The sequence below is a fragment of the Aeromonas sp. Y318-1 genome (assembly GCF_027706125.1).
Lineage (GTDB): Bacteria > Pseudomonadota > Gammaproteobacteria > Enterobacterales > Aeromonadaceae > Aeromonas > Aeromonas hydrophila.
This window is the reverse complement of record NZ_JAPDCM010000008.1, coordinates 55,560-110,697: the sequence shown is the minus strand read 5'-3', so window position 1 is coordinate 110,697 and position 55,138 is coordinate 55,560. Positions and strand designations below refer to the sequence as shown.

The window sequence follows — 55,138 nt, the reverse complement described above, 5'->3', positions numbered from 1 at the left end:
AAATTCCATGTTCAAAGGTTCAATCGTCGCCCTGATCACCCCCTTTCGACAGGGCAAGCTGGATGAAGAGGCGCTGGCGCGTCTGGTGGAGTGGCATATCGAGCAGGGTACCCACGGCATAGTGCCGGTGGGCACCACGGGCGAGAGCCCGACCCTGACCCATGACGAACACTGCCGGGTGGTGGAGCTGGTGGTCAAGCTGGTGGCGGGGCGCATTCCGGTGATCGCCGGGGCCGGCTCCAACAACCCGGTCGAGGCGATCGAGTACACCCGTCATGCCGAGCAGGCGGGAGCCGATGCCACCCTGCACGTGGCCGGTTACTACAACCGCCCCAATCAGGAGGGGCTCTACCACCACTTCAAGGCGGTGCACGACGCCACCAGCAAGCCGATCATCGTCTACAATATCCCGCCGCGCGCCATTGTCGACGTGCAGCCGGCCACCCTGGCCCGACTGGCCGAGCTGCCGCGCATTGCCGGGGTGAAAGACGCCACCGGCGATCTGGCCCGCCCCTGGACCGAACGCCAGCTGATCAAGAAGCCGTTTGCCTGGCTGTCCGGTGAAGATGCCACCGCCGTGGCCTACAACATTGGCGGCGGTCAGGGCTGCATCTCGGTGACCGCCAACGTGGCGCCCAAGCTGGTGGCCGAAGTGCAGAACCTCACGCTGGCCGGCAAGTGGCAAGCCGCGCGTGAGCTGCAAGATAAGCTGATTCCGCTCCATCAGGCGATGTTTGCCGAGCCGAGCCCCGCCGGCGCCAAGTATGCGGTCTCCCTGCTGGGCTTTTGCAGCGAGGAGTGCCGCCTGCCGGTGATGCCGCTGTCCGAGGCGACGCGCACCCGCATTCGTGACGCGATGCAGGCATTGAATCTGTTATAAAAAGTGGGCTCTGGATCGCGCTTTTGACTGGCTAGTCAATTAAAGTGCAAAGTTTGCCGATATACTCGCTTGGATACAACCAAGGATGGCAGGCATGCAGGAATGGGATCCAGAGCACTTCACCAGTTTTGAACATCTCTGTGAAGTGACGCTGGCGGCAGTCAGGGAAAAAACCGAAGCCGAACAGATCTACTTGTGGCTGCGGGCGCCCGAGTCCCAGCTATACAGCTTTCAGCTCGAACAGGGGCTGATCTGCCTGACTGCCGACGCCCTTGCTACGCTCCAGCTGCCAATCGTTTTCATCGAGCATGCCCTCGACAAGGGACAGCTGGTGGTGGAGCAGCTAGCCCACCCTCACGACATCTGGGAGACGGTTGAACCGCAGACGACACGCCTGCGCGCCTGTTTCCCGCTCAAGCGCCACAAGGGGCTGGAGGCAGTGGTCTATCTGGAGACCCGCCGCCGCCTCGATCGCCTCTCCCGTCGCCAGCAACAGAGCATTCAGCTGCTGATGCACTATCTTGCCGCCGAGCTGGAGAGCCGGTTGCTCGCCAGTCAGATCGATCTGGAGCGGGATCAACGACTCCATACCCAGGCCGACCTCATCCGCAGCCAGGCGCTGCAAGGCTCCTTCCTCAGTATGTTGCAGGCGCTGCATCAGGTGGGGGTTCAGCTCTCCCGCTGCGACAGCGAGCATCAACTGCTGCGCGAGGCCGTGGTGCTGGCCCGCCAGGAGCTGCAGTTCGATCGCATCGCCATCTTCCTGGTCGACGCCGAGTTCAAGACCATGCATGGTACCTGGGGTACCAACGAAGCGGGCGAGCTGATCGACGAACATCACTTCATCAGTCCCATTCCGGATCACCCCACGGTACAGGAGGCGCTGCGCCGCAAGGATTATGTGCTGGTGCTGGAGGATGCGCCGCTCTACTACGAAAAGCAGGAGGTGGGGCGCGGCTGGAACGCCATGGTGTCGCTGTGGGACGGCGCCACCCCGATCGGCTGGATTGCGGCCGACAACCTGCTGTGGCGTCGACCGCTCAAGGCCTATCAGAGCGAGATCTTCAAGCAGTATGCGGCCATGCTCTCCCAGTTGCTGATCCGCCAGCGCACTCAGGCCGCGCTTGAGCGTTTCAATCGTGAGCTGGAGCAGCGGGTCAGCGAGCGCACCATGCAGCTGGCGGAGACCAACCGGGCGCTGGAGGAGGCCAACAAGCGCCTGTCGCTGCTGTCGCTGGAGGATCCGCTGACCGGCATCGCCAACCGCCGTCACTGGGATCTCACCATGCAGCGGGAGTGGGAGTGGGCGCGCCGCCATCAAAACCTGCTGGCGGTGCTGATGATCGATGTGGATGAGTTCAAGTCCTACAACGATCACTTCGGTCATGCCAAGGGAGACCAATGTCTGCAACAGGTGGCCGGTCTGCTGCAGGAGGCGGAGCGGCGGCGCACCAACCTGGTGGCACGCTACGGCGGCGAGGAGTTCGTGATCCTGTTGTGCGGTCCGCAACCCGGCGAGGCGGAGCGATTGGCGGAACAGATTCACCAGGGGCTCAGCGAATTAAAGATCCCGCATCCGGCCTCCCGAGTTGCTGATTTCATTACGGTTAGCATAGGTTTTAGCTATCTGGTTCCCTCGCTGGATGGAACATGGCAGAGCTTGACCGAACAGGCTGATCAGGCGCTCTATCATGCCAAATCGCAGGGGAGGGCGTGTACGCTAGCCTATCGGTGAGCCCATGTTGTTACGTCGCTATCCCATCTTCAACCGCCGCCTCGCCCTCGTCGCCTATGGCATCGACTATCAGCTTGCCGATCCGTCCGAATGGACGTTGCTGGCGGCCCAGTGCCGGCTGCTGGCACAGGGGCGGCAATACCTGCTGCCCTTCATCCACGAGCAGCTCGATGAACTGCGCCCCCTGCTGTTCGATCAGGACACCATACCGCTGGTCGAGGCTTCCGCCGATCGGCTGCCCGCCTCCTTCCCCGTACTGGAGCAGTGGCGCGACTACCGGCGCCGGTTGGCGGTGCACGGTGCCCAGCGCGAGCCGCGCTGGTTCAACGCCTCCCGGCTGCTGGTGTTCTGGATGGGCGAAGAGGGGATCCGCCAGCCGACGGAGCACAAGCGGATGGCGCTCGACATCGAGACCTGGGGAGACTTCCTGCCGCTCAAGGAGGCGGGGGTCGACTTCTTCGCCGGCGGTTTTCTCGCCCGCCCGGAGCTGGTCAACCAGCGCGCCGCCCAGCCGGACATGAAGCTGGTGCAGGAGATACTGCAGCTGATCTGCCGCGAGGAGTTCTCCTTCGCCCGGGTGGCCACCCTGCTGGAGCAGGATGCCTGGTTGCCGGGGCAGTTGCTGAGCTATGTCAACGCCCCCGGTTTCGATCATGCCAGCCCCATCGTCTCGGTCACCCGGGCGCTCTCCTATCTGGGGGAGCAGGAGATCCGCAAGTTCGTGCTCATCTACGGGCTGGCCAGGGTCAGCCAGCACATGCCGGAGGCCTGTACCCGCATGGCCATCGCCCGCGGTCGCTTCTGCGAGCTGATCGCACTGAGTGCGCTCGGCAAGGCGGCTGCCAGCTGGGCCTTTCTGGTGGGGTTGGTACTGGATGGCTCGCTGCTCTCCGAGCAGCTCAAGGCCTATCTGCCCAAGGACGTGAAACGGGCGCTGGAGTCCCGCGAGGGACCCTTGTTTCATCTGTTTCAGCTGGTGAAGAGCTATGAACAGGGGGATTGGCCCTTGCTGGCCCAGTTGGCGCCCACTTATCAGCTGGAGCCCGCCAGACTGACGCCCATCTATTTTCAGGCACAAATGTGGGGGCAAGCGTTTCTCGCCACCTAGGTCGTGGCGAGCAAAGATGGCTCTGGCTAGAATGGGGACCCTTTGTTCAGAGACAGACTCCGCACATGACCCTATCCGGATTTCAAGGCCTGGTATTTGACCTCGACGGCACCCTGGTGGACTCCATGCCGCTGCACCTCGCCGCCTGGGCGCACACGGCCCGCGAATTTGGCTTTCACTTCGATGCCGACTGGTTCTATGAGCTGGGCGGCATGCCGAGCCGCAAAATCGCCCTGCTGGTGGCCGAGCAGCAGCAGATCGCGCTGGATCCGCTCATCGTGACCCGCTGCAAGACCGAACACTACGTGGCCAACCTGCACAAGGCGACCGTCTTCCCGGCCATGCTGGAACTGGTTGAGCGCTACCATGGCCGCATCCAGATGGGGATCGGTACCGGCTCGCCCCGCATCAATGCCGAGGCCGTACTGCGCAATACCGGGCTGGATCGCTACTTCCCCGTGGTGGTGACCGCCGACGATGTGGAGCTGCACAAACCCCATCCCGATACGTTTCTGCTGGTCGCACGTCGGCTGGGGGTCGAGCCGGCAGGCTGTCTGGTATTCGAGGATACGGGGATCGGCGTGCAGGCCGGTCAGGCTGCGGGAATGCAGACCTGCATGGTCAGGGATGGCAGACCGGTCGACTTGCAGTATTGAAGGGAAGAGAGAGAAAACGGATGGATCCACTCGGAGGAAGAGTGGAGTCCATTCTCATACGGGACAGACATGATACATGAGAATGGACTCGGTCACCCTTTGACGCAGCAATGGCGCCGGGGTGACTCAGGCAAGTGCATTACTGCTCGCTGCTACCGCCGCCCTGGTTGTCGTCATAACGACCGGGCGCACCGTGGGGGCGCGGCGCCATGGAGACGCGGGGCTTGCGGGCACGCTGGATGCTGACCTGAGGCCGGCCGGAGTGCATGGCGATGGTGGAAATCTTGGCCTTGTAGACCAGCTGCTGGTTGCCGTGGGCATCGGTCAACAGCACGCTGTACTGGTCGAAACCGCTGATGGTCCCCTCCAGCTTGATGCCGCTCACCAGGAAGATGGCGACCTGACTGCGATTCTTGCGCAACCAGTTGAGGGCAGAATCTTGCCCGTTCCCGAGGGAGAAGGCTTGCTCAATCGTGGAGTAGCTTGGGGATTCAGTTGTCATAAATTATTGTCCCGCGGAAAAAAAGTGGCGTTTGATTGTGCTAAATGGTCACTAGCTTGTCAAAGTCATTCTCACACCTGACCCGGATGGTGCAACGACAGGGCTGGTCGGCGCGGGCCGCTGCTGTAATAATTGGCGGTTCTGGCCCCGTGGCGGGCCTCATGCTGGGGTTTCATCTTGCATCCGGTTTCACACCAACATCAACCCACCTATACCCATGACGCCACCGCGTGCGAAGAGTGCGACCTGCTGGTGCCGGCCACCACGCTGGCCGTGGGGGAGGCGAGCAGCTGTCCGCGCTGCGGCCATACCCTGAGCCGCCATCAGCCGGAGCAGGAGCGCAGGCCCATCGCCTACGGCTTTGCGGCCATCATCATGTTCGTGCTCTCCAACTCCTTTACCTTCATGTCCTTCTCCGCCAAGGGGGTGGGGCAGGAGATGACCTTCCTGCAGTGCATCACCACCCTGGTGGATCAGGGTTACCTGTTCCTCGGGGCCGTGCTGAGCCTGACCCTCATCGGCCTGCCACTGGTCTACATGGGCTCCATCATGCTGGTGCTGTGGCGGGTCGACAAAGATCTGCACAGCAATGCCCTGCGCTCTCTCGGTCGGCTGCTGTGCCGGATAAAGCCCTGGCTGATGGTGGATGTCTTCCTCATCGGGGTGCTCATCTCCCTGGTCAAACTGATGGGGATGGCCGACATCAAGATGGGCTTGTCGTTCTGGGCCTTCGTCGGCTACACCCTGCTGCTGATCAAGATGATCTCGTCGCTGGACCGGATGTGGCTGTGGCAGCGGCTGTTCGGGCCGAGCGAGCCGCATGGCGTGACGGTGGATGACGACGAGGCCAGCGCCATGAGCGCCGGCCTGGTGGGTTGCCACATCTGCGGCGCCCTGAGCGAAGCCGGTGCCCACAGCTGCAAACGCTGCGGCGAGCATCTGCACAGCCGCAAGCCGGGCGGGCTGAACCGGACCTGGGCCCTGCTCTTTACCTCCATCATCCTCTATGTGCCGGCCAACCTTTATCCCATCATGGATACCGTCTTCCTTGGGGATGACAGCCCCTCCACCATTCTGGGCGGGGTGCTGGTGCTGTGGGCCATGGGCTCCTACCCCATCGCGGCGGTGATCTTCTTCGCCAGCGTGGTGGTGCCGCTGGTGAAGATCCTGGCGCTGTTGTGGCTCTGTTACATGGTGCAGCGCGGGCAGGGCACCTCGCCCCTTGGCAAGCTCAAGCTTTATCGCATGACTGAATTTGTGGGGCGCTGGTCGATGATCGACGTCTTCGTGGTGGCCATCCTGGCGGGTCTGATCCGGCTCGACAACCTGATGACCATCTATCCGGGCCCTGCGGCCGTCGCTTTTGCAGGTGTGGTGCTGGTGACCATGGTGGCAGCCATGAGTTTCGATTCCCGCCTGATCTGGGATTTACAACAAGGAGAACGCGAACGTGAGTGAGCGTAAGAAGAGGTGGAAACCTGGCTCGGACTTTCTGAGCTCGGCCGCCGCAATCTGGATGGTGCCGCTGCTGGCGCTGTTCATCGGGATCTGGATGCTGTTCCAGCACTGGTATTCGCAAGGTCCCAGCTTCACCCTGACGGTGGCAACGGCCGAAGGGATAGTGGCGGGCAAGACCATGATCCGCTCCCGCGAGGTGGAGGTGGGTCGCATCGAGGCGGTGGAGCTCAGCGATGACTACAGCCACGCGGTGCTGAAGGCCCGCCTGACCAACGCCGCCGCCGGCATGCTCAAGAAGGACAGCCAGTTCTGGGTGGTCAAGCCGCGGGTGGGACGCGAAGGAGTGTCGGGCCTCGGCACCCTGCTCTCCGGCGCCTATATCGAGCTGGCCCCCGGCAAGAAGGGCAAGGCGCGCGACGAGTACGCTATGCTGGACAAGCCGCCACTGGCCTCGCAGGACGCCAAGGGGCTGCGATTATCGCTGAGCAGCCGGGATACCCGGGCGCTCGGGGTGGGGTCGCCCATCAACTACCAGGGCTTCACCATAGGCCAGGTGGAAGAGGCTAAGTTCCTGCCTGAGAAGAGCGAGATGCAGTACCAGATCTTCATCAACGCCCCCTATGACGTGCTGGTGAGCAGCAACTCCCGCTTCTGGATGACCCCGGGCTTTGAAGTTTCCATGAGCAGCGAGGGGATGAAGGTGAAGATGGATTCGCTGGAGAGCCTGCTGGACGGCGGCATCACCATGGGGCTGCCCCCTGGCTGGGCACCCGGTGAGCCGGTCAAGCAGATGGACGACTTCACCCTGTTCCAGGATCAGGCCAGCGTGCTGGCCGGTAGCCTGGATCAGTTCATCGACTACGTGTTCCTGTTCGAGGACAGCGTCGGCGGCTTGCACCCGGGCGCGGCGGTGGAGTATCGCGGCATCCGGGTCGGCACCGTCATCTCGGCGCCCTATCTCATCGACGAGAAAGGGGTGCAGATGTTCCAGAGCCGGCAGATCCCGGTGCTGGCGCGGATCGAGGTGCAGCGTCTCTCCCATCGCTATGCCAACGCGGAGAAGGAGCAGTGGCGCGCCCTGTTCGGCAAGCAGTTCAAGGAGGGGTTGCGGGCGACGCTCAAGACCTCCAGCCTGCTGACCGGGGGCAAGGTGGTGGATCTGAACTTCTACCCCGATGCGCCCAAGTTCCAGCCCACCAAGCTGGCGGGCTATCAGGTATTCCCGACCGTGCAGGCAGGGCTCGACCAGATCGAACGCAAGGTGAACCAGATCCTCGACAAGTTCGTCGACATGGACACCGCCCAGACCCTGAACCAGGTCAACCACACCCTGGCGACCCTGGATCAGACCCTGAAGAATGTCAGTGCGCTGAGTGCCAACCTGAACAAGTTCACCGGTCAGAGCGCGACCCAGCAGTTGCCGGCGTCCCTCAACGACAGCCTGAAACAGCTGCAGAGCACGCTGCAGGAGTATGATGCCAACTCCCAGACCAACCAGGATCTGCGGCAGTCGGTGCAGTCGCTCAACCAGCTGATGCGCGAGTTGCAGCCGTTGGTACATTCGCTCAACGAGCAGCCGAGCTCGTTGATTTTCGATCGGGCTCGTCCCCGTGATCCCGAGCCCAAGCGAGGTCAATGATGAAGAAACGGATGATGACGCTGGCCTTGCTGGGCCTGCTGGCGGGTTGCAGCGCGGCACCGACGCAGCTGCACTACTACTCCCTCGACGCCGAGGCGCAGCAACCGGCCGCCGTGGTGGCGCAGCCGCAGCATCAGCTGGTGCTCAAACCTGTCTCTCTGTCCGGCCAGCTGGATCGGATGAGCCTGGTCTATCAGCTGGAGGGCAAGGAGCTGCACTTCGCCGAGTACCATCGTTGGGCGGGGTCGCTGGATGCCCAGCTCGATCAGCTGACCCTGAACGGTCTCTCCAGCCGCTTGCCGGGATGGGTGGTGCGGCAGGATGGAGCCCGCAAGGGGCCGGTGCTGACCATCTCGGTGGAGCGCTTCCAGGGCCGCCACGACGGTCGCGCCGTGCTGAGCGGCCGCTGGCGCCTGCTGACCGAAGAGGGCACGGTACTGCGTGACGTCCCCTTCCAGCAGGTGCGGGTGCTGCCGGCCGATGGCTACGGCACTCTGGTGAGCGAGCTGGGGGCTGGCTGGCAGCAACTGCTCGACCAGATTGCGACAGAGGTGCGCAAGAGCGCCTGACGCTGTACCGATGCAGCGACCCAAAATGAAACGGGAGGCCTTGGCCTCCCGTTTTTAATTCGTGGCCGTCAGCCACGCTTGAGGATCACTGCTGAACTTCCGAGATCCCTTCGACCTTGACCTCGACCCGGCGATCCGGGGCTAGACAGACGATCAGCTCGCGCTTGGACTTGCTGGTGCAGCTGTCGCCGGTGACCGGATTGCCCTTGCCGCGCCCTTCTACGTTGACCTTGTCTGCCGGTAGACCCTTGCCGACCAGGTAGTCGGCGACGGTCCGGGCACGCTGCTCGGAGAGCTTCTGGTTGTAGGCATCGGAACCGATGCGGTCGGTGTAGCCGATCACGGTGGCAACACCATCCTTGGGTCTGGCCTGCTCGATCTGGCTGTAGAGGTTATCCAGCGCCTGACCACCGGCCGGCTTGAGGGTCGCCTTGTTGAAGTCGAACAGCACGTCCGAGCTCAGGGTGAACTGCTTGTCGACCATCACGGGTTCGGGGGCCGGAGCCGGCATCGGCGCCGCCACCACGGGGGCGACCTGGCCGAAGCGATAGACCACGGCGACCGCCAACAGGCCGTTGTCGAGTTCGACCCCGGTCTTGTCGAGCGAGTTGTCGCCGAGCGGGGTGGTGTATTGGTACTCGAGGCGGGCGGCCCAGTCACGGTTGAAGGCGTATTCCGCCCCCAACGCCCCGACAAAGGCGGCGCCGTTGTCATTGTCGAACTGCTTGCTGTCGGTCCAGGCGTAAGCGCCACCGAGGCGGGTATAGAGATCCAGGCTGTCACTGACCGGCATGCCGATCTTCATGGTGAGCTGGGCCAGCTGGGCTTTTATCTCGTCCCGGCCGATGTCGGTGGGGTCCAGCTTGTCGGTCGCCGTGTATTTGTACTTGCCGAGCCAGTCGTAACCCAGTTCGAAGCCCAGGTTCTGGTTGACCTGATAGCCGAGGAAGGCGCCGGCGCCGACATCGTTCTTGTCCTCTTCGCTGATGGCGTAGTTGTCCTTGATGTCCTGGTTGTGATCGACGCCATAGAAGTTGGACCAACCCAGCTTGGCACCGCCATACCAGGTATTGTCTTGTCCGGCTGCCTGGGCGTTGGCCGCAAGCAAGCCTGAAACCAGCAAGGTAATCAGTGTTTTATTCATGTTGAGCCTCTGCAATTTCATATTGTTGAGGGGAGGTTGACGGGGTCGCCTCTCCTTATGGGTCGGGCTTATAGCACAGCCACAACAGATTAAGGGTAGTCGCTTTAAGCAGGTTCTCAACCAACTGATATAAAACATAATGTGATTACCATTGCCGCAATTTGCCGCGGGAGTTTGCGCTCTGGCGAGGGAGCGCAATAGTTAACCGAGGTGGATTTGCTGCGAGGTGGGCATGAACATCAGATGGATATGGCTGTGCTGGGCATTGTGGCTGGCGCCGAGCTGGGCGGCCGAGACCCTGCAGGTGGTGACCGAGGACTATGCGCCCTACAACTATCTGGAGGAGGCCGACGTCAAAGGGCTCGGTACCGAGGTGGTGGAGGCCATGCTGGAGCAGGCCGGCTTCGAATACACGCTGGATATCTACCCCTGGGCGCGGGCCATCTCGCTGGCGCGCAGTCGCCCCAACGTGCTCATCTACAGCATCAGTCGCTTCCCCGAGCGCGAGGCACAGTTCCAGTGGATCGGGGCGATAGCGCAGATCAATTTTCACGTCTTCGCCCTGGCCAAGCGGGACGACATCAAGCCGTTCAGCCAGCTGTCGCAGGCACGGGCCTGGTCCATCGGTACGGTGCGCAACGACGCGCTGGAGCAGTACCTGATCGGTCGCAAGTTCTCCAACCTGCAACGCAACAACAACCACGAGGCCAACATGCTCAAACTGCTGATGGGGCGCATCGATCTCTGGCCGGTATCGCAGGAGACGGCCAACTACTACGTACGCCAGGCGGGCTATGGGCCTGAGACCCTCAAGATAGTGCACGACATCGAGGATTTTACCGGGGGCGATCTGTACGTGGCGGCGAGTCTGAAGACGCCGCCCGAGGTGATCAAGCGACTGCAGGAGGCGCTGGCCACCATCAAGCAGAACGGCATCTACGACGGCATCGTCAAGCGCTACCGCTGAGCGATGGGCCCGCCGGGGCCGCACAACAAAAAGGGCCGACTGTCGTCGGCCCTTTTTCATCAGTGGGCGAGGAACTCGTATTGAGCCTCGATGAACGCGCCGGCCCGCTCGCTCAGGGCGGCGTGCACGACAGTGGTGGGGTGCACCTGATCCCAGAACATCTTGCCTTCGCAGTCGAGGGTGCTGGCGCTGCGCCGCACCATGGGGCTGGCAACGGCCTGGGCCAGCAGCGGGTTGCCGGCGATGGCGAGCCGCTCCTGCGGGTTGAAGGCGGAGAGGCTGCTGTCGCTGGCGACGCTGGCTGCACTGCGGGAGGCAAACGGCTTCCACACATAGCCGCCGCCGTAGCAGGCGTTCTCGGTGTCGCTCAGGCCGAAGTTCTGCGGTTCGCGCAGCATCTCGGCGAACTGCTTGTCGATCTCGAACAGCTTGACGATGCCGGTGGGGGCCAGCTGGCGTGCCAGGTTCAGCAGCAGCTGGTTGTGGTAGGCGGAGACATGGCTGGCCGCCTCGACCACTTTCTGGCTGCGGGCCGAGGGGTTCTGGCCCAGATCCGGCAGGTTGAACAACAGAATCTGCTTGGCGCCGTTCAATACCATGCGGTTGGCCGCATCGCTGATGGCGTCGCGCACCCGCTTGGCATCCTGCTCGGTGTTCCAGCCATAGGCCAGGTAATCGTTGGCACCGACCCAGAGGATCACCAGATCATCGGGCTTGAAGCTGTCCTTTTGCAGGAACTGGGTCACCTCGTAATCCAGGTTGTTGATGACCTGATACTTGGGATTCCAGGAGATCTTGTTGTAGGCCACCGCGGTGGCGCCCCCTTCCGCCTCGTTGGCGATGGTCAGCCCCGGGAACTGCTGGGTCAGCTGTTCCAGCCAGACCGGCCCGTTGGAGAAGCGGCCCTGATAGTAAGGGGGGCTGGAGGGGAGGTAACCGCGCATCTTGCTATACATCTTGCCGGTATCGGAGAGGCTGTCGCCAAACATCACGATCCGGGAGAAGGCGGGGCGACTGTCGGCTGCCTGAACTGTCAGCGCGAAGAGTCCCAATAAACACACAAACCATTTCTTCATCTTGTTGTTCTCATTGGTTGGAAGCAGGTGGTGCCTGCAGACTGTTCCTCGATAGGCAAAGGTGCTGGGAAGCTGTTTTGCCATCTTGCAGGGTATCTAGCCGAATTTAATTTCGCAGTATGCGGTGTGGATTAAATCGATTACGGTCACACCGCTGTCCCCCAGATGGGGAGGCTTCACGTTTGTTTCACGCACCGGCCGGCACACTGCTCCCGTACCCAATGACAGGAGCATGAAATGAACAAGGCAAGCGTAATCGGTCTGTTGACCCTGATGTCCATCTCTTCTTTCGCCATGGCGGCCTATACCGGCCCGCAGGAGCAGAACAAGGTGTCCGTCGCGCAGTTGAAGGATCTGGCCGATGACAGCTGGGCCACCCTGGAAGGGAAGCTGGTCAAGCACCTGGGCGGCGAGAACTACATGTTCCGCGACGCCAGTGGCGAGGTGGAAGTGGAAGTGGATCAGGATGTGTGGCGCGGCACCGAGGTGGGCCCGGACGATCTGATCCGCATCCGTGGCGAGGTGGACCACAGCTGGAACAAGACCGAAGTGGAGGTGGAGAGCCTGGAGAAGGTGGGCGCCGCCCCGCAGAGCAAGGGCGGTTTCATCGCCAAGTAAGGCCTGAATCCCTACGCCAGACGTAACAAGGGCGCCTCCATGGAGGCGCCCTTTTGCTGTTGGTCTGCTTAGCCGGTGCGGGCCAGCGTGCGCTTGAAGCCCTTCTCGGCCTGATTGACCTTGTAGAGATAGCGTCTGGCTTCCGCCTTGGGGTGCTGCTCGGTCAGGATCTGGTACACCGCCTCGGGCGAGAGCTGGTTGATCATGCCGGGCGCCGCCTTGCGGTCACTGGAGAAGGTGTTGAGCACCCCGCCGGCGCCGCCGTTGTAGGCGGAGATGACGGCGTAGCGGCGCGAGCGCGGATCCTGGATATCCACCAGATAGACAGTCTGCAGCAGGTGCAGGTAGGCGGTCCCGACGTCGATGTTGTAGGCCGGGTTGAACAGGTCCTCCCGGGTCGGCTGGCCACTCTTGCCCTTGACCCGCACGTAGACGTCCCGCCCGGCGGTGGCCGGGATCACCTGCATCAGGCCGTAGGCGTTGGCATGACTGACCGCATAGGGGTTGAAGCTGCTCTCGGTCTTGATCACCGCGTAGATCAGGCTCTCGGCCACCCCGTACTTGCGGGAGGCTTCCCGGATCAGGCTGGCGTACTTGTAGCCCCGTCGATCCTCGTGGTTGGCCACCATGGGGATGTCGACGAAGAAGATGGTGCGAATGCCGAGGGTGCGCTTCTTCATCGCCGTGTTGAGCAGGTAGTCGGCATAGCGCTCGGCGCGCCAGTCGAAGCGGATCGGCTGGCCCTGGTTGTCCAGCACCTGGCCGTAAAGGAAAGGCTCGCCGCCGGGCAGGATCTCGGCGTCGGAGTAAAGATCCACTTCCGCCGGATCATCCGGGGTAAGCAGGGTCTCGATGATGGCGCGGCGCAGGTGGGAGCGCGGGTCGATACCGGAGACGGTCTCGACCATGATGTGGCCGCTGGAGAAGTCGATGTGGGCCCGGCTCTTGTACTGATCCGTGTATTTGACGTAGTCAAACTTGCCCGCAAACAGCGCCTCACGCCCCCATATCTCGTTCACGTTGTGGGAGAGCGCGCTGATCATGTGTTCGAAACCGCGGATGTCCTTGCCGTTGACGAGATCGTCATCCTCGTTGCCATTGGGCTTGGGGGAGGATGAGCAGGCAGAGAGAAACAGCAGGGTGCACAGCAGCCAGAAAATTCGGCCCATAGAGTCCTCAAACTGGGCGGCGGGCCGCCCGTCACTTCCGTCGTTGCCGTGAGTCGGCGGGGCCGGCCTGTACCGGCCCCGTTCACGGATTATTTGCTGGGCGGGGTATAACCGTCGATGGCCACTTCACCCGCTTCGAACAGGTAGTTCACCATCTCTTTCTCCAGCAGCTGGCGATGCTCGAGGTTCATCATGTTCAACTTCTTCTCGTTGATCAGCATCACCTGCTTCTTCTGCCACTCGGTCCAGGCTTCCTTGCTGATGTTGTCAAAAATGCGCTTGCCGAGTTCACCGGGGTAGAGCTGGAAATCGAGACCCGGGCCCTCTTTTTTCAGGCGTTGGCAAAATACGGTACGGCTCATGTTGACCTCTATGGTTGTAAGTCCGGATAGGCGAGCAGACGGGCCGTGGCGGCCGCCAGACCCACCTCTGCAGGATGGCGTAAGTTATACCAGAGTCGGTTATCCGCTTCCATGAGCAGGGGGGCCGGCGGCGCGTCGGTTTCGACCAGCATGGGCCGGATATCGAGGTGAAAGTGGCTGAAAGTATGGCGAAAACCGGCCAGTTCACGGGGTTCGCTGCCGGTCAGGCCGAGCCGCTGCAACAGCCCCGCCACCTCGGTGTCCGACTCCACCTGGGGGAAGCAGTAGAGCCCGCCCCAGATCCCTTGCGGCGGCCGCTTCTCCAGCAGCAGCTGATCGCCGTGGCGGATGAGCAGCATGATGCCGGTACGGGCCGGGATGCTCTTTTTGGGCTTGCTGTTGGGGTAGGCTGTGGGGTTGCCCTGCGACAGCCCCTGGCAATCCTCCCGCACCGGGCAGCGCTCGCAAGCGGGCTTGCTGCGGGTGCAGACGGTAGCCCCCATGTCCATCATGGCCTGGTTGTAGTGGGCTACCCCGAGCTTGGGGGTGAGGCGAGTGGCCAGCTCCCACAGATCGTTCTCCACCTGCTTCTGTCCGGGCCAGCCGGGCAGGGCCAGCCAGCGGGTGAGTACCCGCTTCACGTTGCCATCCAGAATGGCGTGGGGCTGGCCAAGGGAGAGGGAGAGCACGGCGCCTGCGGTGGAGCGGCCGATCCCCGGCAGCGCCATCACCTCCTCCAGCCGCTCCGGGAAGAGGCCGCCATGGAGGTCGCGGATCTGCTGGGCCGCCTTGTGCAGGTTGCGGGCGCGGGCGTAATAGCCGAGCCCGGTCCAGTGGTGCAGCACTTCGTCGATGGGGGCGTCGGCCAGCGCCAGCACGTCGGGAAAGCGGGCCATGAAGCGCTGATAGTAGGGAATGACCGTAGCGACCTGGGTCTGCTGCAGCATGATTTCCGAGACCCAGACCCGGTAGGGGGTCTTCTCCTGTTGCCAGGGCAGGGTCTTGCGGCCGTGGAGCTGATACCAGTCCAGGATCCTGGTGGCGAAGGTCGCGTTATCTGAGTTGTTCACATTATGCTCATGTTATTGATTTAAAACCAAATTGACTAACGTGTAGCGGTCTTGGCGCTGATACCAGTGCAACACCCGGTTGGCGAAGGTGGTGTTGTTCGGATTGCTCACGTTGTTCTCATGTTATTGATTAAAAAGGGGAGCTCTCAGGCTCCCTCTTGAAATGGTGGCCAGCCTCGGGCTGGCAGGGGCGCGCTTCAGCCGCGCCAGTCCTGCAGCGCCTTGAGGCTGACGTTCTGGCCGCCCACCTGCAGGATGATGTAATCCTGGGCGATGGCGAGCAGGGTGACGCCGGGGGCGACCTCGCTGCCTTCCCGGTAGGTGCGTCCGTTCAGGGTCACGGCCCGGTTGGCCGGGTTGGAGGAGAAGACGTGGGCACCGTAGGCCAGCGGCGGCACCTGCTGGCGGAGCGCCTGCGGCAGGGCGCTGAGCGGCGTGGCCTGCAGTTCGGCCGGCACCTGTGGTGGCGCGCTCTGCTGCAACGGGGTGCTGTTGAGGGCATTGAGGATGCGCTCGGCCAGCCCCTGGCTGCTGTCGGCGGGCGCCGGTGCAGGCTGGGCATCGGCTTTGGGGATGACCACGGGTTCGGGCGGCGGCGGTGGCAGCGGACGGGTGATCATCGGCCTGGGCTCGACCCGCACGAAGGGCGGCGTCACCACCTCCTTCACCTCCACCGTCTTCTCGATGGGGCGGTTGTTGAGCAGGTGCCAGCCGTAGTTGGCGGAGGCCCCCATCACCAGCGCCAGCGGGGCCAGCAGCCACCAGATCCAGCGTCTGGGTTGTTCCTCTTCCTGGCTGACCGGCAGCCCCATTGCCGGGATGTGCGGGGTGAACTGGGGCTGGTCGGCCCGCCGCAGCGCCTTGAGCAGGGTGGACATCAGGAAGCCTCCTCCGACAGTGTGTTCATGGCATCGTCATCCTCTGCCGGGTCCAGCCTGGCCGGCTTGCTGGCCCGCTGGGCTGGGTCTTCCAGCTTGGGCATGGGTTCGCCAGCCATCACGTTGAGGCGCAGCAGGGTGTTGCTGCCGGCGATGCCGTCCGGGTTCAGCCCCTGGGCGCGCTGGAACTGCTGCAGCTTGGTCTTGAGCTCGGCATCGAAGCGGCGGACCTTGCGATCCGGTTGCTGCAGGGCCCGGCTGAGGGCGTTGTCGAGCCACTGCACCTGGCTGGGTCCGGCGTTGTTGCCGATCAGGGTGACACCACCCTTGGGCATGCGCCACAGCAGGGTGTAGCTGCCGCCCCAGTAATCGCTCAGCCACTGCCTGTCCACCTGCCAGCTCTGGTTGCCGATGAGCAGGTTGGCCTTGTCGGGCCCGAGGTTGACCAGGGTGGCGTAATAGGTGCCGCCGGTCTCGTCGGTCAGGCTGACGAGGGCGGGATACTGTAGTGCCTGCAGATCGGCCAGGGAGGCCTCGCCCTCCTGGCAGCGCAGGCCGGCGCGCGGCGCGTTGTCGCAGGTCGCCTCTTCCAGCTCGGTCTGGTAGCCCCACACCTTGTAGAGATTCTGCATGGCGCTGTCCGGTTCCAGCGCCTGATTGATGGCGCGGGTCAGCTGCTCCTGCTGCTCCGGGGTGTCGTCCACCTTGACCGGCACCTCCACCGTGACCACCGGGCGGGTCGGGAAGAAGCCGAAGAACTGCCAGCCCCACCAGCCGGTGGCCACCAGCAAGGCGCCGATCAGCGCCACCATCAAGCCGGACTGCCAGGTCCCCTCGTCACGGATGCCGCTCACCTCGAAGGCCGCCAGGCTGATGTCGCCGTGCACTATCTTGTGGCTGCCGCGGGCGAAGGCGGCGATCAGGGCTCGGTCGCAGATGAGGTTGATGAGGCGCGGGATGCCGCCGGAGAGGCGGTGCAGGGTCTGGATAGCTTTGGGGGTAAAGATGGGCTGCACGCAGCCGGCCACCTGCAGGCGAAAGCGGACATAGGCGTCCACGTCCTGGCAGGAGAGCGGCAGCAGGTGGTAGCGGGCGGTGATGCGCTGGGCCAGTTGGCGCAGCAGGGGCTGGCGCAGCATCTGCTGCAGCTCGGGCTGGCCGATGAGCACCACTTGCAGCAGCTTCTTCTCGTCGGTCTCCAGGTTGGTGAGCAGGCGCAGCTGTTCCAGCACGCCGGGCAGCAGGTGCTGGGCTTCGTCCACCAGCACCACGCTGCGCTTGCCTGCCGCCAGATTGGCCAGCAGGTGATCGCGAATGAGGTCGAACAGCTGCTTGAGGCCGGCATCCTGGCCATAGGCCAGCTGGAATTCGTCGCAGATGGCCGCCAGCAGATCTCGTTCGGTCAGGGATGGATTGAGGATGTAGGCGATCTCGGTCTCGGCCGGCAACTGCTGCAACAGGCAGCGGGAGACGGTGGTCTTGCCGGTGCCCACTTCCCCGGTCAGCAGCACGAAGCCGCCCCCATCCTGCAACCCGTAGTTGAGGTGGGCGAGGGCTTCCCCGTGGCGTTCACTCATGTAGAGGTATTTGGGATTGGGCGAGATGGAGAACGGGTGCTCCGACAGACCGAAGAACTGTGTGTACATAAGGATCCATTCCGTTGTTATGGGCGGCAGGTTAAAGCCTCCCCAGAGGGATGTCAAAGACCCGGATGCCATAAGGGGGGCCAGCGCGCACCCTGATTTGCCGGCGGGAGAAAGGGCGCTGCCGGGTTGGCTGGCGAGGCTGGTGGCGAGGGGCGTTTTGCCTCTCACTGGGCCGTCATGGGCTCGTCCCGCCGACGGGGGATAGGGGCAGCCATAGTCTCCACCGGTCAAACCGGTATAATCGGGACAGGTTTATCAAGGGAGACACAGCTTGCAGACTTATCTGGTTGGGGGCGCAGTGCGGGATCGCCTGCTGGGATTGCCGCAGGGCGACAGGGATCACCTGGTGGTCGGGGCGACCGTGGAACAGATGCTGGCGCTGGGCTTTACCCAGGTGGGCCGCGATTTTCCCGTGTTCCTGCACCCCAAGACCCAGCAGGAGTACGCGCTGGCCCGCACCGAGCGCAAGCAGGGTCGCGGTTATACCGGCTTCGTCTGCCACGCCTCGCCGGAGGTGACGCTGGAGCAGGATCTGCTGCGCCGGGATCTCACCGTCAACGCCATCGCCGAGGATGAGACGGGACAACTGCACGATCCCTATGGCGGCATCGAGGATCTGAAACAACGGCTGCTTCGCCACGTCTCCCCCGCCTTTGCTGAAGATCCGCTGCGCATTCTGCGGGTGGCCCGCTTCGCCGCCCGCTTCCACGCCCAGGGCTTCGTGGTGGCCCCCGAGACGCTGGCACTGATGCGCGAGATGACCGAGACCGGCGAGCTGGCTCACCTGACCCCGGAGCGAGTCTGGAAGGAGCTGGAGAAGGTATTGCTGGGACCGACCCCACAGGTGTTCTTCGAGGTGCTGCGCGAGTGCGGCGCCCTGGCTGCGCTGTTCCCCGAGCTGGATGCCCTGTTCGGGGTGCCTGCCCCCGCCAAGTGGCACCCGGAGATCGATACCGGCATCCACACCATGATGGTGCTGGCACAGGCCTGCCGGCTTTCCCCCGAGCTGGCGGTGCGCTTCGCGGCGCTGTGCCACGACTTTGGCAAGGGGCTGACCCCCCCGGAGTTCTGGCCGAGCCACCATGGCCATGGCCAGAAGGGGCTACCGCTCATCCGCGACTTCTGCGAGCGTTTCCGGGTACCGAACGAGTGCCGCGATCTGGCGCTGTTGGTGAGCGACCTGCACACCCATATCCACATCGCCTTCGAGCTCAAGCCCGCGACCCTGCTCAAGGTATTCGACAAGGCCGATGCCTGGCGCAGGCCGGAGCGCTTTGCCCAGCTGCTGGACGCCTGCCGCGCCGACTTTCACGGCCGCACCGGCTTCGAGGAGCGGGTCTATGCCGAGCCCGACTATGTGGCGCAGGCGCTGGCGGCGGCCCAGGCCGTGCCGGTGCAGGAGATAGTGGCAGCCGGATTCAAGGGGGAGGCTATTCGCGAGCAGCTGGCCAAGCGGCGGCTCGATGCCATCAGCCGGGTGCGCGATGAGTGGACCTTCCTCGAGGATTGACGAGGTGTGGAGACGAGGCATGGACAATAAAGCCCGGGTCAATGACCCGGGCTTTTTCATTGCTGCGTCTGCACTGCGAGCGGCTATTCACCTGGGCCGAAGCGTTCCTGAACGGGGTCGTAGAAGTAGGCCTGATAGTTGAAGTCGATCCCCTTGATGTAGGGGTTTTCCAGCCGGAACAGCCGGCGGGTATGGAGGTGGGCGAAGCTCAGGGAGGGTTTGAAGGTCTTCAGCCAGAGCGCCTGCAGGGAGCCGTCGCGCCAGGCTGCCTTGAGCCCCTGCTGTACCCGGGCGATGGCCTGCCGGTTGCTGTTGTGGGTGAAGAAGACCCTGGGCAGCGGATAGTAGAGCGCCACGCTCTCATCCATCACCAGCCCGGGTACATCCCGGTGGTTCAGTTTCTCCTGGGGCAACTCGTTGATCCCGCGGCAGAAGAGCGCGAAACGGCTACGCGCCACCATCTTGAACAACTGCTCGTAGCCCTCCACCTCCTGCACCTTGAAACCGGCTCGCTGCAGGATCTGCACATCGAGCCAGCCCTTGCCCTGACCGATGTCGAAGCGCTTGAGCCCCTCCAGGCTGGTCACTCCGGCGACGGCGCTCTGCTGCTCGGGGCTGACGAAGCAGATGCGGTAGCTGACGATGCCGAGGTGGATGGGAAAGCGCACGTAGTCGATGCCGCTCATGTCCCGGTCGGAGCGGTAACTGTCCATGGCGAACAGGTTGGGGTAGTCGTTGAAGCGCAGGCTGACCCACATCCGGGCCAGGGTCATGGGGGGCGCGGCCTGCATCCGGTAGTCGCCATGGCTGACGCGGGTCTTTTCCAGTGCCAGGCGCAGCAGCTCGCGATCATAGGTGCTTCTGGGATCGTGCTCGCTCTCCGGACTCATGTAGGTGAACAGGGTCGGGCTGGCCAGCACGGGCAGTGCCAGCAGCAGGGCGAGCAGCGGGGTCCAGTGCATCATGAGCTCCTGTGAAAGGGTGAGACTCCTCTGAGTGTAGTGGCTCTCCCCGGCGGTGAGCGGGGAGCCGCCAGAGTCACTGCTTGCCGCTGGCCGGCTCGCCGGGTCCGAAGCGCTGGGTGAGGGGATCGTAAAGGTAGGGCTGGTAATCGAAGTCGAGTCCCTGCAGCAAGGGGTTGTCCAGCCTGAACAGCAGCCGCTGGTCCAGCCTGGCGAAATCCAGCGCCGGCTTGAAGGTCTTGAGCCAGAGCGCCTGCAGTGAACCGTCCCGCCAGGCCAGTTGCAGACCGGCCTGGACCCGGCGAAGTGCGTGCTGGTTGTCCTTGTGGCTGTAGAAGAGGTGGATGAAGGGGTAGTAGAGCGCCAGATGCTGGTCGACCGTCAATTTTTGCAGATCTCGGTGCGTATCCAGCTCGGTCAGTAGCTCATTGGCTCCCCGGCAGAACAGATCCACCCGGCCGCGCACCACCAGCTTGAACAGCCGCTCGTATCCCTCCACCTCCTGTACCTTGAAACCGGCCCTGCGCAGTATGTCGGCATCTTGCCAGCCGCGGCCCTGGCCATGGCTGAACTGCTGCAGCTCGTGCAGGGTACGGACTTGGGCCACGGCCTGCTGCTGCTTGGGGCTGACGAAGCAGATGCGATAGCCGAGGATGCCGAGATCCACCGGAAAGCGGACGTAGTCGAGATCGTGGCTCCCCTCCGGGCGCGGGAAGCTGTCGATGGCCAGCAGGTTGGGATAGAGGTTGTACTGCAGCACCTGGCGCAGCCGGGTCCGGCTCATGGGCGGGGCCGGACGCAACTCGTAGTCGCCGAAGCTGTCGCGGGTCTTCTCCAGCGCCAGTTGCAGCAGCTGCTGGCCGTAGAGGGTGCGCAGGTCCCGCTCACTCTCCGGGCTGACGTGGGTCACTATGTCCAGGGCCGGCAGAAGGGGGGAGAAGAACAGGCTGCCGGCCAGCAGCCCGAGGATCATCACTCTGTGGTTCATCATACCGCTCACTGCTGTCACATTGAGTTGAGTGTAGCGGCTGTGGCGCCAAGGCTGGGGGCCTGGGCCCGGGAAACCCGGCTTTTACCGACGAGTTGGTTACCAGAACAGCTGGCCGAGCAGGGGCGCCAGCAGCACGGTCACCATGCCGGCGATCATCATCACCATGCTGGAGACTACCCCCTCCTCGTTGCCCATCTGATAGGCCTTGGCGGTGCCGGCGCCGTGGGCCGAGGCACCAAACCCGGCGCCCTTGCCGAGTCGGCTGCGAATGGCCAGCAGGGTGAGCACGCTCTCGCCGACCGCCATGCCGATGACGCCGGTCAGCACCACGAACAGGGCGGTGAGATCGGTCTGGCCGCCGATGGCGCGGGTCGCCTCCACCGCAAACGGGGTGGTGATGGAGCGCATCGCCAGACTGCGCTGCAGCATGTCGGAGAGATCGAGCCAGCGGGCCAGCAGCACGGTACTGCCCACCGCCATCACCACCGAGGCGACCACCCCTACCGACAGCGACAACCAGTGGCGGTGAATGAGCTGGCGGTTCTCGTAGACCGGCACCGCGAAGGCGACGGTGGCCGGCCCCAGCAGCCACAGCAGCCAGTGGGATTCGGCCATGTAGTCCTGATAGGGGATGTGGAACAGCATCACCACCGCCACCAGCAGGGTGGGGGCCAGCAGCAGCGGCATCAGGGGCAGGATGCGTTTCTTGCCGTAGAGCCACTTGCTGGCGTAGTAGAACAGCAGGGTGAGGGCGAAGCAGAGCAAGCCGAGCAGGGTATCAGACATGACGACGACTCCGGCGGGCCAGTTTCAACTCGAGGCGATAGACCCGGTCCACCACCAGCGCCGTGGTGCCGAGCACCAGTATGGTGCTGAGCAGCAGTACCACCATGATGCGCCACCCCTCCTGCAGCAGCAGATCCTGATAGTTGACCACCGCCACCACCGCCGGCACGAAGAACAGCAGCATCTCGGCCAGCAGCCAGCGGGCGCCGGCGCTGAACCAGTGGGTCTTGACCACGCCGAGCAGGATCAAGGCCAGCAGGGCCAGCATGCCGGTGAGGTTGGCAGGCAGCGGCAGATGGAAGGTACGTACCGCCAGATCGGCCAGCAGCCAGATGGCGGCCAGCAGGGCGATTTGGAAGGGGGTCTGGAACCAGCGAATACAGAGGGCTTTCATGATCTAGGTCTTTCTGTGAACTTGCTCACAGTATAGAGAGAGGCCAAACCTGCAAAAAATGAATTTAAATTATCAAAATCATGCCAAAGATGCATGATCAGGTTTTGCCGTCCACCAGGAGAGAGCCATGGACATCCGCGCCCTGCGTTACTTTGTCGAACTGGTGCGGGAACAGAGCTTCACCCGCGCCTCCGAGAAGCTGTTCGTCACCCAGCCCACCATCAGCAAGATGATCCGCAACATGGAGGAGGAGCTGGGTCAGCCCCTGCTGAGCCGCGCGGGGCGCCGCTTCACCCTGACCGACAGCGGCCGGGTGCTGTTCAACCGGGCCCAGACCATTCTGGCCGAGATGCAGCAGCTGGAGGCGGAGCTCGCCGATCTGCAGAGCCTGCAATTCGGCCGGCTGGCACTCGGCATTCCGCCCATGGTGGGCCACGTCTATGCCGATCTGATCCGTGCCTACCGCAGTCGCTACCCCAAGGTCGAGCTCTCCATCGTCGAGTACGGCGGCCGGCGCATTGAGCAGGCGGTGCTGGAAGGGGAGCTGGATCTCGCCATCACCATGCTGCCGACCAAGGAGGGGGGCGCCCTCAGTGCGCTGGAGCTGGACCAGTACCCGATCCAGGTGGTGCTGCCCGACCTGCCGCGCTGGCGCGATAGCCCTGACATCCGGCTGGAGGCGCTCTGCGACGAGCCCTTCTTGCTCTACACCCAGGCCTTCACCCTGAGCGAGCGGCTGGAGCAGGCGTGCCGAGTAGCCGGCTTCGAGCCCCAGGTGGCGGCGCGCAGCAGCCAGTGGGACTTTCTCACTGCCATGGTGCGCAGCGGCATGGGGGTCGCCTTTTTGCCTGAGCCCATCTGCCGGCGGCTGGCGCCGGACGGGCTGGTGTTGCGACCGCTGGTGCCCGAGCTGAGCTGGCGGCTCGGGGTGATCTGGCCGAGCGAGCGCTATCTCTCCCGCACCGCCGAGGCCTGGCTGGCGCTCTGCCGCGAGCAGGGGCAAACCGGCCCCCAAGGCTGAGCAGACGGGCCCCCTTCAGCGGGTAGCCAGCAGGCTGCCCAGCTGGCGGCAGAGACGGCGCAGGGCCTGGTTGTCGAGGGAGGCAAAGCCGAGCAGCCACCCCTCCTGCGTCGGTGGGCCCAGGTAGAACTGGCCGAGGGGGCGCAGCCCCAGCCCCTGTGCGTTGGCGGTCTCTGTCCAGCGTGCCTCGCCGCCGGGGGGCAGCAGCACGGCGCACTGCAGGCCGGCCCCGCTGTGAATGGGGGTGAGGGGGGGGCAGTGGCTGGCCAGCTCGGCCAACAGCAGGTCGCGGCGGCTCTGGTAGACCAGCCGGCTCTGGCGCAGGTGGGTGGCGAAGTGGCCGGCGCGGATGAAGTCGGCGGTGACCGCCTGCAGCAGCTGGTTGCTGTGGCCGTCGACCGCGGCCCGGGCCCGACAGAAGGACTCCATCAGTGGCCTGGGCAGCACCAGGTAGGCGAGGCGCAGCGAACCGAACAACACCTTGCTGAAGGTGCCCACGTAGAGCACCCGCCCCTGACTATCCAGCCCCTGCAGGGCGGGAAGCGGCCGCTGATCGTACTGGTACTCGCCGTCGTAGTCGTCTTCCAGGATCCAGGCGCCGTGCCGCTCGGCCTCGGCCAGCAGCGCCATCCGCCGCGGCAGGCTCATGGGCACGCCGAGCGGATACTGGTGGGCTGGCGTGGTGTAGATGAGCCGCGGCGCCGGGTGTTCCCCCTGCGGGTTGAGCCCCTCTCCATCCACCGGCACCGGGTGCACCCGGGCGCCGGCACTCTCCATGGCGGTGCGGGCCCCGGGGTAGCCGGGATCCTCCACCCAGACGGTATCGCCGGCATCGATCAGCAGTTGGGTCGCCAGCAGGATCCCCTGCTGGGAGCTGGTGAGGATCAGGATCTGGTCCGGCTCGCACACCACGCCGCGCGACTGTACCAGATAGCTGCTGATGGCACCGCGCAGCGCCTCCAGCCCCTGCGGCTCCCCGTAATTCATCCAGTCACCGGCGTGCCGGCGCCACTGCTGCTGCATCAACCGGCCCCACAGGGGCTGGGGGAAGAGGCGGGGATCCGGCTGGCTGGAGGCAAAGGAGCGGCCTACCTCGGGCACGTCGTGACAGGCGCCGCTGTCGGCCATCTCCTGGCCTCGGCGCGACAGACCGGCTGCCGACTGGGGCGGGCGAGGAGTCGGGGAGACCGCGGCCAGTGCCACGAAGCTGCCGGCCCCCACCTTGCGCACCAGATAACCCTCTGCCTCCAGCCGGCCATAGGCCTGCTCCACCGTGCTGCGGGAGACCCCCAGATCGGCGGCCAGCATGCGGCTGGCGGGCAGCCGGCTGTGCTGGGGCAGGTGGCCTGCCAGCATGGCCGAGCGCAGGGTGCGGACCAGCTGTTCGTGCAGCGGCAGATCGCTGGCTTGCTGGGTGGCAAACAGGGTGGGCAGGGCAGGCATGGGGATCTCCCGGGCACTAATTGGTCTGCTCATATTGGCAAAATTGGTCGGCGTGGCAAGGCCATTATGTCGCTACAGTGAGGCTCAAGGTTCGGGATTCACAACTATTGGCAATGAAAGGAGTCTGCATGTCGGAGTACAGCGCCACCATCAGCTGGCAGCGCGGGGCCAGCGAGCCCTTCGTCGATCAAGGGTACAGCCGGGCCCACTGGTGGGAGTTCGACGGCGGCGTCAGGGTGCCCGCCTCCTCGTCTCCCCACGTGGTGCCGCTGCCCTGGTCGGTGGCTGAAAACGTCGACCCGGAAGAGGCCTTCGTCGCGGCGATCTCCAGCTGCCACATGCTCACCTTCCTCTGGCTGGCGGCCAGGGCAGGCTATCTGGTGGAGAGCTACCGGGACGAGGCGGTGGGCATCATGGAAGCCAATGCCCGCGGTCGTCAGGCCATTACCCGGGTCACCCTGCAGCCGCTGGTGCAGTTCGGCGGTGAACGTCAGCCGGAGCTGGCCGCGCTGGAGCAGTTGCACCATCAGGCACACGAGGAGTGTTTCATCGCCAACTCGGTCACCACCGACATCACCACCCGGATCCGGGTTTGAGTACAAGGAGCGTCACTATGAGTCATGTATTGAGCAGCGGGTTGGCCAGTGCCGAACAAGCCCGCCTCTTCTTCGAGGCCCAGTTGGCCTTGCGCACCGACCCGGCGGATCTGGCCGCCGATCTGCTGGCCGGTGAAGAGCGGATCGTGGTCATCGACACCCGTTCTGCCGGTCACTATGCCGAGGGACACATCCCCGGCGCCATCAGCTTCCCCCACTCCACCATGAACCCGGCCACCACGGCCGCGCTGGCGCGGGACAAGGTCTATGTCTGCTATTGCGACGGCATCGGCTGCAACGGCTCGACCCGGGGCGCCTACAAGCTGGCGGCGCTCGGTTTTCAGGTCAAGGAGCTGATCGGCGGGCTGCACTGGTGGCGGCAGGACGGCTTTGCCGTCGCCACCGGTAGCGAAGCGGGCGTGCTGCAAACGGGGGGGATTGCCTGTGGCTGCTGATATCCATCTGAACGAGTTCGGCCAGCCGGTCGGTGCGCCGCTGCCCGACTGGCGAGGCGCCGAGTTTCCGCCCCGTCGCTCCCTCAACGGCTGGGGTTGCCGGCTGGAGCCGCTGGATCCTGAGCGACACGGCCCCGGCCTGTGGCAGTCCTTCAGCGCCGACAGTGGGGCCATGTGGACCTACCTGACCACAGGCCCATACGCAACAGAGGCGGACATGCTGGTCTGGCTGCGAGAGTGCGCCGCCAAGAGCGATCCCCAGTTCTACACCATCTTCGACCAGGATGGTGAACAGCCGCTGGGGCTGGCCAGCTACCTGCGCATCGACCCCCTGGCCGGCAGCATCGAGGTGGGTTGGCTGCACTTTTCCCCGGCCTTGCAGCGCTCGCGGCTGGCGACGGCGGCCATGGCGCTGATGATGGCCAATGCTTTTGCCCTCGGTTATCGGCGTTACGAATGGAAGTGCAATGCCTTCAACCAGCCCTCCTGGCAGGCGGCGCTGCGCCTTGGTTTCAGCTACGAGGGGACCTTTCGCCAGAGCCGGGTGGACAAGGGGCGCACGCGCGATACCGCCTGGTTCTCGGTGATCGACAGCGAGTGGCCGGCGCTGCAGACCTGCTTTGCGCGCTGGCTGGCGCCTGACAACTTCGATGCACAGGGGCACCAGCGCCTGCGCCTCTCGACCCTCACGGCCGCCTTGCGCGGCGCTTGAATAAACCAGGGCGGCCATGGCCGCCCTGTTGTTTTTGCCGTCTTTTCTGCTCGCTGCTGATCTTCCTTCGCTTCTCTCTCTGCACTGCTTCTTGGCTGCGCCTTCACTGCTCGAGTGCGGCGAGGATTGTATTAACATTTTTTTAATGTATCTTGTTTTTGAAATTAGATGTTATTTCGAACGAAATTTGCTTGCTGGCTTTCGTCCATTATCTAGGAGGCAAGATGAGCGTCAGCCATACCCAGTTGCCCGCCGATCACAAGGCGGCCATCCGTCAGATGAAACAAGCCCTGCGCGCACAACTCGGCGACGTGGAGGCTGTCTTTGCCGAGGTCAGCCGCCGCATCGAGGCGCGGGTGGCAGAGGTGGAGGCGTTGCGAGCCCGTGGTGAGCCGGTGTGGCCAGAGCTGGATTACCAGGCGCTGGCGGTGGGCCAGGTCGGCGAGGCCGAACGTGCAGCCATACGGCGGCGTGGCTGCCTGGTGATCCGCGGGCACTTTGCTCGCGAACGGGCGCTGGCCTGGGATCGCGACATGCTCGACTACCTGGATCTCAACCGTTTTGATGAGCTGTATCGCGGTCCCGGCGACAGTTTCTTCGGCTCCCTTGCCGCGTCGCGCCCCGAGATCTATCCCATCTACTGGTCACGGGCCCAGATGGAGGCGCGCCAGAGCGACGAGATGGCGACCGTGCAGTCGTTCCTGAACCGCCTGTGGCAGTTCGAGCGGCCGGATGGGACAAACTGGTTCGACCCGGACGTGAGCATCATCTATCCCGATCGCATTCGCCGCCGTCCGCCCGGTACCTGTTCTCGCGGGCTGGGTGCCCATACCGACTCGGGGGCCCTCGAGCGCTGGTTGCTGCCGGCCTACCAGCGGGTGTTTGCGCCGATTTTCCGGGGAGAGCTCGCCGCCTACGATCCCTGGGATGCGGCCCATCGCACCGAAGTCGAGGAGTACAGTGTGGAGAACACTACCAAGTGCTCGGTGTTTCGTACCTTCCAGGGGTGGACGGCGCTCTCCGACATGTTGCCGGGGCAGGGATTGCTGCACGTGGTGCCGATCCCCGAGGCGATGGCCTACGTGCTGCTGCGGCCGCTGCAGCCGGACGTGCCGGAGGATGAGTTGTGCGGTGTCGCGCCGGGCAAGGTGCTGCCGGTCTCCGAGACCTGGCACCCGCTGTTGCTGCGGGCGATGACCTCGATCCCGGCGGTGACGGCAGGGGATTCGGTCTGGTGGCACTGCGACCTGATCCACGGCGTGGCAGCGGTGGAGCAGCAGCAGGGGTGGGGCAACGTCATGTATATTCCGGCGGCGCCCCGTTGCGAGAAGAACATGGCCTATGCGCGCCTGGTGCGGCAGGCGCTGGAGCAGGGGACTTCGCCTGGCGACTTCCCCCGCGAAGATTACGAGGCTGGCTGGCAGGGGCGCTTCACCCTGGCCGATCTGAACGACCATGGCCGCCGCGCACTGGGCATGCTCCCGTAAACGAGACTGGCCGGGCGGGCCTGCGCAGTGGCAGGCCCGCTCACGCCTCTATTCCCCGATGGGGGCGGCGATCCACTTCATCAGGCGCAGCATGTCAGCGGGTGCCACCCCCACCGAGAGGCCGCGCTTGCCACCGCTCACCAGGATCTCGTCAAACTGCATGGCCGAGTCGTCGAGCACGGTGGGCAAGAGCTTCTTCTGGGCCAGCGGACTGATGCCGCCGACCTTGTAGCCGGTCAGCTTCTCCGCCTCCGCCGGCTTCATCATCTCCACCTTCTTGAGGCCGGTGGCCTTGGCCAGCTGCTTGAGGCTGCACAGGCCGGACGAGGGGACGATGGCCACCACCGCCTGCTTGTCGTGATGGGCGATCAGGGTCTTGAACACCTGGGCCTCCGGCAGGCCGAGCTGGGTCGCGGCATGCTTGCCGAAGTCGTCGTGGGCTTCGCACTCGTAGGGGTAGAGCTTGTGGGGGATCTTGAGCTTCTTCAGCAGGTTGATGGCTGGCGTCATGATGGGTGCCTTGAGTCGAAACAAGGCCAAACAGTCTGCGCCTGTGGGGCGGGTGATGCAAGTTGCTCGCGTCCCCAAGGTGTGGATGAGCGCGCCGAGATAAAAAAAGCCCGGGTCAATGACCCGGGCTTTTCATTGCAGCGCGCCTCAGGAGAAGCAGATCTGCAGCACGTAGAAGATGGCGATGGCAAGGATGGCGCCAGCGGGCAGGGTGATGACCCAGGAGACCACGATGTTGCGCAGCACGCCCAGGTTCAGCGCCGCTATGCCGCGCGCCAGACCCACGCCCATGACCGCACCGACCAGGGTCTGGGTGGTGGAGATGGGCAGACCGGTGCCGGAGGCGATCACCACGGTGGCGGCGGTGGCCAGCTGGGCGGCGAAGCCGCGGCTCGGGGTCAGGTGGGTGATGCCGGTACCGACGGTGGCCATTACCTTCTCGCCCATGGTGGCCAGACCGATGACGATGCCGATGCCGCCGAGCGGCAGGATCCACCAGGCGATGTGGGAGCTGCCGCCGATCTCGCCGCCGGCCGCGACTATGGAGGCGACCGCGGAGAGCGGACCGATGGCGTTGGCCACGTCGTTGGAGCCGTGGGCAAAGGCCATGGCACAGGCGGTGATGATCATCAGGATGCCGAACACTTTCTCCACGTTGGCGAAGTGCATCTTGCTGTCATCCTGCGGGTTGTACTGCTGGCCACGAATGTAGAGCCAGCCGGCAAACGCCACCGCGATGGAGATGGCGATGGAGAGCAGGATGCCCTCGCCATCGGTCAGGTGCAGACCGACGTGGGTCAGCCCCTTCTTGATGGTCACCAGGCAGATCACCAGCGCGGTCAGGAACATGTAGAAGGGCACGTAGCGCTTGGCGTTGTTCAGCGGATCATCGGTGTTGAAGATGAGCTTCTGCACGCTGATGAACATGAAGTAGGCGATGACGCCGGATATGGCCGGAGTGATGATCCAGGAGCCGACGATGCCGCCGAACTTGCTCCACTGCACCGCTTCCGGGCCAATGCTCACCACGGCGAAACCGACGATGGCGCCGATGATGGAGTGGGTGGTGGAGACGGGCCAGCCGAAGTAAGAGGCCAGGATCAACCAGGCGCCGGCGGCCAGCAGGGAGGCGATCATGCCGAGCACCAGCAGATCCGGCGTATCGGCAAAGGCGTTGCTGTCGATGATGCCGTTGCGGATGGTAGCGGTCACTTCGCCGCCGGCCAGATAGGCACCGGCAAACTCGAAGATCATGGCGATGATGATGGCCTGACGGATGGTCAGGGATTTGGTGCCGACCGACGTGCCCATGGCGTTGGCGACGTCATTCGCGCCGATACCCCAGGCCATCAAAAAGCCGAACAAGGCCGCCACGAGCACCAGGGTGGTGCCGTAATTCGCGATAATGTCCATTCAGTGTTTACCCAGTCAGTCGATTACGAACGAGCCAGCATCAGTTCCAGACGGGCGCCAACGCGCTCGGCCTGATCTGCCAGGTCACCTACCCATTCGAGGATCTTGTAGAGGAACATAACGTCGATCGGATTGTATTTCTGCTCAACGGCTTGCAGCTGTTGGCGCAGCCCGATCTGCATGGTGTCAGTATCGTCCTCGATAAGATCCAGCTGGTGGATCATCTCGGCAACCATTTCAACTTCACGTCCTTTAAAGCCGGTTTCGAGCAGCTCATCGAGTTCTCCGATGGCTTTCTCGGCTTGGGCGGTCGCATCGATACAGCGTTTGAGATAGGCCATGAAATCGGCACGCATCTCGGAGGGGAATTCCATTTTGCGGCCAAGCATGCGGCCGGAAATATCCTTGGCACGGTTGGCAATCTTGTCCTGCTGGGTCAGCAGTTCGAGCAGGTCGGTACGGGCAACCGGCAGGAACAGGCCGCGAGGCAGCTTCAGACGAATTTCACGCTTGAGGATGTCTGCTTCTTTTTCCAGCTGGGCAATCTGCTGCCGGATCTTCTCGGCATCTTCCCAACGGTCTTCGGCAACGGCATCAAAGAAGGGGACCAACTGCTGGGAGCACTGGTGAACCTTGACGATATGCTTCTGCAGCGGCTTGATGGGGGACTTGGCAAAAAGCCCCAAAATAGTATTTACTGGCATGGCCAAACCTGTGTCGGTGAAAAAACACTCGATACGATTTTATGAGGGGCGCATGGTAACCGAACTGCGCCATCAATAAAACCGTGAATTAATCCTGATGTATCGCAGGCATTATATCCTCGCGCTTAGCATCACGCCCCCCAAAGTTGCCTGCCAGCCCGGAATGACTATGCAAACTGAGATCGAGATAAAGTTTTTTGTCTCCCGAGATATTCGACAGCCTTTTTTCAACCTTCTGAATTCACTGGAAATTATATCCAACTCTCAAGCCGAGCTCGGCAATGTCTATTTTGATACGCCAGCGCTGGGTTTGCGCCGCCTGGAGATGGGATTGCGGATCCGTCGCAGCGATGATTTCGCCGAGCAGACGATTAAATGTCGGGGCCAGGCGGTGGGCGGATTGCATGCCAGACCTGAATACAATGCTCCGGTCGCTGGCGATATGCCCGCGCTTGACGCTTTTCCTGACGAGATTTGGCCGAGTCTTTCCGCTCGCGATGCAATCCAGGGAGCCCTGGTGGCCCAGTTTCGTACCGACTTCCAGCGTCGCCACTGGTTGATCGCCTTCGAGGGAGCCGAAATTGAGCTGGCCTGGGATCAAGGGGAGATCGTCGGCGTGCTCGGCAAGAGTCGCATCGACGAGCTTGAGCTTGAGCTCAAATCCGGCGAGGCGAGTGCCCTGTTCGGCTTGGCAGAGCAGTTGGCCGGGCTTGGCGGCCTGCGGCTCGGGGCTCAGTCCAAGGCCCTGCGTGGTTATCGGCTGGCTGGGCTCGGCAAGCCACTGGGACTGCAAGCCTTGCCGACGCTGACCGACCTGAGTGCGGCCGAGCGTATCGCTCTCGGCCTGCAGCACTGGCAGCACCACGAGCAGTATTGGCTGGAACAGACGAGCGCCGAGGCGCAGGGGTTGGCGTTGCAGCAGCTGCGCCTGGGCATGGACCTGATTGCCGAGGCGGCTGGCAGGTTGCCGGCAGCGGACTGGCTGGTGGAGCTAACCTGGTTCGGGCCGCGGCTGGCCTCGGTCGCCGGACAGGCCGACTGGCAGCAGGCGTTGCCGGCCCTGTTCCTTCAGGCCGACTATGTGCGCCTGCAACTGGCCATCGCCGCCTGGTTGCACCGGCAAGGGGGATGAGCCGCGCGCCGCGGCGGTTGCAATTCAAAAAGGTGAGCCTGGCTCACCTTTTTCTTTAGCTGTCGATGGGGCCAGCGGGGCTGGCATTGTAGGCCTGCACGGCTGAGTCAGACCTGGGTGTAGACCAGTCCGGTGCTGCGCACCACGTCTTCCCCCTGGCAGCGCAGTTCCAGTTCACTGGTGTCGCAGGGCTGGCCGTTGTGCTCGATGCAAAATTCGAAGCGGGTACGGGATTTTACCGGAATGTGCTGCGAGTTGGTGGGGGTGGCCTGCCATTGCCACTGCTGCAGCACGGCGATGGCGGCGTCGCTGAACTGCGGGTCGCTGCTGTCCAGCACCCGGATCTGTTCGGCCCGTCCCGCCGGGTTGATCACGTACTCGAGCGAGCTGCAACCGGTCTGCCCGGCCAGGATGGCCTCTTTGGGGTAGCGGGACTCCATCCGGGTGAGCGGGCTCCACTGGGCGTTCACTTCCTTGAGATCGCTTAAGGGGAGGGAGGTCAGATGGACGTTGTGGGTCTGCTGGCTGCAGCCGGTCAATGCGCACAGGGCGCCCAGCAAAAGAGTGGCTTTCATGTTCGCTTCCCTTCGTTATTGGTATTGCTGGCGGGCCGGGGCCCGCCGCTCGGCAGGGCCATTAATAAAATATTCAGCCACGAATGAAAACCCTTTACCGGCGACAGGCCAGAAAAAACCGCCTTTCGGCGGCTTTTTCGGTTTTTTCCCACTCAGTAATAGCCCGCATCATCCGGGTTGGGTCTGGTCTTGAAGCGGCGATGCAGCCACATGTACTGTTCCGGCGCCTTGCGCACGGCGGCTTCTATCTCGCGGTTGGCGCGGGTCGCATCGACCAGGTCGTCACCGCTGGGATAGTCGGCGAGCGGCGCCCCGATATGTAGGGTGTAACCCTCGCTGGTGCGAATGTTGTAGCAGGGCAGGGTGACGGTATTTTTCACTCGCGCCAGGGTGGCGGTGCCGGTGATGGTGGCTGCCTGCTCGACCGCGAAGTAGGGCACGAACACGCTGGCATGGCTGCCGTAGTCATGATCCGGCGCATACCAGAGCGCATCGCCGTTGCGCAGCGCCTTGATCATCCCTTTCACGTCCATCCGGTCCACCAGGTATCTGTTGGAGGCGCAGCGGCCGTGGTACTGGGCATACTCCAGCACCGGGTTGGTGTTGGGACGGTAGACGCCGACCCCGGGCCGTACCAGGCCGAAGCAGCGGGCATTGAGCTCCAGCGTGAGAAAGTGGCAGGAGAGCAGCAGCATGCCCTGACCCTTCTCCATGGCGGCGATGACGTGCTCTTCCCCTTCCACTTTCATCAGGTTGCGCATCCGCCAGTCTGGCCAGAACCAGGCCATGCCGACTTCGAAGATGGCGCAGCCCACGCTCTCGAAATTCTGCTTGAGCAGTTTCTCGCGCTCATCCTTGGTCAGCTCGGGCATCGCCAGTTCCAGATTGCGGCGGGCAATCTTGACGCGGGATTTCAGCAGCTTGCGGGCCAGACTGCCGAGCTGGCGTCCCAGCCACATCTGGCTGCGCCAGGGCAACAGCACCAGCAGCCAGAGCAGGCTGAGGCCGAACCAGCTGGCCCAGTAGCGGGGATGAAACAGGCGGGGTTCGAGGCGGGGAGCATTGTCGTGGGCCATGAAAAGTCTCTTGTTCGCAATCGCCATGCACCGGGCAAGCCCGGTCGAATAAGGGGAGGCGATAAAGGCACGTGGGGATCCTGAACGGATCGTTTTATTCGCAAGCGGGGATTCTAGCCGAAAAGCGGGGTCGGGGGCGAATGGCTATGTGCTGGTCAGAGGGGCTGCTTGCGGCTTCTCCGCGAGGCGCGAACTGTAACTACGGGTTTCCTTCCGCATTCTTAATGGAAACCGCAGGTTTGCTTTTTCTCCCTCAAATAAAAGAGTGTGATAAAATCGGCGACTGATTTTTCAGGTTTTGAGAGTCGATACAGATGAAGATCACCCTGCCCGAGTTTGAAAAAGCCCGCGTTCTGGTCGTTGGCGATGTCATGTTGGACCGTTATTGGCATGGCCCCACCGGCCGGATCTCGCCCGAGGCACCGGTGCCCGTGGTCAAGGTTGAACACATTGAGGAGCGCCCGGGTGGCGCCGCCAACGTGGCGCTCAACTCCGCCGCGCTGGGCGCCCATGCCGTGCTGCTGGGTCTGACCGGTCAGGATGAGGCCGCCGATGCCCTGGCTGGCCAGATGGCCGGCGTCAAGGTCGCCTGTGACTTCGTTCGTCTGGCCGACTACCCGACAATCACCAAGCTGCGCGTGCTGTCGCGCAACCAGCAGCTGCTGCGTCTGGACTTTGAAGAGGCCTTCCACGATGTGGACTCCACCCTGCTGATGGGCAAGGTCGAGCAGGCGCTGCCGCACAGCGACGTGATGATCCTCTCCGACTACGGCAAGGGCGCCCTCAACGACGTGCCCGGCATGATCCAGCGCGCCCGCGCCGCCGGGATCCCGGTGCTGGTCGATCCCAAGGGGACCGATTTCGAGAAGTACCGCGGCGCCACCCTGCTGACCCCCAACATGTCCGAGTTCGAGGCCGTGGTGGGCAAGGTGAAGAGCGAAGAGGAGCTGGTTGCCAAGGGGCTGGAGCTGGTCAAGCGCTTCGAGCTGGAGGCCCTGCTGGTCACCCGTTCCGAGAACGGCATGACCCTGATCCGTGAAGGCCAACCCGAGCTGCACCTGCCGGCCCAGGCCCACGAGGTGTATGACGTGACCGGTGCCGGTGATACCGTCATCTCCACCCTGGCCACCTCGCTGGCCGCCGGCAAGAGCCTGGACGAAGCCTGTGCCCTGGCCAACACCGCCGCCGGCATCGTAGTCGGCAAGCTGGGGACCTCCACCGTCAGCCCGGTCGAGCTGGCCAACGCCCTCTACACCGAGCAGGAGACCGGCTTTGGCGTCATGTCCGAAGCACAGCTCAAGATTGCCGTGCAGGCCGCCCGTCTGCGTGGCGAGAAGGTGGTGATGACCAACGGCTGCTTCGACATCCTGCACGCTGGTCACGTCTCCTACCTGGCCAATGCCGGCAAGCTGGGGGATCGCCTGATCGTGGCGGTCAACACCGACGAGTCGGTGCGCCGCCTCAAGGGGCCGGGTCGTCCGGTCAATCCGACCGAGCGCCGGATGGCCGTGCTGGCCGCACTGGGTGCCGTGGACTGGGTGGTTCCCTTTTCCGAGGATACCCCGCAGCGGCTGATCGCCGAGGTGCTGCCGGACCTGCTGGTCAAGGGCGGCGACTACAAGCCGGAAGAGATTGCCGGCTACGCCGAGGTGACCGCCAACGGCGGCGAGGTGAGGGTCCTCAACTTCGAGGATGGCTGCTCCACCAGCGACATCATCAAGACCATCCGCGAACGCGGCTAAGCGCAAAACCCGGCCAAGGCCGGGTTTTTTGATGGGGCTGCCGGGCCGGCGACATGATGTTGCCTGGTAGGCCCGGCCAACGCACTCTTGGCGGCGAACAGACATGAAAAAGGCGACCCTCTGGTCGCCTTTTTGTCGTCATGAACCGGATCAGGACTTGTTCTTGGCCTGAGCGGCGGGCATCAGCCCCTGGTTCACGTCTTCCAGATCCTTCTGTTCCAGCGTGCCGGCGGCCTGCTTGAGGGAGAGGATGCTGAGGATGTAGTTGTAGCGGGCCTCGGAGAGCTTCTGCTTGGCTTGGTACAGCTTGCGGGTGGAGTCCAGCACGTCGACGATGGTACGGGTACCCACTTCGTAACCGGCCTCGGTCGCCTTGAGGGCGCTGTCGGCGGAGATAACCGACTGGCCGTAGGCGCGCACCGAGCCGATGCTGGCGTTCACGTTGTTGTAGGAGGAGCGTACCGTGCTCTGCACGTTGCGGAAGCTGCGCTCCAGCTGTTCGCTGGCGGCCACGTAGTTGAACTGGGACTGTTTGACCTGGGAGGTGGTTGCCCCGCCGCTGTAGAGCGGCAGTTTGAAGTTCAGACCGATGTTGGCCTGGTTGGCGTTGCTCTCCGGGTTGCGGATCTCGTCCTTGTAGTCGCTGTAGGTGCTGGAGAGGCCGGCGCCCAGATCCAGGGTCGGCTCATGACCGGTCTTGGCCAGATCGATCTGCTCCTTGGCGATGTCCTTGCCGATGCGGGCACTGTGCAGTTGCAGGTTCTTGTCCAGCGCCAGCTCCAGCCACTTGTCGGAGTTGAACGGAGTCTTCTGCGGGCTGAAGCGCTCGGTGTTGAGCACGTCCAGCTGACGGTGGTCGATACCGGTCAGCTCGCGCAGGCTCTCGTAGCTGTTGTCCAGGGTGTTCTCGGCGTTGATCTCGTCCGCCAGCGCCTGATCGCGCTCGGCCTCGGCTTCGTGCACGTCGGTGATGGCGGTCAGGCCCACTTCGAAGCGCTGCTGGGTCTGTTCCAGCTGGCGTTCCACCGCGGCCTTGTTGGCGCGCACAAACTCCAGGGTATCCATCGCCTTGAGCACGTCGAAATAGGCCTGGGCGGTACGCAGCATCAGGTTCTGGATTTCGAGGTTGTAGGTCACGTCGGACTGGGTGGCGCTCTTCTCGGTCAGGCTCAGGTTGACCCAGTTGCTGCGGCGGTAGATGGATTGGTCCAGCGACAGGGAACCGGTGGCGTTGCTGTTGGTCTGGGTATCACCCTTGTTCTGCAGGTAGTTCAGACCGGCGCCCAGGTTGATCTGCGGCAAGAGGGCGGCGCGGGATTCGTTGATCTTCTCGAAGGCCTGGTCACGCTTGGCTTTGGATTCCAGCAGCTGGGTGTCCTTGATCTGGGCCTGTTGGTAGATATCGAGCAGGTTTTCGGCATGGGCGCCGGCGCTGACGCCCAGCAACACCATGGCTGACAAGAGTGTTCTTTTCATAGATCGTTTTAACCTTATGTATTAACCCAAAGCTGTCGCTGGATGAAGGAGGGGTATTGTCACTGAGCAAGCTTGATTTCAGCTTAATCACTCTACTATAAGCAAAATTTTATGATAACTGTCTCTTTTCCAGCGACAGGAACGTCAAGAACGAGGGTGAGTTTTCTCCCCCTCGTGCCTAGCCAAATGCCCTGTGGCTGCTAAAATCCATCCCTCATCTCCGACGGGAGCGAGTGAATGAATGTTCATTCATATTCCCGGATTTTATGGTCTAACCGAGCCAAGTCAAGCTGGCGGGAGTCTCGTATGTCGCAGCAAGCCTTGCCCCAAACCCGTCACTACTCTGCCGATGACGTAAAAATCATCGATAAATCAGCAGGATATAACGGGTTCTTCAAAGTGAACGTCTATCGTCTGCAGCACAGGTTATTTGCAGGGGGCTGGAACGAGCCCATCGTCCGCGAGCTGTTCGAGCGCGGCCATGCCGCCGCCCTGCTGCCCTACGACCCGGTACGCGACCAGATCGTGCTGGTGGAGCAGTTTCGCATCGGCGCCATCGAGACCAGCGCCACCCCCTGGCTGCTGGAGCTGGTGGCCGGCATCATAGACCCGGGTGAGGTCGCTGAAGAGGTGGTGCGGCGCGAAGCGGTGGAAGAGGCGGGCATCGAGGTCGGCCGCTGCGAGCACGCCATCAGCTATCTGGTGAGCCCGGGTGGCAGCACGGAGCGGATCGAGGTTTACGTGGGCGAGGTGGATGCCAGCAAGGCCGAGGGGATCCACGGTCTGGCGGAAGAGGGGGAAGACATCCGGGTTCACGTGGTGAGCCGCGAGCAGGCCTATGCCTGGCTCAAAGAGGGGCGCATCGACAACGCCGCCTCCGTCATCGCCTTGCAGTGGCTGGCTCTCAATCACGGCGAGCTGCGTGCCCGCTGGCTGGCGGGGCGCTAAGGTGGCGCTCGTTCATACCCAGGCCAAGCGCTATGTGCCTGATTTGATGTCCTTGCAGCGTACTTGTGAGGTCAACTATCCATGTGCTCGGATTGATGGAGCTGAGAAATGTCGTTAGTCCAGAGCCCGATGAAGCGCTATGTGCCTGATTTGATGTCCCTGCAGCGTACCTGCGAGGTCAACTACATGACCCTGATGAAACTACTGCCCCCGGGCGGCAGTGTAGGGGCCGAACGCCGCTATCAGGTAGGCAACGGCCTGCAATTCCAGCTCACGGTGAGCGAGGAGAGTCGCTTCACCAGCCAGGTGATCCTGGCCCAGCACAACCCGGAATTGCCAAGTTATTTGCAGGCCCGGATAGAGATTCGTTTGTACCATGACGTGCGGATGGCGGAAGTGTGTGCGGCGCAACAGATTTCAAGGTTGCAACCACGTTATGATTATCCCAATAAAAATATGCACCAGCGGGATGAAAAGGAGCAGGTAAACCTGTTTCTGGCCGATTGGCTAAAATTTTGTCTCAGACATGGTACCAGCCTGATAAACATCCTCTAGTTGAACTCATAAAAAGAAGCGTGATTTTGGAAACAGAGCTACCCCAGGCGCAGGACGGCAGTGTGCGCCTGTTGCAAATTACCGACACCCACCTCTTCGCGAGTGCCGAGGGGCGGCTATTGGCCGTGCGCACAGCCGAGAGCCTGGCTGCCGTGCTGGAACGGGTGCAGGCCAATGACCATCCGTTCGATCTGATCCTCGCCACCGGGGATCTCTCCCAGGATCACAGTCCGGAGTCCTACCAGCGCTTCGCCTCCATGATGGCGCCGCTGGCGCGCCCCATCTACTGGCTGCCCGGCAACCACGATGACGGCCCCCTGATGACCGAATACCTGCACGCGGCCGGCATCAGCGAGGCCAAGCAGCTGGTAGGCGAGCACTGGCAGGTGATCCTGCTGGATACCCAGGTGCGCGGCAAACCTCACGGGGTGCTGGGGGATCACCAGCTGGCGGCGCTGGATCAGGCACTGCGCCAGCATCCCGAGCGCCATGCCCTGATCGCCCTGCACCATCAGGCGGTGCCGGTGGGTTGTGCCTGGCTCGATCAGCACAATCTCAAGAATGCCGACGACCTGTTTGCCGTGCTGGCCCGCCACCCGCAGCAGAAGACCATATTGTTCGGCCACGTCCACCAGGAGTTTGACGAGGTGCACCGCGGGGTGCGGCTGATCGCCAGCCCCTCCACCTGCATCCAGTTCAAACCGCTCTCCGATGGCTTCGCGCTGGACGAATCCGGCCCGGGCTGGCGCTACCTCACCCTCTACCCGGATGGCCGCATCGCCAGCCAGGTGTGGCGTCTGCCGGTGGGGCAGTTCGTGCCCGACCCCAATGCCACCGGTTATTGAGGAGTCGCGATGAAGCCCGTACTCCTCTACCTGCACGGTTTCAACTCCTCGCCCGGTTCTGCCAAGGCGCAGCAGATGGCTGCCTGGGTGGCTGAGCACAGACCCGATATCGAGGTGGTGATCCCGGCCCAGCCCAACACCCCGGCGGCGGCCTGGGCGGCCATCGAGCAGACAGTTGCCGATCTGCAGAGCCGTTATGGCAACGAATTCAAGCTTGGCGCCGTGGGCAGCTCCCTCGGCGGCTTTATGGCGACCCGGGTCAGCGAGCGATACGGCTGCCACGCCGCCCTGATCAACCCGGCGGTACGCCCGCACGAGTTGCTCTGCGACTACCTCGGTCCCCAGACCAACCCCTACACGGGGGAGCAGTATCAACTGCTGCCTGAGCACATGGATGAGCTGCGGGCGCTGGCGGTGCCGGTGAGCGCCCCCGAGCGACTCTGGGTACTGCAACAGCAGGAGGACGAGGTGCTCGACTATCGCAAGGCGCTGGACGAATACCGCTTTGCCCGCCTCTCGCTGGAGTGCGGCGGCGACCACGCCTTCGTGGCGTTCGAACGCTACCCCGCCCAGATCGTCCGTTTCCTCGGGCTCTAGCCATGCAGCCGCCGTTGGCCACCTTTCTGGAGCAGGTGCTGGCCACGGCGCAGGCTGGGCTCACCTACTCCAACGATCCCTTCGACATCGGCCGCTTCGAGGCGCTGCGAGCGGCTACGGTGGCGCTCATCGCCAGCCAGAGCGAGCTGGCACCGCAAGCCATCAGCGACTGGATCGCCCTCGATCGCGGTTATCCCACTCCCAAGCTGGATGTGCGGGCCTTCATTCAGAACGATGCGGGCCATATCCTGCTGGTGCAGGAGCGCAGTGACGGCTGCTGGACCCTGCCGGGGGGCTGGTGCGACATCGGTGACTCGCCGGCGGAGGCCGTGGTGCGCGAAGTGGTGGAGGAGACCGGCCTGGCGTGTCGGACCGTGCAGCTGCTGGCGCTGTTCGACAAGCTAAAACACCCTCATCCACCCCAGCTGCCCCACGCTCACAAGGCGTTCTTCCTGTGCGAGGTGACCGGCGGCCAGCTGCTGGACGAAACCGATGAAACCAAAGGGGCGGGGTTCTTTCCCATCGACGACTTGCCCCCGCTCTCTCGCCATCGGGTGGTGGAATCCCAACTGCGCACCCTGTACGACCATCTTTTGCAGGGGTGGCAGGATACCCTGTTTGATTGACATCTGAGGATGTGACCCCGTCTGCAAGGAGGCAGCATGATCAAGCGCATCGGCAATACCCCCATTCAGGAGCGACACAAAGCCAGCTGCCACTGCGGCGCCGTGGTGCTGGAGCTCAGCCTACCAGATGGCGTGGTGGATCCGCGCCGCTGCGACTGCTCGCTCTGCCGACGCCGGGGCGCCATCGTCGCCTCGGTGCCGCTGTCCGGCATCCGCATCCTGCAGGGGGAGGGAGTGCTGCGCTGCTACCAGTTCAACACCCGCACCGCCAAACACTATTTTTGCAGCATCTGCGGCATCTACACCCACCATCAGCGCCGCTCCAATCCGGCCCAGTATGGTTACAACCTCGCCTGCCTTGAAGGTGTCAATCCATTCGAGCTGGGCGAGGTGCCGCTGCTCGATGGCATCAACCATCCGGCGGACCGGCTGGTCTGACCGACAGGGTCTCATCTGCTCCTGTAGCGCCCTGCGGGGCTGTGATAATCTTGCCAGACCCGCCGCATGGCGGGCCGTGAGTCCGCATTCTCTCGCTTGCCAACAGGGAGCCCGCTTGTGACAACTTCAGCACTGCCGGATCTGATCCTGGGCGCCTCTCTCTACTTTCCGCCCCTGTTCAAGGCGGTTCTGCTCGGCCTGCTGGGCTGGCTGCCGGTGCACCACCTGCTGCGTGACTGGCTCTACGGCGGGGATGTCTGGCATCCCCTGCTGATGGATCTCTCCCTGTTTATCCTCGCCGTCAGCGGCGCCCTATGGATATTGCTACATGGCTAAATCACCCCTCGCGACCCTCAAATACTTCTCTACCCTGCTGGTCTGTGCGCTGGCGCTGGCGGCGGGCTGGTGGCTGTGGAACTACTACATGCAGGGACCCTGGACCCGGGATGGCAAGGTGCGGGCCGAGCTGGTCAGCATCACCCCCGAGGTGTCGGGCAAGATCATCAAGATAGCGGTGAAGGACAACCAGCTGGTGAAGGCGGGGGAGGAGATCTTTACCCTGGATCCCGAGCCCTACCGGATCGCGCTGGACAACGCCCAGGCGGCGCTGGCCAAGGCCAAATCGGATCTCGACAAGGCAGAGCACGAGGCGAGCCGGCGCAGCGGCCTGTCGCGCAGCGTCATCTCCGCCGAGGCGGTGGACGAGGCCCGCCTCAATGCCCAGGCGATGAAGGCGGCCTACCAGGTGGCCCAGGCCAATCTGGAGCAGGCCAGATGGTCGCTGGCCAAGACCCGGGTGCATGCCGCGAGCGATGGTTACATCACCAACCTGCAGACCCGGGTCGGCAACTATGCCAGCGCCGGCGTGCCGCTGGTGGCACTGGTGGACATCCACTCCTTCTACGTGCAGGGCTACTTCGAGGAGACCAAGCTCAGGCACATAGCGCCGGGCAAACCGGCCGAGGTGGTACTCTACAGCGGGGAGCAGCGGCTGCGCGGCGAGGTGGAGAGCATAGGGCGCGCCATCCACGATCAGAGCGTGGAGGGGGCCGACAACCTGCTGCTGGACGTCAAACCCAATGTGCCCTGGGTGCGGCTGGCCCAGCGGGTGCCGGTGCGGATCAAGCTGCTGGAGGTGCCGCCCGGGCTGACGCTGATTGCAGGCACCACCTGCACCATCACCATAGGGGAGTAAGGTGGCCGCCTCGCTCTGGCACCAGACCCCCTGGGGCAAGGCTAATGGCGGCCAGTGGCGCTACGCCCTGCGCAACAGCCTGGCGATGTGCCTGTCGCTCTGGCTGGCCTTCGTGCTGGAGCTGGATTCCCCCTACTGGGCGATGACGTCAGCGGCCGTGGTGAGCTTTCCCACCGTGGGCGGGGTCATCAGCAAGAGTCTGGGGCGGGTGGTTGGCAGCCTCATCGGTGCCATGGCGGCGGTGGTGATCACCGGCCTTGGCATCAGCGATCCCTTGCTGTTCAGCTTCCTCATCGCGCTCTGGCTGGCGCTGTGCACCTACATCTCCAACCACCATCAGAACAACGTCTCCTACGCCTTTGCGCTGGCGGGCTACACCGCTGCCATCATCGCCTTCTCCTGCGTCAACGTGACCGACCCGCAGCACATCTTCGACATCGCCCAGGCCCGGGTGAGCGAGGTGATCATCGGCATCCTCTGCGGTGGCCTGTTGATGATGATTCTGCCCAGCACCTCGGATGGGGAGACCCTGCTGCAGTCGCTGCACAAGACCCAGGCCCGCCTGCTGGAGCATGCCCAGCTGCTCTGGCTGGGGGAGGCGAGCCCGGAGGTGCGCACCGCCCACGAGGGGCTGATCGGCCAGATCCTCACCATGAACGTGCTGCGCATCCAGGCGGTCTGGAGCCACCATCGGCTGCGTCGCCACAACCGGCTGCTCAACTTCCTGCTGCATCGCCAGCTGCGGCTCATCAGCCTCATCTCCAGCCAGCGCCGCATGCTGCACAACTGGCCGGAGCAACCGGAGGGGCTGCAGGCGTTGCTGGAGCGGCTGCTGGTCGAGCTGGACCAACCCGGCTGCGACAAGTACCGCATCGCCCGGCTGCTGGCCCCCTTGGTGCCGACGGCGGCCAGCGATTACCGGCTGCACACCTTCTGGCGACGGCTGCGCCACTTCTGCTGGAGCTATCTGGAGTGTCAGCGCTGGCTGGATCGGCTGGCCCGTTACGACGATCAGGAGTGGCCGGCACCGCCGCGCCACTCTTCGCTCACCAGCCACACCGACACGCTGGAGGCGGCCTACAACGGCGGGCGTACCTTCCTCTGCGTGCTGCTCGGCTGTGCCTTCTGGATCCACAGTCAGTGGGATGCGGGCAGCTCGGCGCTGACCCTGCTCTCCATCTGCTGCGTGCTCTACTCGGCCACCCCGGCACCTGCCAAGGGGGCCAACACCATGCTCAAGGCGATCCTGCTGCTCAGCCTCATCTGCTTCGCGGTCAAGTTCGGCCTGATGATCCGGCTCGACGACTTCTGGCTCTTCTGCGCTCTGCTGTTCCCCGTGCTCATCACCATGCAGCTGTTCAAGCAGCAACAGCCCAGGCAGGCGGTGCTGTGGGGCCAGCTCATCGTGCTGCTCGGCTCCTTTCTCGCCATCACCAATCCGCCCAGCTACGACTATCTGCAGTACATCAACAGCAGCCTGGGGCAGGCGCTGGGGGTGATGAGCGCCGGGTTGGCATTCCAGCTGCTGCGACCGAGCTCGGATCGGCGCAAGAGCCGCCGCCTGATCCGCTCCCTGCGCCGCCACTTCATGGATCAACTGGAGCCGGCCCCGCGCCAGAGCGAGAGCCAGTTCGAATCGCTCATCTATCACTGCATCAGCCAGCTCAGCCAGAGCCAGGATCAGACCGCCCGCCTCTGGGTGCTGCGCTGGGGCGTGGTGCTGCTCAACTGCAGCCACATCGTCTGGCAGCTGCGTCAGTGGCGCGGCGAGGATCAGCCCCTCTACCTGGTGCGCGACAACTGCATCCGCTCTCTGCAGGGGATCCTCACCGAGCAGGGAGTGCAGCACGCCTCCCTGGATCGCACCCTGGCCGAGCTGCAGCGGATCAGCGCGGCCCTGGCCAACCACAGGGAGCCGACGGCGCGGGAGCTGGCCGGCATGGTGTGGCGGCTGCACAGCTCGCTCTCCCAGTTGCAGCAGGCGCTGCCGGTGGCGGCCGAGGCGCGCTGAACGGGCCGGCGGGGCGACTTACCCCGTCGGGATCAAGCTTTGCCGCCGCCGGGTTTGTCCAATACCCTCCCAACGAGTAAGATTCTCCCCAAACGTCAATTCGCAAGGCCCTCCATGTCTACTCAATACAATGCGGATGCCATTGAGGTCCTCAATGGCCTTGAACCGGTGCGTCGCCGCCCCGGCATGTATACCGACACCACCCGGCCCAATCACCTCGGCCAGGAGGTCATCGACAACAGCGTCGACGAGGCGCTGGCGGGTCACGCCCGTACCCTGGAGGTGACCCTGTATGAAGATCAGTCCCTCGAGGTGATCGACGACGGTCGCGGCATGCCGGTCGACATCCACCCGGAAGAAGGGGTGTGCGGGGTGGAGCTGATCCTCTGCAAGCTGCACGCGGGCGGCAAGTTCTCCAACAAGAACTACCAGTTCTCCGGTGGTCTGCATGGGGTGGGTATCTCGGTGGTGAACGCCCTCTCCGAGCGGGTCGAGGTGACGGTGCGCCGCGACGGCCAGGTCTACGACATCGCCTTCGAGAAGGGTGAGAAGGTGCAGGAGCTGACCATCACCGGCACCTGCGGGCGCCGTAACACCGGCACCCGGGTGCGCTTCTGGCCGGAAGCCCACTACTTCGATTCTCCTAGGTTCTCGGTCTCCAAGCTGGAACACCTGCTCAAGGCCAAGGCGGTACTCTGCCCGGGTCTGACCATCAAGTTCCTCGACAAGAACACCGGCATCAAGCTGGAGTGGTGCTATGAAGATGGCCTCAAGGATTATCTGGTCGATGCGGTCAAGCAGTTCACCTGCCTGCCGGAGCAGCCCTTCGTCGGCGCCTTCAGCACCGAGCAGTCGGCGGTGGACTGGGCGCTGTGCTGGCTGCCGGAAGGGGGCGAATGCCTCGCCGAATCCTATGTGAACCTGATCCCCACCGCCCAGGGCGGTACCCACGTCAACGGTCTGCGTCAGGGCCTGCTCGATGCCATGCGCGAGTTCTGCGAGTTTCGCAACCTGCTGCCGCGCGGGGTCAAGCTGACTCCGGAAGATATCTGGGATCGCTGCGCCTATATCCTCTCCATCAAGATGCAGGATCCGCAGTTTGCCGGTCAGACCAAGGAGCGACTCTCCTCCCGTCAGAGTTCGGCGTTTGTCTCCGGCGTGGTGAAGGATGCCTTCAGCCTCTATCTGAACAGCAACACCGAGCTGGCCGAACAGCTGGCCGAGCTCTGCATATCCAGCGCCCAGCGCCGGATGCGCGCCGCCAAGACGGTGGTGCGCAAGAAGATAACCCAGGGCCCGGCGCTGCCCGGCAAGCTGACCGACTGCGGCTGCGCCGACCCCATGCAGGGGGAGCTGTTCCTGGTAGAGGGTGACTCCGCGGGCGGCAGTGCCAAGCAGGCGCGGGATCGCGAGTTTCAGGCCATCATGCCGCTGCGCGGCAAGATCCTGAACACCTGGGAGGTGGAGGCCGGTCAGGTGCTCGCCTCGCAAGAGGTGCACGACATCTCGGTGGCCATCGGGCTCGACCCGGACTCCGACGACCTCTCCGGCCTGCGTTACGGCAAGGTGTGTATCCTGGCGGATGCGGACTCGGACGGTCTGCACATCGCCACCCTGCTCTGCGCCCTGTTCGTGAAACACTTCCGCGCGCTGGTCAATCAGGGCCACGTCTATGTGGCCATGCCGCCCCTCTACCGGATCGATATCGGCAAGGAGGTCTACTACGCCCTCGACGAAGACGAGAAGAACGGCGTGCTGCAGCGGGTCGAAGCCGAGAAGAAGAAGGGCAAGGTGATGGTGACCCGATTCAAGGGGCTGGGTGAGATGAACCCGAAACAGCTGCGGGAAACCACCATGGATCCCAACACCCGCCGTCTGGTGCAGCTCACCATGGGGCCAGAGGCCGAGGGGGATGAGACCCTGCAGCTGATGGACATGTTGCTGGCCAAGAAGCGGGCGAGCGATCGCCGTGAATGGTTAGAGGAGAAGGGGAACCTTGCCATCATCTAGATCACTCCCCTGTGCTATGAGGAGTTGCTGGAAGAGAAGGGCAACCTCGCCATCATCTAAGCCGTCGGCCGGCCCTGTCGGGGCCGGCAAGCATTTAGCCGGAGTCGCCCTGTGGCGGCTCCCGAACCGAAAGAGATAATCACATGAGTGATGCTATCGAGCTCAGTCTGTGGATGAAGTAGAGCGCCAACCGACTCTATAACCGAAAGAGAACAAATCTATGAGCGATCTAGAGCTCAGTCTGGACGGGGTAGAGCGCCAGCCAATGCGCACCTTCACCGAGCAGGCTTACTTGAACTACTCCATGTACGTCATCATGGATCGGGCCCTGCCGCATATCGGCGACGGCCTCAAGCCCGTGCAGCGGCGCATCATCTACGCCATGAGCGAGCTGGGTCTGTCGGCGCTGTCAAAGCACAAGAAATCCGCCCGTACCGTGGGTGACGTGCTGGGTAAGTACCACCCCCACGGCGACCGCGCCTGTTACGAAGCCATGGTGCTGATGGCCCAGCCCTTCTCCTACCGCTACCCGCTGGTGGACGGTCAGGGCAACTGGGGTGCGCCGGACGATCCCAAATCCTTCGCCGCCATGCGTTATACCGAGGCGCGGCTGTCGCGCTTCTCCGAGCTGCTGCTCTCCGAGCTCGGCCAGGGCACGGTGGAGTGGACGCCGAACTTCGACGGCACCATGAAAGAGCCGGTGGTGCTGCCCGCCCGCCTGCCGCACATCCTGCTCAACGGGGTGACCGGTATCGCGGTAGGCATGGCGACCGATATCCCGCCCCACAACGCGCGGGAAGTGGCCCACGCCTGTGTGGAGCTCTTGGACAACCCCAATGCCGGCCTGGATGCCCTGATGGCCCATGTGCAGGGGCCGGACTACCCGACCAACGCCGAGATCATCACGCCCCGCGACGACATCCGCAAAATCTACGAAACCGGCAAGGGCTCCATCAAGCAGCGGGCGGTCTGGAGTGAGGAAGATGGCGACATCGTCATCACGGCGCTGCCCCATCAGGCCTCAGGTGCCAAGATCATGGAGCAGATTGCCGCCCAGATGGTGGCCAAAAAGCTGCCGATGGTCACCGATCTGCGCGATGAATCGGACCACGAGAACCCGACCCGTCTGGTGATCGTGCCGCGCTCCAACCGGGTGGACGTGGAGGGGCTGATGGCCCACCTGTTCGCCACCACGGACTTGGAGAAAAACTACCGGGTCAACCTCAACATCCTGGGTCTGGACAACCGGCCCCAGGTGAAAGACCTCAAGACCATCCTCACCGAGTGGCTGAGCTTTCGCCGCGAGACGGTGCGCCGCCGCCTGCAGTATCGTCTCGACAAGGTGCTGGCTCGCCTGCACATCCTCGAAGGCTTGCTGATCGCCTACCTCAACATCGACGAGGTGATCGAGATCATCCGTACCGAGGAGGAGCCGGGCCGGGTGATGATGGAGCGTTTCAACATCAGCGAGACCCAGGCCGAGGCGATCCTCGAGCTGAAACTGCGCCACCTGGCCAAGCTCGAAGAGTTCAAGCTGCGCGCCGAGCAGAACGAACTGGCCGAAGAGCGCGACAAGCTGGAACTGATCCTGGGCTCCGAGCGCCGTCTCAGCACCCTGCTCAAGAAAGAGATCCTGGCGGACGCCGAGAAGTACGGTGACGATCGCCGCACCCCGCTGGTGGAGCGCGCCACCGCCGTGGCCCTGACCGAGAAGGAGCTCACCCCGAGTGAGCCGGTCACCGTGATCCTCTCCGACAAGGGCTGGGTGCGTGCCGCCAAGGGCCACGACGTCGATGTGGAGGGCCTCTCCTACAAGGCGGGGGACAACTACCTCGCCCACGCCCATGGCCGCAGCAACCAGCAGGCGGTGTTCCTCTCCACCCTGGGGAGAACCTACTCGCTGGAGGCCCATACCCTGCCCTCCGCCCGCAGTCAGGGTGAGCCGCTCACCGGCCGCTTCGCGCTGGGGGCTGGTGAAGAGGTGCGTCATCTGGTGATGGGGAACGAAGGCGAGCCGTATCTGATCTGTTCCGACGCCGGTTACGGCTTCGTCTGCAAATATGACGACCTGATCGGTAAGAACAAGAACGGCAAGGCGCTGCTCACCGTGCCGGAAGGGGGTCTGGTGATGGCACCTCAGAAGATAGGCGCGCCGGACACCGATCTCTGCATGGCCATCTCCAACGAAGGGCGCATGCTGCTGTTCCCGCTCAATACCCTGCCGGTGCTCGGCAAAGGCAAGGGCAACAAGCTGATCAGCATCCCCTCGGCACGGGTGAAGGCGCGAGAGGAGTTTGTGGTGATGGCCGCCGTCATTCCGCAGGGCCAGTCGGTGACCCTGTTTGCCGGCAAGCGCAAGCTGACCCTCAAGCCAGCTGACCTTGACTACTACCGCGGCGAGCGCGGCCGCCGTGGTGCCAAACTGCCTCGTGGTCTGCAGCGGGTCGATCGCATCGAGATTGAAACCGTCGCCGGCGCAGAACCGGCAGCCGGGGAAAATCAGGAAGGGTAGTCAACGGATCTATACAAGATGGGAGCGAATTATTCGCTCCCATTTTTTTGTGAAAAATGACTCCTCATGGGGATAGTGGTAGCGTGTCGTCCCAATGTCGATTGGATCAGAAAGGATATCTGATGAGGCTTCTTTTTCGTTATTTTTTACTTTGTGCAATATGTACGTGCAGTGCCTTGCCATCCTTCGTCGTATCGGCTGAATATACAGGGTTTAAGCGTCTCATAGTGACTGATCCTGTAGGTGAAAAGCTTATGGATGCCGTATATTTCTATCCCGGTGTGGCCGCAGAAAAAACACCAAGTACGATAGGCCCTTATCAAATAGCGGCACAAAAGGCGCTGAATATAGTACCAGGCCGCTATCCAGCCATAGTGATCTCACATGGCAACGCCGGTAGTTTATGGAGTCATCATGACCTTGCCACGACTCTGGCTCGGCAGGGGAATATTGTTATTACCCTCACGCATCCTGGTGATAACTACAAGGATCAGACAGGGGCAGGGGCCATTAGTTCCTGGTATGGTCGTCCATTACAAATATCTGCCGTTATTACTGCTGCGACCAATGATATTGAACTAGCTAAATATATTGATAAAGATAAGATAGCATTTATTGGTTTCTCTGCCGGTGGAGCAACAGGATTGTTGTTGAGAGAAGGAGATATTGATGCAGGACGCTATGAAAATTATTGTCGTAAATATGACATGAGTGCCATATGTTCAAACAAAGGGGTAATGATAAATGACCATCCTGGTCTAGTTGTGCACCCCGATTCTAGGATAAAGGCATGGGTTTTCATGGCTCCGGTGAGCATGGCATTCGCTCCCGGCTCACTCAGAAGAGTGATTGCCCCTACCCTTATTTTTACTGGTGATAAGGATGAAGAGCTTTCTTGGAAAGAAAATGCCAGAGACCTGGCCACCACGTTGGCTGCAGAAAAAGAATTTCAGGTAATACACAATGCCGGTCATTTTGTTTTTCTCTCTCCATGCTCTGCTCAATTAAATAAACTGGCACCAGCTATTTGTAATGATGCACCAGGAGTAAACAGAGATGATATACACACGATAATTAACGGTAAAATTTCTGAATTTCTCAGCAGAGCGTGGCTTAAAGTGAAAGAGCCGCGGGTCTGATGGGAAAGAGTAATCAGCGTTCGAGAACGATGGCCGCCGGGTTTTGGTATCTTGCAAAGCCGATGTTACCAACTGAGGCTTTACCGGTATTAGTTACTGATAACTAATGATGTTTTGCCGTATAAAGTCAATAAATACGCGCGTTTTAGCCGGTAGATATTGTCGATTTGCATAAACAGCAAACAACTGCAATGGGGCTGCGGGTAATTCAAGTTCAATCTCAACCAGGCTGCCATCATCAATAAACTCCTGGCAAGACATCTTGGCAAGAATGGCAAATCCGACCCCGGCGAGCGCGGCTTTTAGCGCCAGTTCACCACTATTGACACGGTAATGTTCATTGACCTGAACGGTGGAAAATTCAACGTCGGGACGAGCGAACTGCCAAGGCATTCCCTTCAGGGCGTTTACCGTGGTGATACAGGGAAGGTCTTGTAGCTGTGTCGTGTGGCTGGGAAGCCCGCACCGCTGAATAAGAGCCGGAGAGCCAACCACGGTACAAGGAATGGTGGTCAGATGGCTGGCGATATAATCGCTGTCATCCAGCTTTCCTCTGTGAATGATGACGGCTATGTCCAGGTCTTCTCTTAATGTCTCAAATCCTGACAGGTTGGTAATACAGCTGATCTTTATTTCGGGATGCTGACAGGCAAAGTCCGCTATCGCGGTACCGAGCAGTCTGGGGCCGGCTTCATTGGGAATGCACAGGCGCAGTGGCCCTTTCAGCTGAATCTGCTGTGATGTCAATTCAGCCTCGGTTTGCTCCAGTGATTCCAGCAAGGGTTTTACTCGGGTATAGAGCAGCTGGCCAGCCTGAGTGAGTTTCATATGCCGAGTACTGCGTTCAATAAGCTGGAGTGACAGTCTCTCTTCCAGCTGAGCAATACTTCTGCTGATGTTTGAGGTCGGTATTTCAAGGGTTTTGGATGCGCCGACAAAACTGCCTTGTTCAACTACGGCAATAAATATCCTTGATGAAGTAAAGTCCAGGCCGGTACGCATCTATTGTCCCTGATATGATAACAGTCTGTGCCATTTTAAAGGATAAAAATAGATGATGGTAGTGGGTATGCTGTCTGTCTCCAAATATTGAGCATGAACACTATGACATCGGAAAAATACAAATCAGGTAATAAACCTCATTCTAATGGTGCAGTGATGGATATGGGATGCGTCTGGCTGGCCGCCTTTATCCAATTGGTGAGTGCGCTGGACTTTATGATGATCATGCCGCTTGGGCCTGATTTATCTCGTGCGCTAGATATCAGTCCAACCTATATAGGATATTTGGGGGGAGGATATGCACTTGCCGCCGCATTATCATCTTTATTATGTGCCAGATATATTGATCGATTTGATAGAAAAAAGGTGGCATTGCTCTCATTGCTGGGCGTCACACTATCCACCTGGGCCTGCACCTTGGCGTGGAATATGGAAAGCTTGTTCTTTACCCGTTTGTTGGCAGGTATATTTGCCGGTCCGGCAACGTCGATAGCAATGGCGATCGTCGTGGATGCCACGCCAGTACCACAACGTGGTCGAGCGATGGCGATAGTGATGGGGGCTTTCTCGTTGTCAGCCATTGCCGGTGTGCCCTTGGGATTGGAATTGGCCATGTTGAAAGGGTGGAGCGCACCTTTTTATGTCGTCGGGGGGGGGGGCTTGTGCGTCAGCGTGATGGTATTTATGCGGCTGCCGAATATGACTTCCCACTTAGGGCAACACCAAAAGGTTTTTTCAATCACGGCTATGTTGAAACGAGCCGTGGTGTGGCATGCATTTATGGCAATCGGATTGGCTATTTTCAGCACCTTCCTTATTGTTCCGAACATGGCGGCCTATTTTCAGTTCAATCTCGGTGTGCCTCGCAGCGATATGAGTCAGTACTATGTCATGGGCGGTGTTCTCAGCGTGATCGCGATGCAGTTGGGTGGTTATTTGATGGACCGCGTTGGCGCAGTGCGTATCACGTTGTGGGCAGGGGGATTGATTATCGCCATTGTCTGGGATGGTTTCTTGGGGTCCCCCTTGTTGCCGACCATGGTCATTTTTACCTTGTTCATGGTGGTGACATCGACACGGACGATCACGGCTGCTGCTGTTAATAGCCAGGTCGCAGAGCCCGGGGAACGAGCAGGGTTTATGTCATTGCAGAATGTGTTCCAGCATATATTCAGCGGTTCGGCCGCCGTCGTCTCTTCGATGCTGTTGACGGATGTCGATGGTCACTTGGGCAATATGGCTACCCTGGCCTGGCTGGTGATAGCGCTGACGCTGGTGCAACCCGTCTTTCTTTATCGGCTGCTTAAACGGTTATGTGTGGTGACCGCTTAGCGTCATGTTTTATTTATAACGAAGTGGCAGGGCCGCAGGTTTGATTGGCGAAGCGTGATCAGATAAGCGTGAAAGCCGGTTGCTGCAATATGTTTAGTGCCCCTCTCTCGTTTGGAGAGGGGCAGCGTGAAGGAAAGTAACCGTTGGGCGCCGTCAACAAGGCGAATTGCACTGCCGCAAATCAGTTGTCGAAATTCCACTGTATGGGCAGCTCAAGATCGAATATCAGCTGATCTCCGTCGAGATGAAAGGCCACGCTGGTCTGGTGCTGGTCATATTCGTCGATCAGCCGGCAACTCTCGGCGAAGTTGGATTCGTAACTGAGGCGCGCACTGCCGCCGGTGTTAGCTCCGTCGAGTTCCACCCCCAGTACCCGCAGTGGCTCTTTCTGACTGAGCTTGACCCGACTGTCACCCACATCCACCAGCCGCTCCAGCAGGGGGAAGAAGTCTTGCTTGTGGGCCTCTATCGCCCGGGCGATGGCCTGTTCCAGCTCGGCGTGACTGGCAAGGGGGCCATTCAGGGTGTAGCGGGTCTGTATCCTTTCCTGGGTCATAAACTGTGCCTCTCGGGGGTTGCCGGCGGGTGCTTCTCCCTTGGCTGCGGCGCGGCGCTCAGGCGGGGATGCGGCCATTGCGCACGAGGGCCCGGCGGATGTTCTTGCACATCTTGCCGAAGCGCTGGATCTCGTCGAAGGAGGGCGGAATGCCGCGATCGATCTGATATTGCCAGTAGCAGAGATCCATATCTACCAGCTCCATCAGCTTCTTGGGACAGCCGATGCAGGTGTTGTCCGGCCCGCATTTGAAGGTATCCGGTTGATAGAGGGGAAATTCCGCCTTCACGGCGTCGATGATCTGCTGCATCGCGGTAATGCGGTCCGGCTTTCTGTTCACGGCTCGTTCCCCGGCTCTGGTATGGGGGAGTCATTATATCCCTGCCAAAAATGGGGCCAATGACGCTTACGGGGTAGTTTTCTGCCAAGGGCGGCGGCCATGACAAGGGTTTCTGCTGCCAGCGGGATGCCGGATAGCACAACGCCCGGCAAGCCGGGCGTTGTGGGAGGAGAGGCAAGAGCCGTCCTGCAAGGGGGCATGGCCCCTTAGAAGTCGTGATAGAGCGGCCAGCCGAGCAATGGGTGCTTGAGACCGGCGCGCATCTCCATGTTGTCGAGCTTCTCCGGGGAGGCGTCCTCTTTTTGCAGCAGCTGGTACTGGCGCACAAAGCCGAGGGTGTGCAGCAGGTTCGGCACAAAGCCCGGGCTCAGCTCCTGGTGCAGGGCGGCGGACATGTCGGCGGGTAGCGCGCTCAGCATCAGGGCGAGCTGGGCGGCGAGGTAGTCGGTGTCGTACCAGCTCTCGTCGAGCTCAATCTCCCGCACCAGCCTGCGCTTGAGATCCTGCTTCACCTTGAGCGGGGCGGCGCCACTGCCCTTGCCACAGAGGATGCGGTAGAGCAGCGCCTCGGCCAGCTTGTCCTCCATGGTGGGGTGGTCGCTTTCGCAGGCGAAGAAGTGCTGGTCGATGAGCCCCATCAGGCGGCTCTTGTTGTGCTCGGTCAGCGCCTTCTCGTACTCCTGCCACCCCTGCCACTCCTCCACATCGGGGGGGCTCGAGATCTTGTCCAAGAGCCGCGCATCCACGTCACCATAGAGGCTGTTGCCAGCCTGCTTGGGGCTGACGGTGATGAGCATCGACCAGCCCTTCTGGAACGGCTTGATGGGGCCTTCCGGCGCCTGCAGCAGCGCCAGCGCCTTGGCCGGATCCCGCGCCGAGAGCTCCTGCAGGCCGAGGCTCACCACGCCGATGACGTCGTGGGCGGCCTGCTCCAGCAGGTGCATCTTGTATTTGTTGTAGTACTTGTCGGCGAATTTCAGGCTCATCAGCACCGCCTTGCCCTTGATGGCAGCCAGCTGTTGTTCGGTCAAACGTTCATTGTCGCGGCCAAAGCGCAGCACCTGGGTCAGAAAGGGGCCCTGGTTGGCATCGCGAATGACTAACTGCATGAATGGACTCCTTAATCCAGAAAGCTGAACATGTCGTCGACGTCGCCGTACTCGTCTTCCTCGACCTTGTTCTTCTCTTTGGCCTGCATCACCAGTTCGGCGGCAAACTTGTTGATGATGCCGTCCCAGCTGGAGTGCTCATTGCGCAGCAGTGCCTTGATGGCTTTCTCCACTTCGGGGGCCAGCTCGCGAATGAGCATCAAGAGGCTGCGCGGGTCATCCAGCGCGTAGTCGTGGACATCCTCGCTCTGCTGGCGCTCGCTGTAGCGCAGGGACTCTTCGAGATCTTCCTCTTCGGCGTGCAGTACGTCGCGATAGCCTTCGTCCTCTTCATAGCGATCGCCGCGATAGAACTCGATGAAGGGGATGGCGAGGTAGAAGAGACCGGCCGGATCCTCGGCCACGCACTCGAGGATCTCGCGCTGCTTGGCTTCGCTATCCTGGGTGCGGATCAGGTAGTTGAGGAAGTCGAAGGTGTGCTGCTGCAGCTCGTCGGCGTTGTTCTTGATCGCCTCTTCCCAGTAGAGCGGTTGCTGGCAGACGATGTCGCGGATCCGCTCCGGGGTCATCAGCTCGGAGATGATGGAGGGGAAGGAGATATCGTGCTGGCCGTTGATCTGGGTCAGGGTAACGATATCAATGTTTTCAATCACTTCTGCCAGCTGGTCGTCAGACATGGTCTTGGCGATCAGCTCGAACTTCTCGCTGGCCTGCTTCGGCTCGATGACGGCCAGCTCTTTGATCTCGATGGCGGTAATTTCTATCAGACTGTTGCTCATGCCTTGCCCCAATTAGAAACGAACTTCGTCGTACATATCCTGCTCGCCCTGGTCGTCGCCATAGCGGTCGCTGCCGCCATGGTAATCGGCGTCGGCATCTTCCCCGTCTTCCTCTTCTTCGTCGCGCAGCTCATAGTCGTCATCACCGCGGTGGCTGCCGCGCGGCAGCGGGTTGTCGAGCAGGAACAGCACGGCGCAGGCTTCCATCAGCTGATTTTCGCTCTGGGCTCGCACCGCCTTGACCAGCGGCAGGGCGGCGTTGTTGAAGCCGACGCTCACCTTGAACTCGTCCCAGGAAGGCTGCTCGCCGCTGGCGAGCCACTTGTTCCACAGCCCCTTGGCCTTGGGCGGGAACTGCACCCGGCCATAGAGGGCGAGCGGCAGGTATTCGGGCATGAACTCCAGCATGCTCATGTCGGCCAGCAGCAGGGCCTTCATCTGGTCGGTGAACTGCTCAAGCCCCTTGGGGTCATCCTGATCCCGGTAGGATTCGATGTTCTCGCTAGCATCGCTTTGCAGGGCCTTGAGCCGTGCCTGGTCCCATTTTTTTTGCATAGTCGCTCTTCTTGCCTGGTGGCTCAGGGGTAGAACTGGTCCCACATCTCCTGCATGGCAGCAGCGGGATCGGTCACGATGACGTTGTTGAAATCCTTGATGAAGGCGGCCCGCTGTTTCGGATCGG

The 55,138-nt window shown here is 62.3% G+C and carries 56 protein-coding genes (1 of these 56 running past the window's edge); 30 read left to right on the top strand and 26 right to left on the bottom strand.

The annotated features are described in order from the left end of the window. Positions 1 to 7: 7 nt before the first annotated feature. The 4 genes from dapA to OKB87_RS13345 all read left to right on the top strand — a co-directional run bounded on the left by dapA (position 8) and on the right by OKB87_RS13345 (position 4,379). Positions 8 to 880 (top strand): 4-hydroxy-tetrahydrodipicolinate synthase, encoded by an 873-nt coding sequence (dapA, locus tag OKB87_RS13360; protein WP_043127035.1) that lies wholly within the window; start codon positions 8 to 10, stop codon positions 878 to 880. Between the two features lie 94 nt (positions 881 to 974). After that, complete coding sequence (locus OKB87_RS13355; RefSeq protein ID WP_270827715.1) at positions 975 to 2,615, top strand: GGDEF domain-containing protein; 1,641 nt, start codon at positions 975 to 977, stop codon at positions 2,613 to 2,615. Positions 2,616 to 2,619: 4 nt separating this feature from the next. Then, positions 2,620 to 3,723, top strand: a complete 1,104-nt coding sequence (locus OKB87_RS13350; RefSeq protein WP_270827714.1) for an EAL and HDOD domain-containing protein — start codon at positions 2,620 to 2,622, stop codon at positions 3,721 to 3,723. Positions 3,724 to 3,788: 65 nt separating this feature from the next. Beyond that, positions 3,789 to 4,379: an HAD family hydrolase gene (locus tag OKB87_RS13345; RefSeq protein ID WP_270827713.1), complete on the top strand. Its 591-nt coding sequence runs from the start codon at positions 3,789 to 3,791 to the stop codon at positions 4,377 to 4,379. Between the two features lie 139 nt (positions 4,380 to 4,518). Here OKB87_RS13345 and hfq read toward each other — a convergent pair whose 3' ends face one another. Continuing rightward, a complete protein-coding gene (gene hfq / locus OKB87_RS13340) occupies positions 4,519 to 4,881 on the bottom strand; it encodes an RNA chaperone Hfq (RefSeq protein WP_011707507.1) in 363 nt (120 codons plus the stop codon). A gap of 177 nt (positions 4,882 to 5,058) precedes the next feature. Here hfq and OKB87_RS13335 point away from each other — a divergent pair, with 177 nt between their 5' ends. Genes OKB87_RS13335 through OKB87_RS13325 form a run of 3 tightly spaced genes read left to right on the top strand, consistent with a single transcriptional unit; the run spans position 5,059 to position 8,547 of the window. Continuing rightward, entirely contained in the window at positions 5,059 to 6,339 is a 1,281-nt protein-coding gene (locus tag OKB87_RS13335; RefSeq protein WP_270827711.1) for a paraquat-inducible protein A, read from the top strand. Continuing rightward, positions 6,332 to 7,978 (top strand): intermembrane transport protein PqiB, encoded by a 1,647-nt coding sequence (gene pqiB / locus OKB87_RS13330; protein ID WP_005305443.1) that lies wholly within the window; start codon positions 6,332 to 6,334, stop codon positions 7,976 to 7,978. The genes OKB87_RS13335 and pqiB overlap by 8 nt, the downstream gene beginning before the upstream one ends. Next, positions 7,978 to 8,547, top strand: coding sequence for a PqiC family protein (locus OKB87_RS13325; protein WP_080760983.1), 570 nt, complete (start codon positions 7,978 to 7,980; stop codon positions 8,545 to 8,547). The genes pqiB and OKB87_RS13325 overlap by 1 nt, the downstream gene beginning before the upstream one ends. An 85-nt stretch (positions 8,548 to 8,632) precedes the next feature. On the opposite strand, the gene ompA is transcribed toward OKB87_RS13325, so the two are convergent. Then, a complete protein-coding gene (gene ompA, locus OKB87_RS13320) occupies positions 8,633 to 9,691 on the bottom strand; it encodes a porin OmpA (protein WP_270827709.1) in 1,059 nt (352 codons plus the stop codon). A 232-nt stretch (positions 9,692 to 9,923) separates the two neighbouring features. Between ompA and OKB87_RS13315 the strand changes: the two genes are divergently transcribed. After that, a complete protein-coding gene (locus tag OKB87_RS13315) occupies positions 9,924 to 10,658 on the top strand; it encodes a substrate-binding periplasmic protein (RefSeq protein WP_270827708.1) in 735 nt (244 codons plus the stop codon). A 59-nt stretch (positions 10,659 to 10,717) separates the two neighbouring features. On the opposite strand, the gene OKB87_RS13310 is transcribed toward OKB87_RS13315, so the two are convergent. Beyond that, a complete protein-coding gene (locus OKB87_RS13310; RefSeq protein ID WP_039214012.1) occupies positions 10,718 to 11,734 on the bottom strand; it encodes an SGNH/GDSL hydrolase family protein in 1,017 nt (338 codons plus the stop codon). A gap of 237 nt (positions 11,735 to 11,971) precedes the next feature. On the opposite strand from OKB87_RS13310, the gene OKB87_RS13305 reads away from it, so the two are divergent. Further along, complete coding sequence (locus OKB87_RS13305) at positions 11,972 to 12,352, top strand: YgiW/YdeI family stress tolerance OB fold protein (RefSeq protein WP_011707500.1); 381 nt, start codon at positions 11,972 to 11,974, stop codon at positions 12,350 to 12,352. 68 nt (positions 12,353 to 12,420) lie between these two features. On the opposite strand, the gene mltC is transcribed toward OKB87_RS13305, so the two are convergent. The 5 genes from mltC to exeA form a co-directional block, all read right to left on the bottom strand. Next, positions 12,421 to 13,521, bottom strand: coding sequence for a membrane-bound lytic murein transglycosylase MltC (gene mltC, locus OKB87_RS13300; protein WP_005305423.1), 1,101 nt, complete (start codon positions 13,519 to 13,521; stop codon positions 12,421 to 12,423). Between the two features lie 89 nt (positions 13,522 to 13,610). Further along, positions 13,611 to 13,883 (bottom strand): oxidative damage protection protein, encoded by a 273-nt coding sequence (locus OKB87_RS13295; protein WP_005305420.1) that lies wholly within the window; start codon positions 13,881 to 13,883, stop codon positions 13,611 to 13,613. An 8-nt stretch (positions 13,884 to 13,891) separates the two neighbouring features. Next, complete coding sequence (gene mutY / locus OKB87_RS13290; protein WP_103827072.1) at positions 13,892 to 14,953, bottom strand: A/G-specific adenine glycosylase; 1,062 nt, start codon at positions 14,951 to 14,953, stop codon at positions 13,892 to 13,894. Between the two features lie 197 nt (positions 14,954 to 15,150). Continuing rightward, on the bottom strand, positions 15,151 to 15,831 hold the full coding sequence (gene exeB / locus OKB87_RS13285; RefSeq protein WP_242797373.1) for a GspB family T2SS assembly factor variant ExeB: 681 nt from the start codon (positions 15,829 to 15,831) through the stop codon (positions 15,151 to 15,153). Continuing rightward, the gene (gene exeA / locus OKB87_RS13280; protein WP_039214015.1) at positions 15,831 to 17,477 is read right to left on the bottom strand and encodes a type II secretion system protein ExeA; all 1,647 of its coding nucleotides are present in this window, start codon (positions 17,475 to 17,477) and stop codon (positions 15,831 to 15,833) included. Before exeA ends, exeB begins: the two co-directional genes overlap by 1 nt. 271 nt (positions 17,478 to 17,748) lie before the next feature. Between exeA and OKB87_RS13275 the strand changes: the two genes are divergently transcribed. Next, entirely contained in the window at positions 17,749 to 18,987 is a 1,239-nt protein-coding gene (locus OKB87_RS13275) for a multifunctional CCA addition/repair protein (RefSeq protein ID WP_270827707.1), read from the top strand. Between the two features lie 83 nt (positions 18,988 to 19,070). On the opposite strand, the gene OKB87_RS13270 is transcribed toward OKB87_RS13275, so the two are convergent. From OKB87_RS13270 to OKB87_RS13255, 4 genes are all read right to left on the bottom strand, one after another. Next, positions 19,071 to 19,949: a hypothetical protein gene (locus tag OKB87_RS13270; protein ID WP_146062736.1), complete on the bottom strand. Its 879-nt coding sequence runs from the start codon at positions 19,947 to 19,949 to the stop codon at positions 19,071 to 19,073. Between the two features lie 76 nt (positions 19,950 to 20,025). Beyond that, on the bottom strand, positions 20,026 to 20,940 hold the full coding sequence (locus OKB87_RS13265; RefSeq protein ID WP_270827706.1) for a hypothetical protein: 915 nt from the start codon (positions 20,938 to 20,940) through the stop codon (positions 20,026 to 20,028). A gap of 96 nt (positions 20,941 to 21,036) precedes the next feature. Beyond that, complete coding sequence (locus OKB87_RS13260; protein WP_106551699.1) at positions 21,037 to 21,726, bottom strand: LrgB family protein; 690 nt, start codon at positions 21,724 to 21,726, stop codon at positions 21,037 to 21,039. Continuing rightward, positions 21,719 to 22,120: a CidA/LrgA family protein gene (locus tag OKB87_RS13255; protein WP_011707491.1), complete on the bottom strand. Its 402-nt coding sequence runs from the start codon at positions 22,118 to 22,120 to the stop codon at positions 21,719 to 21,721. Before OKB87_RS13255 ends, OKB87_RS13260 begins: the two co-directional genes overlap by 8 nt. Before the next feature lie 127 nt (positions 22,121 to 22,247). Here OKB87_RS13255 and OKB87_RS13250 point away from each other — a divergent pair, with 127 nt between their 5' ends. Continuing rightward, positions 22,248 to 23,141 (top strand): LysR family transcriptional regulator, encoded by an 894-nt coding sequence (locus tag OKB87_RS13250; protein ID WP_270827705.1) that lies wholly within the window; start codon positions 22,248 to 22,250, stop codon positions 23,139 to 23,141. Between the two features lie 15 nt (positions 23,142 to 23,156). Here the strand turns inward: OKB87_RS13250 and pdxR are convergent, their stop codons facing one another. Further along, a complete protein-coding gene (gene pdxR, locus OKB87_RS13245; RefSeq protein WP_270827704.1) occupies positions 23,157 to 24,584 on the bottom strand; it encodes a MocR-like pyridoxine biosynthesis transcription factor PdxR in 1,428 nt (475 codons plus the stop codon). A gap of 128 nt (positions 24,585 to 24,712) precedes the next feature. Between pdxR and OKB87_RS13240 the strand changes: the two genes are divergently transcribed. The 4 genes from OKB87_RS13240 (at position 24,713) to OKB87_RS13225 (ending at position 27,834) form a co-directional block, all read left to right on the top strand. Then, positions 24,713 to 25,180, top strand: coding sequence for an OsmC family protein (locus OKB87_RS13240; protein ID WP_045788948.1), 468 nt, complete (start codon positions 24,713 to 24,715; stop codon positions 25,178 to 25,180). A gap of 17 nt (positions 25,181 to 25,197) precedes the next feature. After that, positions 25,198 to 25,635: a rhodanese-like domain-containing protein gene (locus OKB87_RS13235; RefSeq protein ID WP_118880349.1), complete on the top strand. Its 438-nt coding sequence runs from the start codon at positions 25,198 to 25,200 to the stop codon at positions 25,633 to 25,635. Next, complete coding sequence (locus OKB87_RS13230) at positions 25,625 to 26,347, top strand: GNAT family N-acetyltransferase (RefSeq protein ID WP_270827703.1); 723 nt, start codon at positions 25,625 to 25,627, stop codon at positions 26,345 to 26,347. The genes OKB87_RS13235 and OKB87_RS13230 overlap by 11 nt, the downstream gene beginning before the upstream one ends. Positions 26,348 to 26,571: 224 nt before the next feature. Next, a complete protein-coding gene (locus tag OKB87_RS13225; protein WP_270827702.1) occupies positions 26,572 to 27,834 on the top strand; it encodes a DUF1479 domain-containing protein in 1,263 nt (420 codons plus the stop codon). 48 nt (positions 27,835 to 27,882) lie between these two features. Here OKB87_RS13225 and ybaK read toward each other — a convergent pair whose 3' ends face one another. The 3 genes from ybaK to OKB87_RS13210 form a co-directional block, all read right to left on the bottom strand. Beyond that, positions 27,883 to 28,344 (bottom strand): Cys-tRNA(Pro) deacylase, encoded by a 462-nt coding sequence (gene ybaK / locus OKB87_RS13220; protein WP_029302130.1) that lies wholly within the window; start codon positions 28,342 to 28,344, stop codon positions 27,883 to 27,885. Positions 28,345 to 28,491: 147 nt separating this feature from the next. Beyond that, positions 28,492 to 29,757, bottom strand: coding sequence for an inorganic phosphate transporter (locus OKB87_RS13215; protein WP_016352095.1), 1,266 nt, complete (start codon positions 29,755 to 29,757; stop codon positions 28,492 to 28,494). Positions 29,758 to 29,780: 23 nt separating this feature from the next. Next, positions 29,781 to 30,461 carry a TIGR00153 family protein gene (locus OKB87_RS13210; RefSeq protein ID WP_005305357.1) on the bottom strand — a complete coding sequence of 227 codons (681 nt, stop codon included), beginning with the start codon at positions 30,459 to 30,461 and terminating at the stop codon, positions 29,781 to 29,783. A 169-nt stretch (positions 30,462 to 30,630) separates the two neighbouring features. Here OKB87_RS13210 and OKB87_RS13205 point away from each other — a divergent pair, with 169 nt between their 5' ends. Continuing rightward, positions 30,631 to 31,593: a CYTH domain-containing protein gene (locus OKB87_RS13205; RefSeq protein ID WP_270827701.1), complete on the top strand. Its 963-nt coding sequence runs from the start codon at positions 30,631 to 30,633 to the stop codon at positions 31,591 to 31,593. 107 nt (positions 31,594 to 31,700) lie between these two features. On the opposite strand, the gene OKB87_RS13200 is transcribed toward OKB87_RS13205, so the two are convergent. Together OKB87_RS13200 and lpxL are read right to left on the bottom strand one after the other, a co-directional pair. Further along, positions 31,701 to 32,168, bottom strand: coding sequence for an energy transducer TonB (locus OKB87_RS13200; RefSeq protein ID WP_270827700.1), 468 nt, complete (start codon positions 32,166 to 32,168; stop codon positions 31,701 to 31,703). A gap of 152 nt (positions 32,169 to 32,320) precedes the next feature. Continuing rightward, complete coding sequence (lpxL, locus tag OKB87_RS13195) at positions 32,321 to 33,244, bottom strand: LpxL/LpxP family Kdo(2)-lipid IV(A) lauroyl/palmitoleoyl acyltransferase (RefSeq protein ID WP_270827699.1); 924 nt, start codon at positions 33,242 to 33,244, stop codon at positions 32,321 to 32,323. Between the two features lie 314 nt (positions 33,245 to 33,558). On the opposite strand from lpxL, the gene hldE reads away from it, so the two are divergent. Continuing rightward, on the top strand, positions 33,559 to 34,986 hold the full coding sequence (gene hldE / locus OKB87_RS13190) for a bifunctional D-glycero-beta-D-manno-heptose-7-phosphate kinase/D-glycero-beta-D-manno-heptose 1-phosphate adenylyltransferase HldE (protein WP_024943164.1): 1,428 nt from the start codon (positions 33,559 to 33,561) through the stop codon (positions 34,984 to 34,986). A gap of 150 nt (positions 34,987 to 35,136) precedes the next feature. Here hldE and tolC read toward each other — a convergent pair whose 3' ends face one another. Further along, positions 35,137 to 36,462: an outer membrane channel protein TolC gene (gene tolC, locus OKB87_RS13185; protein WP_029302135.1), complete on the bottom strand. Its 1,326-nt coding sequence runs from the start codon at positions 36,460 to 36,462 to the stop codon at positions 35,137 to 35,139. A 306-nt stretch (positions 36,463 to 36,768) separates the two neighbouring features. Between tolC and nudF the strand changes: the two genes are divergently transcribed. The 12 genes from nudF to OKB87_RS13125 all read left to right on the top strand — a co-directional run bounded on the left by nudF (position 36,769) and on the right by OKB87_RS13125 (position 49,338). After that, positions 36,769 to 37,410, top strand: a complete 642-nt coding sequence (gene nudF / locus OKB87_RS13180; RefSeq protein WP_016352088.1) for an ADP-ribose diphosphatase — start codon at positions 36,769 to 36,771, stop codon at positions 37,408 to 37,410. 108 nt (positions 37,411 to 37,518) lie between these two features. Further along, a complete protein-coding gene (locus OKB87_RS13175) occupies positions 37,519 to 37,965 on the top strand; it encodes a DUF1249 domain-containing protein (RefSeq protein WP_017409511.1) in 447 nt (148 codons plus the stop codon). A 26-nt stretch (positions 37,966 to 37,991) separates the two neighbouring features. Continuing rightward, a complete protein-coding gene (gene cpdA, locus OKB87_RS13170; protein ID WP_011707475.1) occupies positions 37,992 to 38,810 on the top strand; it encodes a 3',5'-cyclic-AMP phosphodiesterase in 819 nt (272 codons plus the stop codon). Positions 38,811 to 38,819: 9 nt separating this feature from the next. Further along, positions 38,820 to 39,407: a YqiA/YcfP family alpha/beta fold hydrolase gene (locus OKB87_RS13165; protein WP_254197419.1), complete on the top strand. Its 588-nt coding sequence runs from the start codon at positions 38,820 to 38,822 to the stop codon at positions 39,405 to 39,407. Positions 39,408 to 39,409: 2 nt separating this feature from the next. Continuing rightward, positions 39,410 to 40,033: an NUDIX hydrolase gene (locus OKB87_RS13160; RefSeq protein WP_270827697.1), complete on the top strand. Its 624-nt coding sequence runs from the start codon at positions 39,410 to 39,412 to the stop codon at positions 40,031 to 40,033. Positions 40,034 to 40,069: 36 nt separating this feature from the next. Continuing rightward, positions 40,070 to 40,471 (top strand): GFA family protein, encoded by a 402-nt coding sequence (locus OKB87_RS13155; protein WP_270827695.1) that lies wholly within the window; start codon positions 40,070 to 40,072, stop codon positions 40,469 to 40,471. A 66-nt stretch (positions 40,472 to 40,537) separates the two neighbouring features. Then, on the top strand, positions 40,538 to 40,807 hold the full coding sequence (locus OKB87_RS13150; protein WP_043158843.1) for a DUF1656 domain-containing protein: 270 nt from the start codon (positions 40,538 to 40,540) through the stop codon (positions 40,805 to 40,807). Further along, a complete protein-coding gene (locus OKB87_RS13145) occupies positions 40,800 to 41,666 on the top strand; it encodes an efflux RND transporter periplasmic adaptor subunit (RefSeq protein WP_017782514.1) in 867 nt (288 codons plus the stop codon). Before OKB87_RS13150 ends, OKB87_RS13145 begins: the two co-directional genes overlap by 8 nt. A 1-nt stretch (position 41,667) precedes the next feature. Further along, complete coding sequence (locus OKB87_RS13140; protein WP_270827692.1) at positions 41,668 to 43,677, top strand: FUSC family protein; 2,010 nt, start codon at positions 41,668 to 41,670, stop codon at positions 43,675 to 43,677. Positions 43,678 to 43,791: 114 nt separating this feature from the next. Next, positions 43,792 to 45,687, top strand: coding sequence for a DNA topoisomerase IV subunit B (parE, locus tag OKB87_RS13135; RefSeq protein WP_005305312.1), 1,896 nt, complete (start codon positions 43,792 to 43,794; stop codon positions 45,685 to 45,687). Between the two features lie 220 nt (positions 45,688 to 45,907). Continuing rightward, positions 45,908 to 48,199: a DNA topoisomerase IV subunit A gene (gene parC / locus OKB87_RS13130; RefSeq protein ID WP_270827691.1), complete on the top strand. Its 2,292-nt coding sequence runs from the start codon at positions 45,908 to 45,910 to the stop codon at positions 48,197 to 48,199. Positions 48,200 to 48,321: 122 nt separating this feature from the next. Beyond that, entirely contained in the window at positions 48,322 to 49,338 is a 1,017-nt protein-coding gene (locus OKB87_RS13125; RefSeq protein WP_270827690.1) for an alpha/beta hydrolase family protein, read from the top strand. A gap of 93 nt (positions 49,339 to 49,431) precedes the next feature. Here OKB87_RS13125 and OKB87_RS13120 read toward each other — a convergent pair whose 3' ends face one another. Further along, positions 49,432 to 50,340 carry a LysR family transcriptional regulator gene (locus tag OKB87_RS13120; RefSeq protein WP_077095176.1) on the bottom strand — a complete coding sequence of 303 codons (909 nt, stop codon included), beginning with the start codon at positions 50,338 to 50,340 and terminating at the stop codon, positions 49,432 to 49,434. Positions 50,341 to 50,427: 87 nt separating this feature from the next. Here OKB87_RS13120 and OKB87_RS13115 point away from each other — a divergent pair, with 87 nt between their 5' ends. Then, a complete protein-coding gene (locus tag OKB87_RS13115) occupies positions 50,428 to 51,672 on the top strand; it encodes an MFS transporter (protein ID WP_270827689.1) in 1,245 nt (414 codons plus the stop codon). Between the two features lie 181 nt (positions 51,673 to 51,853). On the opposite strand, the gene OKB87_RS13110 is transcribed toward OKB87_RS13115, so the two are convergent. The 6 genes from OKB87_RS13110 to atcJ all read right to left on the bottom strand — a co-directional run. Beyond that, positions 51,854 to 52,228 (bottom strand): hypothetical protein, encoded by a 375-nt coding sequence (locus OKB87_RS13110; protein WP_270827688.1) that lies wholly within the window; start codon positions 52,226 to 52,228, stop codon positions 51,854 to 51,856. A gap of 58 nt (positions 52,229 to 52,286) precedes the next feature. Beyond that, positions 52,287 to 52,538, bottom strand: a complete 252-nt coding sequence (locus OKB87_RS13105; RefSeq protein ID WP_270827774.1) for a hypothetical protein — start codon at positions 52,536 to 52,538, stop codon at positions 52,287 to 52,289. Between the two features lie 236 nt (positions 52,539 to 52,774). Beyond that, the gene (gene atcC / locus OKB87_RS13100; RefSeq protein ID WP_270827687.1) at positions 52,775 to 53,677 is read right to left on the bottom strand and encodes a cold adaptation protein AtcC; all 903 of its coding nucleotides are present in this window, start codon (positions 53,675 to 53,677) and stop codon (positions 52,775 to 52,777) included. A gap of 11 nt (positions 53,678 to 53,688) precedes the next feature. Continuing rightward, positions 53,689 to 54,456: a cold adaptation protein AtcB gene (gene atcB, locus OKB87_RS13095; protein WP_005343119.1), complete on the bottom strand. Its 768-nt coding sequence runs from the start codon at positions 54,454 to 54,456 to the stop codon at positions 53,689 to 53,691. A gap of 12 nt (positions 54,457 to 54,468) precedes the next feature. Further along, positions 54,469 to 55,011: a cold adaptation protein AtcA gene (gene atcA, locus OKB87_RS13090; RefSeq protein WP_270827686.1), complete on the bottom strand. Its 543-nt coding sequence runs from the start codon at positions 55,009 to 55,011 to the stop codon at positions 54,469 to 54,471. A gap of 23 nt (positions 55,012 to 55,034) precedes the next feature. Then, positions 55,035 to 55,138, bottom strand: partial view of a cold adaptation protein ActJcold adaptation protein ActJ gene (gene atcJ, locus OKB87_RS13085; RefSeq protein WP_005305278.1) — the end only. 181 nt of this gene lie beyond the right edge of the window; only the last 104 of its 285 coding nucleotides appear in the window; its start codon lies off the right edge, out of view — the gene reads right to left on this strand; it ends in the stop codon at positions 55,035 to 55,037.

Coding starts and splice junctions, on each gene's coding strand:
- OKB87_RS13355 (WP_270827715.1), top strand. CDS start 975: ATGCAGGAATGGGATCCAGAGCACTTCACCAGTTTTGAACATCTCTGT.
- OKB87_RS13265 (WP_270827706.1), bottom strand. CDS start 20,940: ATGATGAACCACAGAGTGATGATCCTCGGGCTGCTGGCCGGCAGCCTG.
- OKB87_RS13125 (WP_270827690.1), top strand. CDS start 48,322: ATGAGGCTTCTTTTTCGTTATTTTTTACTTTGTGCAATATGTACGTGC.
- OKB87_RS13270 (WP_146062736.1), bottom strand. CDS start 19,949: ATGCACTGGACCCCGCTGCTCGCCCTGCTGCTGGCACTGCCCGTGCTG.
- OKB87_RS13325 (WP_080760983.1), top strand. CDS start 7,978: ATGAAGAAACGGATGATGACGCTGGCCTTGCTGGGCCTGCTGGCGGGT.
- parE (WP_005305312.1), top strand. CDS start 43,792: ATGTCTACTCAATACAATGCGGATGCCATTGAGGTCCTCAATGGCCTT.
- lpxL (WP_270827699.1), bottom strand. CDS start 33,244: ATGGCCCACGACAATGCTCCCCGCCTCGAACCCCGCCTGTTTCATCCC.
- hfq (WP_011707507.1), bottom strand. CDS start 4,881: ATGACAACTGAATCCCCAAGCTACTCCACGATTGAGCAAGCCTTCTCC.
- ompA (WP_270827709.1), bottom strand. CDS start 9,691: ATGAATAAAACACTGATTACCTTGCTGGTTTCAGGCTTGCTTGCGGCC.
- OKB87_RS13155 (WP_270827695.1), top strand. CDS start 40,070: ATGATCAAGCGCATCGGCAATACCCCCATTCAGGAGCGACACAAAGCC.
- tolC (WP_029302135.1), bottom strand. CDS start 36,462: ATGAAAAGAACACTCTTGTCAGCCATGGTGTTGCTGGGCGTCAGCGCC.
- mltC (WP_005305423.1), bottom strand. CDS start 13,521: ATGGGCCGAATTTTCTGGCTGCTGTGCACCCTGCTGTTTCTCTCTGCC.
- atcC (WP_270827687.1), bottom strand. CDS start 53,677: ATGCAGTTAGTCATTCGCGATGCCAACCAGGGCCCCTTTCTGACCCAG.
- OKB87_RS13250 (WP_270827705.1), top strand. CDS start 22,248: ATGGACATCCGCGCCCTGCGTTACTTTGTCGAACTGGTGCGGGAACAG.
- OKB87_RS13215 (WP_016352095.1), bottom strand. CDS start 29,757: ATGGACATTATCGCGAATTACGGCACCACCCTGGTGCTCGTGGCGGCC.
- hldE (WP_024943164.1), top strand. CDS start 33,559: ATGAAGATCACCCTGCCCGAGTTTGAAAAAGCCCGCGTTCTGGTCGTT.
- OKB87_RS13240 (WP_045788948.1), top strand. CDS start 24,713: ATGTCGGAGTACAGCGCCACCATCAGCTGGCAGCGCGGGGCCAGCGAG.
- OKB87_RS13120 (WP_077095176.1), bottom strand. CDS start 50,340: ATGCGTACCGGCCTGGACTTTACTTCATCAAGGATATTTATTGCCGTA.
- OKB87_RS13200 (WP_270827700.1), bottom strand. CDS start 32,168: ATGAAAGCCACTCTTTTGCTGGGCGCCCTGTGCGCATTGACCGGCTGC.
- ybaK (WP_029302130.1), bottom strand. CDS start 28,344: ATGACGCCAGCCATCAACCTGCTGAAGAAGCTCAAGATCCCCCACAAG.
- atcA (WP_270827686.1), bottom strand. CDS start 55,011: ATGCAAAAAAAATGGGACCAGGCACGGCTCAAGGCCCTGCAAAGCGAT.
- OKB87_RS13175 (WP_017409511.1), top strand. CDS start 37,519: ATGTCGTTAGTCCAGAGCCCGATGAAGCGCTATGTGCCTGATTTGATG.
- OKB87_RS13205 (WP_270827701.1), top strand. CDS start 30,631: ATGCAAACTGAGATCGAGATAAAGTTTTTTGTCTCCCGAGATATTCGA.
- OKB87_RS13225 (WP_270827702.1), top strand. CDS start 26,572: ATGAGCGTCAGCCATACCCAGTTGCCCGCCGATCACAAGGCGGCCATC.
- OKB87_RS13150 (WP_043158843.1), top strand. CDS start 40,538: ATGGCGGGCCGTGAGTCCGCATTCTCTCGCTTGCCAACAGGGAGCCCG.
- exeB (WP_242797373.1), bottom strand. CDS start 15,831: ATGTCCACCCTGCTCAAGGCGCTGCGGCGGGCCGACCAGCCCCAGTTC.
- OKB87_RS13350 (WP_270827714.1), top strand. CDS start 2,620: ATGTTGTTACGTCGCTATCCCATCTTCAACCGCCGCCTCGCCCTCGTC.
- atcB (WP_005343119.1), bottom strand. CDS start 54,456: ATGAGCAACAGTCTGATAGAAATTACCGCCATCGAGATCAAAGAGCTG.
- exeA (WP_039214015.1), bottom strand. CDS start 17,477: ATGTACACACAGTTCTTCGGTCTGTCGGAGCACCCGTTCTCCATCTCG.
- OKB87_RS13210 (WP_005305357.1), bottom strand. CDS start 30,461: ATGCCAGTAAATACTATTTTGGGGCTTTTTGCCAAGTCCCCCATCAAG.
- nudF (WP_016352088.1), top strand. CDS start 36,769: ATGTCGCAGCAAGCCTTGCCCCAAACCCGTCACTACTCTGCCGATGAC.
- dapA (WP_043127035.1), top strand. CDS start 8: ATGTTCAAAGGTTCAATCGTCGCCCTGATCACCCCCTTTCGACAGGGC.
- OKB87_RS13305 (WP_011707500.1), top strand. CDS start 11,972: ATGAACAAGGCAAGCGTAATCGGTCTGTTGACCCTGATGTCCATCTCT.
- OKB87_RS13315 (WP_270827708.1), top strand. CDS start 9,924: ATGAACATCAGATGGATATGGCTGTGCTGGGCATTGTGGCTGGCGCCG.
- OKB87_RS13165 (WP_254197419.1), top strand. CDS start 38,820: ATGAAGCCCGTACTCCTCTACCTGCACGGTTTCAACTCCTCGCCCGGT.
- OKB87_RS13105 (WP_270827774.1), bottom strand. CDS start 52,538: ATGCAGCAGATCATCGACGCCGTGAAGGCGGAATTTCCCCTCTATCAA.
- OKB87_RS13255 (WP_011707491.1), bottom strand. CDS start 22,120: ATGAAAGCCCTCTGTATTCGCTGGTTCCAGACCCCCTTCCAAATCGCC.
- OKB87_RS13235 (WP_118880349.1), top strand. CDS start 25,198: ATGAGTCATGTATTGAGCAGCGGGTTGGCCAGTGCCGAACAAGCCCGC.
- OKB87_RS13260 (WP_106551699.1), bottom strand. CDS start 21,726: ATGTCTGATACCCTGCTCGGCTTGCTCTGCTTCGCCCTCACCCTGCTG.
- parC (WP_270827691.1), top strand. CDS start 45,908: ATGAGCGATCTAGAGCTCAGTCTGGACGGGGTAGAGCGCCAGCCAATG.
- OKB87_RS13160 (WP_270827697.1), top strand. CDS start 39,410: ATGCAGCCGCCGTTGGCCACCTTTCTGGAGCAGGTGCTGGCCACGGCG.
- pdxR (WP_270827704.1), bottom strand. CDS start 24,584: ATGCCTGCCCTGCCCACCCTGTTTGCCACCCAGCAAGCCAGCGATCTG.
- OKB87_RS13295 (WP_005305420.1), bottom strand. CDS start 13,883: ATGAGCCGTACCGTATTTTGCCAACGCCTGAAAAAAGAGGGCCCGGGT.
- OKB87_RS13310 (WP_039214012.1), bottom strand. CDS start 11,734: ATGAAGAAATGGTTTGTGTGTTTATTGGGACTCTTCGCGCTGACAGTT.
- OKB87_RS13110 (WP_270827688.1), bottom strand. CDS start 52,228: ATGACCCAGGAAAGGATACAGACCCGCTACACCCTGAATGGCCCCCTT.
- OKB87_RS13145 (WP_017782514.1), top strand. CDS start 40,800: ATGGCTAAATCACCCCTCGCGACCCTCAAATACTTCTCTACCCTGCTG.
- OKB87_RS13345 (WP_270827713.1), top strand. CDS start 3,789: ATGACCCTATCCGGATTTCAAGGCCTGGTATTTGACCTCGACGGCACC.